This is a genomic window from Candidatus Kapaibacterium sp. (genome assembly GCA_023957315.1).
Classification (GTDB): Bacteria; Bacteroidota; Ignavibacteria; order Kapaibacteriales; family UBA2268; genus PGYU01.
The window spans coordinates 1-57,671 of record JAMLHE010000011.1; the positions used below are offsets into that span (position 1 = coordinate 1).

The following is a 57,671-nucleotide window of genomic DNA, read 5'->3' on the forward strand; positions in this document are numbered from 1 at the left end:
TGAGTAATGACCCAGAAATTTATTCCCGTGTATTGATAATAGATTTGACAGCCGCATTGAGTAAGGTAAGGGCAAGCGGTGCAACAAGCAATGTTATCATCATTGGTGACGCCAAAACCAGAAATTCCGCCTATGTACGTGGCGCATCCGGTACAACTTTCTCCGATGTTTACATCGGCTACATCAAACGAGATGATGAGCATTTTACAACTTCATGGCAAATAACTGGTTCAGCTAATCCATATGGGAAAGAATCTTTAACGAGATGTCAAATACATACAATGACAATAGACCAAAGGTCAAGTGTGTTGTGCATAAATCCACTGAATTATTCTGTTACTTGGGATATAGATACTGAATATGGAGTATTACTAAATGAAGAAAAACATGGTTTTGTTGATTTATATTTAATGAATACCATTAAGGGAAATCCAAATTTTTCGAGTGTAACGGCATTTGTCGAACCGACACGTATAACAACTACAGGTGGTAAACCAATTTGCGTTGACGTAGTAATTGGTACTGACACATATTATACCATGCCACACGAGGCTCATGCACACAGCATGAAAGTAATGGTTCCTCAAGGAACTCCTCCGAATACTTATGAAATACCTCATGCTACGGATTTCGTGGCGAATCAAATAATGTTGAACGTAGCAAGTTTTGCAGACTCAAAAGAATATATAGATGATTATAGTATAGATAGACCTTTAGGTGGTGGAATTATATTCAAAGTTGATTGGAGCATTGGCGGAACAAGCAATGCAACCGTAACTCAAGAGCAATATTGGGGATATGGAGATGATAGGAGCAGACCCGATGAAAAGGAACTTCCATAGCCTTCATGAATTTGCCTCACCAACTCGCTTTTACCCCTTTCACAAACAAATAGCACAATTTGTAGTTGTCTGGTATGTGTTACACCTGACGGTAAAAACATCTGCTGTACTTGTGTTATAGATAAATAACCACTTCGTGGTAAAAAAAGGCAAAAAACGATAAAGCGTTTTATTCCTTTTTCTTAATCCCATAAATCATACAAATCATAGTTCAGACAGGAATAAAAAAAAGCAAGGAATTTATATCCCTTGCTTAATTAATATTATTTTATCACGTCTGTTGTAACAACCGGCGTGAAGATTTATCTCACTACATTCAAAGCTTTAGTTAAAGTGTAACCATTGAAATTTAAAGTGCAATAATAAGTGCCAGTTGGTAAATTTGCAGCCGAAAAATTAGCTTGCCATAACCCTTTTTCAGTGAATTGATTGCGTACATTTAAAATCTTTTGTCCCAATGAGTTGTAAATATCCATCGTAACTAATCCCGAATGGTCTAATTGGTAATTAATATAGCCCTCATCATCAATCGGATTAGGAGATACACTAAGTATTCTAAAGTTATAATTCTCTTCGTTCACACTCGAAACATTGCAAACGCCTTCGGGTCTTTGAAGTGCGGGATTTCCTATTGTCTCCGGGTTCATAGCATCGTATGATGCAACCAGAATATGATTACGAATTGAGGTTGTAACTACATAATTCTGAATGAAGTAAGGGTAATTATACCTTGGGTCTGAAGGATTTGTGAATTTTACTGTTATATTTTCTAAAATCGGAATATTATTCAAACTTGGAATTATAGTCGGTATATAAGTACATTTATTAAACCAAATATCATCAGTTAAATTCTGTGGAGCAGACCATTGTGTACCGTTTACGGGTCTGTAGGAAATAAAAATATCCGTAGATAATATTGAATCTAATATTCCGGAGCCAATGATTGACACAGGTGGTTCTAAGCAGACAAGCTCATCCCGAAAGTCAATCCACTTTGCTACCAAATATTGTCCGTCGGCAGTCATGGATAATTGTAGTTCGTGTTGGCGAGAATTTTCCATGATAACATCTTGCTCTATTGACGCACTTGTATCTTGAATTACATAAGGAATTCTCCCCTTAAAGGTCGAAACTTGTCTCAATCCCCATTGCCCGTCTTTTCTGAATGCTTCTACTATATATGCATTACTCGATTCTGTTGAAGCCCAACTAATTATTCTATAAATAAAGCTATATTCATCTTCTGCAACTACTTTAAAGCCATTAGAACTATAAGGATAATTCCCCGGCATAGGTACACCGATGCTTGTGCTGCCACCTGTAAAAGTAATGAAATCTTCTAATATTGACTTAGACATTTTGTTAAATTCACCATAAGTTTTACCATTATCAACTGATTTTGCTACACCTACAACTCTGTCTCTTCCGTCCTCTTCGTATGGGAGAAAATAATTATTTACGGCTGTATAGACATTTCCTGTCGGGTCAACGTCAATTTCAATTTGTCCCTGGTAAGATGAAGTCATTGCTGCACTGGGTCTGAATTTGTCATGTCTAAATTGTTCAGGAATTGACGAGCCTACATCAGAGTCATCTATATTAATAAAGCCAACTCCATACGAGCCGTATTGGGAGAACTCATTAACCGGCGATAATATACCCGCTGTATAAACCCAATTACCGTTTTCACGTTCAGATGGGACGTTGTTGGTCATTGTCCATCTCTGCTGATTACCAGGGTTTTCAGATAAAGGTCCAATTTCATCGTATTCGAGATAATTCCAATTATTTCCCTCAAAAATTAGGTATTTACAACCATATAGCCCAAGTACAGGTACACCGTTTACCCAATTCGTAGTAAAATATCGGTTATTAATTACATAGAGAAAATCAGCCGGGTCTGTTGAATTATTTGGGTTTAATACTGCAACTGAAGGATTAGTAGGAATTTCTCCCCATTTGCGATAAATTTCGTGTTTCTGCCAATTCTCTCCTCCATCTTGCGAAGTATAGAGATATAAAAAGCCCGTGAAATCTGCTGTATCCGACCCTTCAGGCAATCTTGCGCGGCTGGATTGGGCAAGTATCAACGTACCGGATTTCGGCTCGTAAACGAATGGATTCACTCCGGGAAAAAATGTGTTCGAAAATAAATTGAAAGCAATATCCAATTCTTTGTATTTGCCCATCAACAGAGGCGATATATCCTTATCATAGCCTAAGTAGGGCGAGCTCTCGCTAATTATTGATTCAATCTCATGATTGGGCATTGGTGCAGGTATTGATTCATTCAAGACTTTGCCCTGAGAAACAACAATTACGGGGAAAAACATGAACACAAAAAGTTTGTAAATATAACTTGTCATAACTACTCCTTAAATTTATGAACAAATACTTTCTGATAATTTCAAATCAGATGAAAGTTAAATTAAGTATTTTGTGCTAATCTGCAAAATAAATTTGGCTTTTTTTTCTGCAAATCAAACAAAATATTTGCCATATGTATAGAAATTTCTATAATTATATTATGAATCCGGCAAATCTATCATATTGGGTTCAATTTTGATTCCTTTTCAATCGCAATAAAGTCCTAACGTTAATACATCTATTCACCTCAATTCAGGCATATTTTTATCTCATTTTGGGAAAAATTCATATTTTGCATAAAAAATCCTCTAAAAACAAGTAAAAAAAGCTAAAAAATCTGTTAAAGTGTGCTTATATCATTGCTATTTCAAGTATATTTTTATTTTTGTAATTAACATCAACTAATTTGAGAAAAAAATGACCTTAGTGAAATTCTCGCTGATAATGATTGCATTTCAATTGTTAAGTATTTGTGCCACTTTTGCAAACGATACAACTAAATCCAAGTACGGAGTATATGGCGGAATCAACCCAAATTTCCATTCCGCTCAATTCACAAATTTGCCGGGCATCCCCAATTGTTGCCCACGCTTTGAATCAGGCTCAGGGCTTGGATACAACTTTGGTGTGCTCTACGAGCACCGCCTTGGCAAAGAATTCAGCTTGGGTGTGAGATTGGGACTGCATTCCCTTAGCGGTACTCTGTCAGCAGAGGAGGAAACCACTGTTATCACGCCAACAGGTCCATTAAACGGTATGTTTGAGCATACTGTAGAAAGTGGTTTCATGAATGTTGGTTTAGAGCCGGCGCTAATTTATTCACCGACACCAAGATTCAATATCAGCTTAGGTATGAGAGTCGGACAAAATCTGACTTATACTTTCAATCAAGTTGAAACAATCATTCAGCCTGAAGGTGTGGGTACTTTTATGGATGAAGACGGTAACGACACCAGAAAACGGACCCGAAACGAATTTGAAGGTGATTTGCCCGATGCAAACACTTTTCAGATGGCTTTGTTTTCCGGGCTAAGTTACGAAATGCCACTAAATACGGACAACACCATGCGAATAGTCCCCGAGTTGTTTTATTATTTCGGGCTATCCGATATGGTCAAGGAAACCGATTGGACAGTAAATAGCCTGAGATTGTCTGTGGCAATAAAATATGTGCCACTCCCGAAAACTGTCAAACCTGAAGTCTTCAAAAAAGAATTCAAAATTGATTCTGTCAGAATTGAATCCGATTTGATAACTGCCGTAACTTATAAGCGTGGTATCGAAAATATTGAAAATCACAGAAGTGAAACGGATATTGAAATTATACATACGGAAATCATATCACGAGTGGATACGATTTTGATACCCAAAACTTATGCTTTAAGCGGTGCAATCGAAGCCGTAGGCGTGGATAATGCCGGAAATGAAATCCCCAATCCGCTCTTCAGAATCGAAGAATTTATTTCAAATAGGCTCGACCCACTGCTCAACTATGTCTTCTTCGAAGATAATTCGCATACTTTGCCTGCTCGGTACAAATCAATAAGTAAAGATGCTGCCAGACAATTCGATTTGACTGACCTATTCAGAGATTCGACACTGCAAATTTATCATAATATACTCAATATTGTTGGAGAAAGATTGAACATGTATCCGGCTGCAAATGTGGTATTAATAGGATGCAATTCTGATATGGGTGCAGAAAGCAAAAACCTTGAACTATCGCGAAATCGCGCTGAAACTGTCAGAGATTATCTTGTAAATGTGTGGAATATAAATCCGCAACGATTCAAAATTGAGGCTAAAAATTTACCCGATAAAGCATCTACACCCAAGACTGAAGCGGACAAAATAGCTGAAAATCGAAGAGTAGAAATTTATAGCAACGACTTCAGAATTTTGGAACCAATTTTTATCGAAAAAATTGACCGTTCCTCCAATCCTCCAATTGTCAGATTCAAACTAAAGGGGCAATCTGACGCCGGTTTGAAATCATGGGAATTGAAAGCATATCAAAGTAGCGACGATGAGAGTATTTTCACAAAATCCGGCGATAGGAATTTGGTCGAAAGCATTGATTGGGAATTGGCTCAGTTCCAAAAGCTCATCCCCAAATCACCGGAACCGCTGATATACTCGCTAAATTTGGTTGATAACCATGGCAACGTTAAGTCTATAGACAACAAAACTAAAGAAATAGAAGTGATGACCGTTCAGCACAAACGCACCGAACAAATCGGCGATTATGAAATCGAGCAATTCAGCTTAATTTTGTTCGATTTTGACAAACACGTGATTGCGGATAATGACAAAACGATTATCGAATTCATCCGAAGCAGGCTGAAAAAAGAATCAGAATTGGAAATTTTGGGCTATACAGACAGAACCGGAATCGCCGACCACAACAAAAAGCTTTCCGAACGACGTGCCGAAGCGACAAGAACTGCACTGCAACGCCCGGATGCCAAAGTAGTGGGCTTCGGCGGCGACAAATTGCTCTATAACAATGAATTACCCGAAGGACGCTTCTATTGCAGAACCGTAAACATTATAGTGAAAACAAAAGTAAAATAATCAATCTGAAGGATGCTCGGCGAATTGCTATCCATCTGTTATTTGGAGAAATAAAATGAAACACCCCATCAATAAACAAAGCCTTTTCGCTGTGGCGCTACTTTTTTTAGCGTTATATGTAAATCAAGCAAACGGGCAAAGTCTGTCATTATTTGACCTTGACATTTCCAATTTTCCGACTATTAAAGCAAAATTTTATGCTTTAGACGCGGAAGGCAATCAGATTTTAAATCTCTCTCCTTTGGATTTTGAATTATTAGAAAATGGAGTGAAGCGAAATATTACAAAAGTTACTTGTCCCACACCGGCACCACCAGTTGCAATTTCGAGCGTATTGACTGTTGATGTGAGCGGCTCTATGAGTGGCAGAGTAATTGCTAATGCCAAAGCAGCTTGCACGGCTTGGATTCAAGGGCTTCCTTTGGGGAAATCAGAATGTGCCATTACAGCTTTTGATGATAAAAATTTTATAGTTCAGGATTTTACAACAGATAAAAGTAAATTGCTCGAAGAGCTTGAAAAATTAAATGCATATGGCGGAACTGACTACGATATGGCATTATTGAATCCTATGGCAGGGGGATTGCTTATTGCTCAAAAAGCTAAGTTTAAACGAGTTCTTATCATTATAACCGATGGCATGCCAAACCATGAACCAAAGACTGACATGATTATTCAAGAGGCAAAATCGCTGGGGGTTATTGTTTATGGAGTTACGCTTAATATGCCTTGCCCTCCAAGTATAAAAAAAATTGCAACACAGACAGGTGGGCTATGGTTTGAAAACATCACAACAACAGAGCAGGCTGAAGAAGTTTATAGAAAAATAATGCAAGTAGCTCAAGGTGCAGACCCTTGTGAAATTGAATGGGAAAGCGAAGTACCTTGTATTGGAGGACTAACAAATTTAGAATTAGAAATTAAAAGTTCTGGTACAAAAGCCACGACAAGCTACCAAAGTCACATTTCATCAGTAGCAAAATTAGAATTTAATCCTGCAACAGTGAAATTTCTAAATCCTAAAATTGGCATTAAAGTTGAAAAAACAGTAACTGTTACAGCAATGAATAAAAATTTCACAGTAACGAATATAACGAGCAATAATAAAGCATTTATGATTGAGCCGACTAATTTTGTATTGAAAATAGGTGAAAGTCGTGAGCTCGTCGTAAGTTATACTCCCACAGACAGCAGCTACAACTTCTGTAAGTTTGTGATTGAAAGTGAACCCTGTCCTACGGAATATTATGCAAGTGGTGGATATAAAGGTAAAAAACCAACAATTCAAACATTAAAACTGACTCACCCAAACGGTGGCGAAACATTCGTTGTCGGTAGCGATACAATAATCACTTGGGAAGGAATTCCGCCTTCAGACAAAGTGCTGTTAGAATACAGTACAGATAACGGTCAAAATTGGCAAACTATTACTCATAATGCAAGTGAATTAAATTTCAAATGGACCAATATTCCACGTCCTTTAAGTAGCCAATGTCTGGTTAGGGTCAGCCAAGGAGATGGCATTTTAAATAGCCCAGCTCCACAAATCGAGTGGCAAAAGGCTTATGGTGGAAGTAATCATGAAAGAGCATATTCTATCCAACTGACAAGTGATGGTGGATTTATTGTAACCGGTTACTCTGAATCAAACAATGGCGATATTACAGAAAACAAGGGTGCTAGTGACTTTTGGGTATTAAAATTAAAATTTGATGGTAGTATCGAATGGCAAAAGACATATGGTGGAATTAAAGATGATGCCGCATATTCTATTCAAGAAACAAGTGATGGAGGATATATTGTTGTTGGATTTACTAGGTCACGTGACGGAGATGTAACTGTTAACAAAAGTTATATTGACTATAATGACTTATGGGTGTTGAAATTAACGTATGATGGAGTACTCGAATGGCAAAAGACATATGGAGGAAATTGGTTTGACTCTGGAGAATCAATTCAACAAACGGAAGATGGTGGTTATATTGTTGTAGGACATACTCAATCAACCAACGGTGATGTTACAGAGAACAAGGGTGGTTATGATGTATGGGTACTCAAATTAGATCTAAATGGAAGTATAGAATGGCAAAAAAATTACGGAGGGACTTCACATGATAAAGCTTATTCCATCATAGAAACTAGAGATGGTAGCTATATAGTAACAGGTTATACTGAATCAAACGATTATGATATTACTTATCACAAAGGGGGACAAGACGCATGGGTATTAAAATTAAATATTGATGGAAGTATCGCATGGCAGAATACGTACGGAGGATTTTTAAACGATATATTTTATTCTATTATAGAAACCGATGATAATGGTTTTATTGTCGCAGGTACAACAGAATTAAGAAATAGCGATATCACCGTGAATAAGGGGGTTTCTGATGCATTGATAATAAAATTAAAATTTGATGGAAGTCTCGAATGGCAAAAGACTGTTGGAGGGAGTTTTAACGATTTTGCTTATTCCATTATAGAATCCGCTGATAGTGGTTTTATTGTCGTAGGTGGAACAGAATCAAGGGATGGCGATGTTACTGAGAATAAGGGTAGTTCAGATGCATGGATTTTTAAATTAAGTGACGATGGAAGCTTAGAATGGCAAAAGACATTTGGAGGAAGTAAAATTGATATAGCTTATTCAGTTCAAGAAACGAGCGGTGGTGGTTTTATTATTGCTGGGTGGACAGATTCAAATGATAAAGATGTTACAGTTAATTTGGGTGCTTTTGACTTTTGGGTGGTAAAACTTTTCTGGCCTACTATATTGCAATCTGATGTTTCCGATGCAGTATTTTCTATTGTTGAGCCAAAAGCTGCATCGAGAGATATCGATATGCTCCAAGTTTTGGTGGGTTCCTTGAAGGATTCCGTTGTAAGCGAATTTATTATGAATACAGGCTCTTGGAAATTCAGAGTGAATTCAATCTATATCCAAGGTGCGGATGCATCAGCATTCTCGCTTGTCTCGGGATTCCCTAAATATACGATTGAAAGTAACCAAAGCCATCATGCCGAGTTTAGATTCATTCCCAATAGAGTTGGTCTTCATTCAGCTGAAATCGTAATCGTTACTCAAGCTGAGACAATTATTCAAAATATAATCGGCGAAGGAGTAGAGCCAAAACTTCAAATAGTCAATTCATTAATAGATTTCGGAACTATTTATGTTGGGGAAATGATTGATACATTGCAAGCAGTAACTGTCAAAAATATTGGCAATGCACCCTTTGAAATATTAGACACTAAGCATAATTACCCTAATGATGTTGATTTTTCAACACTTGCAGGTGGTGGCAATTTCATACTTCAACCCGGAGAAGAAGCCTTGATGGATTTAAGATTTTCGGCAAATTCGCCCGGCAGAACAAGCGGAACGCTGGAATTTCATTACGAGGGTGTTGGCAGTCCTGCTGTGGTGCAACTATTCGGCGAAGGTATTATAGATAGTGATTCCTCAGCAATCACACTCGAAGTATTAGATGCCGAAGGATACGCCTCAGATGCAGTAAAAGTCTATATTGTGGTCACAGATAGCTACTTGATGCAAATTTCTCGCACCGAAAGTTTCAGCTTAGAATTAAATTTCAACCCAAGTTTGCTCTATCCGCTTGATTTCACAATGGATTACATTGACGAGCGAAATGCAAAAATCAAAATTGAAGATTTGCCTGTTGATGTAGAAACCGGTGATACTCTTGCAACAATATGGTTCAGAGCAGGACTTGGGAATGCCGAAATTAGCAAACTTGATTTGACAAACATCGAAGCAATTGGTGGCAACACCACAATTACACACAAAGACGGCACTTTCAAACTGCTCGGAATATGCTACGAAGGCGGCACACGGCTATTCAATGCAAACAGCAAAGCCGGAATCGCAAGTGTAAATCCCAATCCCGCTGAGAACATACTCGAAGTTGATTTGCAATTAAATGAGGAAGGACAGACGGAACTATTGATTTACAATATTCAGGGCGAAAAGGTAAAAGAGCTTTTCAAACAATCAATAGCCACTCTTGGCGTACAAAAACTCAAAAGTGACATTTCGGATTTAAGCTCGGGACAGTATTATTTAGTATTGATAACGCCGACTTACATTGCAACAAAAAATTTAGTCATAATGAGATAAATAGGTGATTTATGAAAAACTCCATCAAAATTCAAAGCCTTTTCGCCGTGGCGCTACTATTTATATTGCTGTGGGGAAATCAAGCAAGCGGGCAAAGTCTGACTTTATTCGACATTGACACTTCCAACTTTCCAATCATCCGAGCTAAGTTCTATGCCTTCGATGCTGAAGGGAATCAGGTAACTAATCTATCAGCATCGGGTTTTGAATTATTGGAAAATGGGGTGAAGCGCAATGTAACAAAAGTCACTTGTCCGGCGCCGAAGCCACCAATTGCAATCTCAAGTGTATTGACAATTGATGTGAGTGGCTCTATGAAGGGGCAGAGGATTGAGAATGCTAAAGCCGCGAGCAGGGCTTGGGTTGAAGGACTTCAGTTGGGTAATTCTGAATGTGCTATTACATCGTTTAATTCCGGCAATAATTTTATTCAAGACTTCACTACAGATAGAAACAAGTTACTATATGCTATAGATGGATTAAGCGTCGGTGGTGGAACAAATTTCGATGCCGGATTCATAAATCCTGTTGCCGGAGCTTTACTTGCTGCCGAGAAAGGCAAACATAAAAGAGTTGTAGTTTTCCTCACGGATGGACATGCTAATGGCAATGAATCAGCTATTATTCAAAAAGCGAATTCAATAAATGCAACAGTTTATTGCGTGGCATTTGGTATGAAATGTCCTGAAATTTTGCGTAATATTGCGACACAAACCGGTGGACAGTGGTTTGAACAATTAATAAGCAAAGAGCAAACCGAAGAAATCTACCGAAGAATACTGCAAATCGAACAAAATAGCGAACCTTGCGAAATAGAATGGGTAAGTGAAAAATCCTGTTTAACAGCCGATATTAATGTCAAATTGAAATGGAATGGAATTAGTTCCACCTTAAATTATAAATCCCCGGATTTTACAAATGTGCAACTTGAATTAATACCATCTACGGTAAATTTCTTTTACCCGATTCCCGATATAAAAATAGATACAACTATAATAATTACTGCAAAAAACTCAGATTTTATAGTATCAAACATTGTAAGCGATAATCCGGCTTTTACGATTTCGCCTACAAATTTCGTCTTGAATGAAGGTGAAAGTAGAGAGTTGACAGTAAGTTACATACCTGTGGATAGTGGTTATGTTAAAGCTAAGTTTGTAATAGAAAGTGATTTTTGCTCATTTAATTATTATGCCAAGGGAGGTTGGCCCGGAATCCAACCAATGCGACGTACATTAAAATTAATCGAACCGAACGGTGGCGAATCTTTCGTAGTTGGCAGTGATACGGTGATTACGTGGGACGGAATCCCCGATTACGAACCGGTTAAAATTGAATATAGTACTGATAATGGCTTAAGTTGGATTGTCATTGAAGAAAATGCAAAAGGGTTGAGTTATAGATGGCAAGTACCTAAGACACCGAGCAACGACTGTTTAGCAAGAGTGACTGCTCGCGGTGCATCCAATTCTTTGTGCTATAATCCAAACATTAAAATTTGTGATCAGATATGGATGGGGTGTAATCTTGATGTAGAATTTTATAGGAATGGTGAACCAATTCGACACGCTGAAACGTATGATGATTGGATTGATGCCGGGAGAAAAAGAGAGGGTGCTTGGTGTTATTATGACAATGACCCGGCAAACGGCGAAATATATGGTAAATTATATAATTGGTATGCTGTTAACGACCCACGTGGTTTAGCTCCAATCGGATGGCGGGTTCCAATAGAATTAGAGTGGTCTGAAATGGCAGATTGCTTAGGCGGTGAAACTGTTGCCGGTGGTAAATTAAAAAGCGCCGGAACATTAGAAAATGGTGACGGATACTGGTTAAGTCCCAATACCGGTGCGACAAACAGTACCGGTTTTTACGCCCTACCTGCCGGTTATATAGATGGGCGCTTCAATAGTATTAATGAATTCACTATTTGGTGGATTGCAGCTCAAAATAATGATGATGAAGCTCCGAGTAGAGCTTTATCTCGTTCTGTTGCTTCAATGTATAGGGGTGTTCTTGTTCCAAAAAATATTGGATATTCTGTTAGGTGCGTTAAGGAATAAGAGACAATTTATGCTTGGTTTCAAGTCTCGCTTTAAAATGCTAATAAATTATAATAAGCAAGTTTCTGAATTTTTATTAAATTTTTATATGTTTCGATGGGTATTTTTATGATTGCTATAAGTAGAATTTTCATATTGATAATAATATTTTTGGGCATGTGTCCCAAACCGAGTATTTCACAAACACAATCTGATACTTCAAAGTCAGTATGGGCGATTGTAATGCCCGAAACTTTGGTAATAGATATTGATATGCTCCAAGTGTTGCTCGGTTCTGCGAAAGATTCTGTAGTCAGCGAATTTATTATGAATACAGGCTCTTGGAAATTCAGAGTGAATTCAATCTATATCCAAGGTGCGGATGCATCAGCATTCTCGCTTGTCTCGGGATTCCCTAAATATACGATTGAAAGTAACCAAAGCCATCATGCCGAGTTTAGATTCATTCCCAATAGAGTTGGTCTTCATTCAGCTGAAATCGTAATCGTTACTCAAGCTGAGACAATTATTCAAAATATAATCGGCGAAGGAGTAGAGCCAAAACTTCAAATAGTCAATTCATTAATAGATTTCGGAACTATTTATGTGGGAGATTTTGTTGATTCCATGCAAGCTGTAACTGTCAAAAATATTGGCAATGCGCCCTTTGAAATATTAGATACAAAACATAATTACCCTAATGATGTTGATTTTTCAACACTTGCAGGTGGTGGCAATTTCATACTTCAACCCGGAGAGCAAGCCTTGATGGATTTAAGATTTTCGGCAAATTCACCCGGCAGAACAAGCGGTACCTTGGAATTTCATTATGAAGGTGTAGGCAGCCCTGCTGTAGTCCAACTATTCGGCAAAGGGATAATTGATAATGATTCCTCCGCAATCACACTCAATGTATTAGACGCCAAAGGATATGCCTCAGATGGCGTGAAAGTCTATATTGTTGTCACAGACAGTTACTTAATGCAACTTTCCAGAACTGAAAGTTTCAGCTTAGAGCTCAATTTTAATCCGAGTATGCTCTATCCGCTTGATTATACGATGGATTACATTGACGAGCGTAATGCAAAAATCAAAATTGAAGATTTACCGACTGATGTTAAAACAGGTGATACACTTGCCACTGTCTGGTTCAGAGCAGGACTTGGAAATGCCGAAATCAGCAAACTTGAACTAACAAATATTGAAGCAATTGGCGGAAACACAACTATTTCTCACGAAGACGGTACATTCAAACTTCTCGGCATCTGCTACGAAGGCGGCACACGGCTATTCAACGCAAACAGCAAAGCCGGAATCGCTAGTGTTAACCCCAATCCGGCGGAGAACTCAATTCAAATTAATGTCTCATTCTCCGAGGGTGGTCAAACCGAAATTTTACTCTATAATCTCAAGGGGGAAATCGTCCGAACTATCTTTAATGCTGATATACGAGATGAGAAGTCAATTAGTTTAGACGCAGATATGACAGATTTGGCAAACGGGAGTTATACTTTGATTTTCAAATCGCCAACAATTTTGCAAAAAACTCAGCTTCTAATCGTAAAATGAGATTATAAATTATTAACCCTAAAATGATATTTATCATCACGCTACTCCAACCAAGAGTAGCTTTTTTTTGAATTCAATATAAACTCATAGTATTTTGAAATTAATTTTTTAATATCAAACTTTCTGTTTATATTTGTTTAATCATTCTGAGAAAAAATATGAGCGATATTGAAAACGGAGAAAAACCGTTAATTTTGATTATTGATGATAGCAAAGAAAATCTTCATTTCCTTTGTGACATTTTTGTAGAATATCGCAAATCTGTTACTGTTAGCGGAATTGAAGGCATTAAATTGGCAAGCAGCCTCAAACCTGATTTGATATTGCTTGATATTCTTATGCCTGAAATCAATGGATTCGATGTCTGTAGGGCAATCAAAGAAAACCCTGATAATATTGATATTCCAATAATATTCCTGTCCGGAAAAACAAAATTGGAGGACATTGTAAAAGGGCTAAAGCTCGGAGCAGTTGATTATGTTACTAAACCTTTTGAGCAAGAAGAACTTAAAGTTCGCGTTAAGACCAATCTCGAACTCAAAGCCTCTAAAGATATGATAAAGCGGCAAAGCAAAAAATTAGCTCAGTTGAACGATGATTTAAGGCATTTCTTGGCGATTGCCACCCACGATTTAAAAAACTCACTTTTAGTAATCCAAGGTTTCACCAAACTCCTAATTGAACGTTACCAAAAGTTTTCTGATGTCGAAAAAATGGATTTACTTTCGGATATTGCCGTAACCGGCGAGACGATGTATAAAATAATTATGAATTTGAGTTATGTCACTCGATTAGAAGAAGGCAAAGTCCAACCATATTTTACTGAATTTGATATCAATTATTTATTAGACGATTCAATTAATTATTTTAAAGAAATCGCTAAAGCAAAAAATATTAATATTAATTATATCAATAAAATTAAACAACTTAGTGTTTACCAAGATTTATCGTTGATAAAAGAATGTATTGATAATTTACTATCAAATGCAATTAAATTTTCACCTATGCAATCCCAAATAACAGTTATTGCATACAGTGAATCAATCAACAAAAACATGAGACAAATGTTTGTTGTCGAAGTTGAAGACGAAGGACCCGGCATCAAGGAAGAAGAACAACCATTGTTATTCAAAAAATTCGCTCGCTTGTCATCTCAAGCAACTAATCACGAAATTACCACAGGTCTTGGGCTGGCGATTACAAAAATGATTGTAGAATTGCTGAATGGCGAAGTGAGTTATATATCCCAACATAGCAAAGGCTCAAAATTCGTGCTCAAATTTCCCGCCACTATGAAATAGCTTGCTGAAATCGTAGCTTTGTTTTTATTGATATTCAATCTCTTCGAGATTGCGAACTAAATTACTTTTATCACGTCCCCAAACCTCTACTTAAACAGTTTAAACGACAAATTGAATACGGTATCGCCAACCGGATTATTCGTGATCTCAATTTCTTGATACATTGGCTCCACCTTGCATTCGAGTCTATCCAAAGAGTATTTTGCGGGATACACTCTATATTTACCGGGAGCTAATCCATTACCAAAATACGACCCATCGCCAAATACAGTTGATTTAGTGAGGTACTTATTATCAATGCCCTCGATAAATACATGAAAATCAGAGATTTCACCTTTAAGTATTTCATTGTCGAAAATAATCTTGCCTTCAATCATTCCTGCATTCTCAGGAGCATCCTTATTAAAACCCTTCAAAAAGTTATCGTAATCAGTTGCTTCAATGATTTCTCTCGAATGAGCCAATGTTGTTTGTTCATATTCATTTGAAGCAAGCGCTCCGGACATAGCCAAAGCACCGCCACCACTATTTTCAAAATCCTTAAGCTTATCCAGCTGCATTGCAATCATATCTTGACGTTGCTTTTGCCAAAGGTCCATAGAATCAGCGTCGAACAAAACAAAATTGAGGTTAGAAATAAAATCCCCATACTCCGATGGCTTAACCTCAAATTCGATAATCTTAGGCACAGACTTACACTTCAAAATCGCCAATTGCATAGAATCCACTTGAGCGGTGTATTTGCCGACGGGCAATCCGTCAAAAAAATAGGAACCATCAGAAAAACCGAGTACGTTTGAATTATAATTGTTCTCATAGCCTTTTATATGAAGTCTGATACCGCCTTGACCGCGTAATCCTGTTTCAAATTGTCTTTTAACGTAACCTTCGATTACACCACCAGGTTGACAAGCAATATCAATTGATTTATATGTGTATGGTTTAGAAATAAAGGCAAACTCATCTATCATTGGTATCAATGAATTGCTGGGTAATGATTCAGTTTTAATCCTTATGTTATATTTAGTTCCGGGCATTAGATTTGTCACTACATAATAATCCCCCAATCTTGTTTTCTTTGCTAAAGCATCTAATAAAACAAAATCAGCATCGGGAATTAATTCTTCATCGTCATCTAATATTCCGTTATAATTTCGGTCAACGAAAAATTTGACAGCAATGGAACTTTTACCATGCATTGATGATGAACCCATCGAGTTAATAAAAGCAAATCTTAAGTTTTGCGAATCAAATTCAAGTGAACCGCTAACATCAGTTGTGAAAATCGGGTCTCTTCCGTTAAACATATCAGCAGATGAATTGCTTCTTAACGATTGTGTATTTAGATTTAAACCAATCCTGAACGATGAACTCTTATTGCTTGGGTAATATATATAATTGCTATTAAAAGACAGATTTCGCATGATTTGCATTTGAAATCCACCTGAGACTGATGTTATGTTTAATGTCGTCGGGTCTAAATATGCAGATGCGTTCATTGAAACTCTGTTTAAGAAGTCAAGCATTTTTGGCATTCTGTTTAATGAGTATGTTGTGCTTACCGTCATATTCTGAGAGATATTGTCAATTATCATTGCCCTGTCTCTTAAAGTCAAGTTGTGTCGAATCGAGAAATTGAGAGATAGGAAGAAGAAATTCAAAGTTGAATATAAATTATTCGAGTTCCAATCTGTATATTCATCCCTCGAACCGTAAAATGAAAACGAAAGAGGTATTTTGCCAATCCTATTTAACGAAGCTACAAAATTAATTGAGCTTAACTGATTTGTATTCAGAGAATTTCTATCAAAATAAGTATAGTATATTTCGAAATTTCCAATTTTGTTGCTTGGTAGCTTTATACCTGCTTCATATATTCCACGATTAGTGGCTGATAAATTGAGTAAGGTATTGTTGAATAGATTAATTGCTGTCTGATTGATTACATAAAAGTCATTAGAAGTTTCTTCCTTTATTGCGGTGAATGATGTTGACAGCCATGAGAAGATACCTGTGTTTAATGTGCCTTCGAGCAATTTTATGCCGGTGTTATCATCTTCACCTGCTGATAGTGAGTATTTGAGTTCACCCGGCACCAATATTTGATTCGGGATATTTAAAATTCGTTCCTCAGTTACAAATTCACCTTTTGTACCGTAAATCTTTACATTAATATTAGTCATTCCGTAGGTTAATGGGATTTCGAAACGATAGTATCCGTTCATATCTGCTTTCTTCACGTCATACAACTGGTCAGCTAAATAAAGCTCGACAGTCCAGTTTGGCTCGATTACATCTTCGATTATATAATCTGTGAATACATTTGGCATTTTATAATTTTCGTTTGTTAACTGAATCCCGCGTAAATTATAAAATGGACGTCTGAAGCCCCTACTGCCTGAAGTTCTGATTGACATGTTTTGCACGTTACCCACTGAAATTGATTGGAGCCAATCTGAATTTACTAAATATCGCCATCTGAATCGGTCTTGATAGCTAATTTTGTCAGAAAAATATCGCCCAAAGATATTGTATTGAAACTCCCCGTTTAGTAATTCAAGACCAAGGTTACTGTTAAAATTATAACTTTGGAAATTTGCCGATTGCGAGGTCCCTAAACTATAATCTAAAACTCCGCCATTCAATAGAGTGAACGAGCTTGATGATAATAAAGGGAAATTATATTCTTCTTTGCTTTTCGTTGTAAACGAATCCATAGTTTGGTTGGTGCGAATTGTTCTTAGAAATGGCATTTCATATGGAGATTGGACAATGATTGACAAACTGTTAAACATTACTCTGAATTGAAGTTTGAAAATATCGGCAAAAATATCTGTTCTGACAAATATTTGCAAATCTGTAGCAAACCATAAATCATCACTTAGGCTGTATTTATCGCCTGATATATCTATGATTTCTTTGGAAATAAAATCAATAGAAAAGGAGCTATCAGAGTTATTGACGTAACCTTGAAATCGTCGATTGTCTTTAACGGTATAAAATATTTTGAAAAAGGATAGGACGTCTTCGAAAGGTAAAAATATACTGTCATTTTGCATAAATACAATGAATTCGGACGAGTATCTATTATGTACTAACCCGAAGATAGCCTCCTCCCTTGATTCTTCAGCACCGGATAGGTGATTTGACAGAATAAAAAAGGGCAGAAGTAATAATAAATATCTGCCCGATAATTTCATCAGATGCCATCAACATCAACTATGAATGTCTCTTTGAGTGGATTGAATGGTACTTTGAAATCACTTGGAACATCTTTATGCTCGTTTGACATTGACAACTCTACTTTGTAGCGACCATTTGCAAATAATCTTTTGTCAAATTTGAACGAACGAGTTGCGGTAAAATAATATGGAGTCATTTCCTTACTTTCGGCTATTAATTTACCTGCCATATCATAGACTCTCATTTCCGATGTGCCTAAGAATGGGGCATTACCTTCTTTATTTATTTGCACCATTATATTTACTTTTGCTGAATCAGCATATGTGCCTACAGGTTTAACATTAACATTGCAGAAGGATTTCCCTTTCTCGACTATTAATGCTGAAATTAGAGTAAAATGAATGTCAATCTTTGCAGTGATAGTCTCGGTATAGCTTGTATCAATTTCTTCAGGCGGATTCTTTGAAAGCACGTGAATTCTCCCGAAGTAAGTACCATCGGGTATATCACCCATATTGCCTAACATAAACTTTACAACTTGTTCCTCGTTGGCTTTTAAAAGTAATCTTTTAGGAAATACCCTAACATAAGGGACTGCTGACCACTGTGCCTCGGGTATTGTATCTCCATATACGAGAGAGTAGTTTCCGAGTGAATCATAATCGGGATATCCGAATTGTAAATCAATTATTATTTCCTTCGTTTCATTAGTCATGTTGAGAACTTTCAGATTACTTGCCCGATTTTTCTGATTCAGAAAAACTGCCTGGGGGTATATACCTACTTGTGCAGACAAATCACTAAACACGAGTAAAAGTGTTATTACGCAAATTAAAGTAAAGCTTTTCATATAAATAACTCCTGACAAAATATATAAAAATTTGGATAATTACATTTTTAAAATCAGTTACAAATCCGCATATTCCACAGCTATTTTGGGTGATATTTCATATTTTCCGGATAGTGCGAATTTCTTGACTTCAACTGATTTTATTTTGATTTTTACTAAAAATAAATCTTGCTCGCTCCTGAATACTCCAATGTCATCAAACTTAAATTCGAGCCCCGTATAAGGACCAACTTTCCATTCCGCATCAATTATCACCATGTCGTTTCCGATTTCATTAATCTTGGTGATTCGGATTAGTCTATTCTGCTTGCATTTGATTACAAATGTTATTACTTGCTCTTCGTAATCAAAATGTTTTTTTGTGCCGACGGGTACATCGCCGATATTCAAATCTAAAGAAGTATAGATTTCAATAGTATTTTCCTCTTCCTCAAAGCTAAAACTAACATATCCCGTGGCGAAATATGTCAGAATAATAAAAATTAATATGTCTTTTATTTTTTTCATTTGATTAAAAATGCACCCATATTTCTATGGGTGCATTATTTTCCTTACAATAGCTTATAGCCCATGGTAACAATACTCTATACCAAGCTCGTATTCAATGAGTCCGATATCTGCACCTGTTGCGTCAATTCCGTCAAGTCTGTAAAATACATCAAAGAATGAATCAACCGGATAATCGGGAATTTGGTATTGACCATTATTCCCTACGACAGGTTGACCATCAGGACCGTGCCATTGTCCGTTCAATGTGGGGAGATTGCCCACCGGATCAAAAGCATCTGGTCCCATGAAATTGATGTTTACTAACATTCCGGGTTCACCTCCAACTAAGAAATTCCATTCATTATCTTCTGTCAAAGTACGTGTCTGATTTTGTATAACTTCAATTTCCATGAAGCCAAACGGAGCAGTTACATTCAACGGCTGAATAACCTTAGTTGTCATGGAGCCTTCAGATGGTATAGGCGTATTATGCTCATCAGCAAATACATTTGCTGTCAACATCAAGAAAGCGACGAATAATAAAATCTTTTTCATGCCAACCCCATTATTAGATTATAGTCCGATGTAAGATCCACTTATTGTAGCGGTGAATGTCTTTGTTCCTACAGTTACATTAGTGTTTTCAGCATTAATCTTAGTTATTTCGACACCTATCCATCCTTCATAAGTTCCGACTGGATCACTTGGGTCTGTTTCAATCCAATACCAACCTGAAGCAGGATTAATTGGAGTACCTGTTAAATATCCGCTCCAATCTGGTTGAGTATCAAACCAGTACCATACGGCTGTAATTGCAACATTCCCTACTACATCATCGCATTGAATATTAACCTGTGCATGAATCTTAGGTTCTTTTTCCATTTTGAATAATTTCACCATTTCACCTGGGGAAAAAAGTCTTGATTGTCCCTTAATAACTTCAAAAGGAATGTTTTGATTGCCACCTGAAATATCAGTAAATAGCAATGGTCTGATAACTTTTGCTTTCAAGTTACCATTATCTAATACAGGAGCATTATGTGTTTGTGCTAAAAGCGTTCCGAAAGCTCCTAAAAAAATTGCAATTAAAATAATCTTTTTCATGATATTCTCCTAAATAAAATTAAAAAATAAGTTTCGGGAGTACTTTACTCCCTTAAAAACTATAAATTATGATATTGGGCATTTATGGTTTGAACGAAGACCTTTAATCCCGGTTCTGCACCATCGTGAGCCCAAACCCAGTGATAAATAATATGCAGATAGTACTTCCCTTCGGCACTTAAATTAACAATTTCTTTGCTGTCATTAAAATTTAGTAGAGGAATCCCGTTGAGTGGTTGACCAATTTGTGGTGTTTGAGTACCTCTGAAAGTAAAAAATATTTCTACATTATCTTTCATCGTCTCAGTTTCCAGACATATCTCGATATCCCTCGCGGATTCGCCCGTAAATGTAAAGATACTCCTTCTGTCCGAATCTTCGTCTCCGTTAGTGCCGAATTCATATTTCGAACCAACGGGAACTGTGGGCCAATTTAAAAAATCGCCATGCCAAGTAGGCGTCACAGACAAAGGAGTAATAACTAAGCAAGTCAAATTGCCTGATTCTAATACCGGAGTATTGAAGTCTATTCCTTGCGAGAGGAGCGTATTCCATCCGCATATCATTATTATCAATATTATTATGATGTTTTTCATATATTTACTCCGGTTAACAATGAACTTTTCAGCTCATGTGCCAATTATTTACAATCCTGCATATTTTGCTTCAACACCAATCGTAAATGTTTTCTCTCCGTTTGAAGTAGCACCAGTTGCATTTACACTGCTTGTTGTATATACAACCAAATGTTTGCCGTCTGTACCCAAAGTAGCATTTCCACCACCGGACCAGGTTCCATTAAGTACGACTCCGTCAACAACAGCCGGGTCATGTGTAGTGACTTCAACGCCATATAATGCCTCTCCTTCTAAGGTAAAGGTAGCAGATTTGACTATTGGTTTTTCAAAACCGGTAATGACAGCGCCTAAATCTACATCAGCCGGCGGTGTCCAAGTAAGTGGTAGAATTACTTTTACATCAAATTGTGCGTTTGCACTTACAGGAAGATTGTGTTGTGAGAAAGCGAAAGATGTTGCTAATATTGCAACTACGATGATTGCTAAAAACTTTTTCATGATAAAACCCTTTAAAAAATTTTGTAAAATGTTTATAATTCACAATATGCTTTGGGTTGTGCTTTGCAATGTAACCGGCCGTAATCACATTTCGAGGCACTTCCTTCGTCATTTTGTTTTCGTAAAATAAGGCGGAAAAATGTTCGTCTTTGTAAATGTTTTATTTCATGATAAGACACCCTTTGAGCCCGATGAAGTGGCCGCTTCGTCGGGTTCGCTTTTTTTTCCGCTGAGTTGATGTTTTCAAAGAACAATGTTACTGTTTTCATTTCTTAACGCTACTAAAATATAACGCTTTTTTTATGTGTGCAATACCAAGCATTTGGTATTTTTCCGAGTACGTGTTTTTACGTATAAGAGATTTCAAAAAACTTAAAGTATAATTATTTTAAATTCCGATTCAAATAAAAACTAAAAAAATCAAATATACAATACCAACAATTTGGTATTTTTCCGAATACGTGTTTTTACGTATATGAGAGTTTTCAAAAAAACTTAAAGAATAATTATTTTAAATTCTGATTCAAATAAAAACTAAAAAAATCACATATGCAATACCAAGCTTTTGGTATTTTTTCCGAGTACGTGTTTTTACGTATATGAGAGTTTTCAAAAAAACTTAAAGAATAATAGTTTCAAATTCCGATTCAAATAAAAACTAAAAAAATCAAATATACAATACCAAGCATTTGGTATTTTTCCGAGTACGTGTTTTTACGTATATGAGAGATTTCAAAAAACTTAAAGCATAATTGTTTCAAATGCTGGTTCTAAAAAAATCAATTAAAATCACATATGCAATACCAACAATTTGGTATTTTTTCCGAATACGTGTTTTTACGTATTGTCCGTCAAATGCTTGATTGGGCTGTATGTATGAGGGATAGGCTGTCCCGTCATTATTTTTTCCTTCTCAAATTCCTGATATTTACTAATTCATCTCTAAGCGAAGTAATTCCATCGAGTATATTTTTTACTCGGCTGATTTCAAATTCTTCTGCTGCTTTTCCCAATACGAATGTATATTGCTCGAAAATTTGGATTGAGAAGTAATCAACTTTCGATTTTAATGTGACAATGAAGTTCTGTATATCGTCTATGATTTGACTTTGACTCAATTCATAAGCAGTATCTGCCCAATTGGAGTTGATTAAATCTATCAATTCGTCTAACTTTTTGTCGTCAATTACTACAATTTCACTATCATCAAACTGAATCTGTTCAATTTCTTCATGGGCTTGCTCCAACATTTCTCCGAGATATTTTTTGATTAAATCGTGCAATATTGAATTTTTTACAGGTTTAGTCAATAAATCGTCGAAATTTGAATTTTCATCTAAGGAGAAAGTCAACGATGCTGTATAGACAATTAGCGGACAGTTGTTGAAATGTTTCGATTTTCTGATTTGTTTCGCAATTTCGTTCCCATCGTGCTCAGGGATGACCAAATCTACAAAAATAATCTGAAATTCGTTCTTTTCGATAGCTTCGAGACTACTTTTCAAATCATGAGCTTCGTAAATCTGAATGCCGAATTCTTCGAGTTTGTCCCTAAGGACTAATCTGTTAAGCTCGTAATCGTCAATAATCAAAGCTTTGCAGGAATGTTCACAATGATATTTTGGTTTGTATCCTTCTTTTAATAATTTGACTGTGTTTCCGTTTGGTAAAATAGTAATTTCGTTGAATTCTACCGTGAAAGCAGTACCTGTATTCTCCTGACTGACAACTGTTATTATACCGTTCATACTTTCCACAAGTCTCTTGGTTATCGTTAGCCCTAGCCCTGTTCCTAATTGGCTTGCTTTGGATTGCCACCTTTCCTGAGCAAAAGCATCAAATATATATTCGATATTTTCAGCCTTGATTCCGATTCCGGTGTCTTCTACGGTCAATCTCAACTTCATGCTTACCGGTGTTAATATTTCATAACTACATATAACTTTAATATATCCTTGCTCGGTAAATTTGATTGAATTGCTTATCAGATTGAACAAAATTTGGTTGAGTCGTGTTCCGTCAATCATAACTTGCGATGGTAAATCCTGCGGGAAATCGAATGTTAAAGTTAGATTTTTGTCCTGGCAACGCGAGGAAAACATATCTTGAACTTCAAAGAAAGTTTTGACCAAATCCACTTCATGAGGAGAAATAAGCAGCTTCCCTGCTTCAATTTTGGACAAATCCAATATGTCATTTATGATTGAAAGCAAGGTTTCGGAACTGTAAACTATCGATTTCAAGATTTTAATGTTCTCGGGCTCAGTTATCCTCTTAAAAAGCATTTCACTATATCCCTTGATTACATTCATCGGTGTGCGAATTTCGTGAGATATATTTGCTATGAATTCACTTTTGATTCTATTTGCACGTTCAGCCTCATCTTTTGCTTCGTTCAATTCGATTTCTTTCAGATTCATCAGCTGATTTTTATGGTTCAATTGCATCATCGTTGTCTCTAATTCATTTGTACGCTGTTTGACGCGGTTTTCGAGCTCTTGATTCATCTTGAGCAATTCCGATTCGAAGTGAATCTTTTCGCTGATATCCATACACATTATTATCAACGAAACAACTCCGTTAGTATGCACCATCATCGAGGTTAATTCAATGTATTTACGATTGTTGAACTTATCAAAAATTACAAAATCGAAACTTACTCGCCTTTCGTTGACTGTTCTGTTGTTGAAAATATAGTCGTAATGCTCTTCGCTGTCGGTTTTGAATATTTCTTTATAGTGGCTGCCAATTACATCGTTTCTCTCGATAATTTTGAATAACTGCATTGCGGTAAAATTTAACATCGTGCATTTATCGCTCTCAAACAGGAATACCGGGATTGGTGAGTAATCAAATAATGCCCGATACCTCATCTCGTTATCTCTCAGTGTTTGCTCCACTTCTTCTCGTTCTGCATAATATCCGGCTATCGTGCGAAGCATTGCATTGAATGTGCGGTTCAAAATTCCTGCTTCATCCTTGAGATTTTCTGATGCACGAATTGTGAAATCACCTGTCTGCATCACTTTGAGAGCGATTTTTGTCAAATCTGTTATTGGTTTCGATATAAATCTATGTAACGAAATAGATAGTATAATTGAAATTATCAATACGATGCCTAAAATCAAAAATATAGAAATACTCAGTTGGTTTTTCCAAATATCAAATTTGTTGTATTCGGAAAATATTAGAACTGAACCGTAATGAATGCCGTTGTAATAAATCTGATGGGCTACAATTATGTAGTCGTCGGCTATGAAATTAGTGTCTAATTTTGCTAATGATGTATTGTCAATATTTTTATTCGGTATGAATGACTGTTTGTAATAATCCGTAAAAAAATTACCTTCGGAATCGTAAACAACAATTGCGGATAAATCTTCGATAGAATTTGTCTTTTTGAATATGTCGAAAGCACCCGGAATGTCATTGAAAATCAATGTCGGTACCAAAAATTCACCTACTAATTTTGCGATTAATTGAATTTCGTATTCTAAATACTGTTGGATTCTATCGCGCTCGTACATCTGAACTAATTGCATACCAATTATAGTACTTATCATTGTGATTGAGGTTATCAAAATGATTAGCTTCCGGCTTATGGTTAATTTTGTTGATGATTTCATAGCTTCACTCAATTATTCGTGCTTTTGACAATAACAAATGACTAATGTGGAAACCTGCTTTTTTTGCAGAATTATGGTTGATTTCAAATTTCAATTTCATATCCTGCATGTAGAGGTTAATATGTACACCACGTTTAGCAAATCCTGTAGAGTATGATGTTGTTAGTATCCCATTTCTGTTTGCATATTCAACGATTTTATCCAAATCTTTTTCGGCTGATTTGGAAATAAAAATCATATTTGCATCTTGCAATTCTTCGATTTTATTTACAAACCGAATATTGACTTTTCGGTTCTTGATTTTTTGTGTTGCGAATATTTCTTCAAATCTTTTTCCAAATGTATTATTGCCATAATAATACAAATTGAAATCTTTGTTTTTATCGTCAAATTGAGTAAAAGAATGATTTTCGATAAATCTTGTGAAACGTTCAAGATAGGCAATTACGAGTGAGTTTTCGTCCGATTCTTGTGATTTGGAAAGGTTTGGGATAAATAGTAATAAAAAATATGCAATTACGATTAAATAATTACAGCTAATATTTGCAATATTTTGAAAATACTTACACAATTAATTTCGTTCAAATTATATTTCGTATGATAACTTCAATCCGATAGTTAATGGTTCCTCCAATAAATTCATTCTGAATAAATATGATTCTGCTTTATTTCCTGCTTCATATTTGTATCTGTAATTATTTCCGATTTTTGAGATATTCATCAAAAAAACTGATATTGTTGATTTTGGAACAAAATTATAATTAATCGAAGCGTTCAATCTGAAGTCATAATCGTAGAATGATTGCTGCCGCATCACATCCAAAATAGCTCTGATTGATTGTTCATCTGCCGTACCTTCTGTTAATTGTCTAACTAACTGCAATCCATCTTTAGCACCTTCAAATCCCCATAATACTCTTGCGTTCAAATGCAATATTAATTTCTTCTCGTATAAGTTGAAGTTTGCATAAAATTTGGTGCTGTTATTTGCCCAATTGTTTATGTTATTCCCAAAGCCGGTAGTCGAATTTCCCAAATAGCTAAATTTATAATCAGAATAGCTTATCCCGCTTCGTTCAACTCCGGGAGCTAATACCCAATCAAGCATATGGGTAAATGAATGATTCAAGCCTATGGCTATGTATTTGGTATTGTATTTAATTTCTGCTTCTATTCCAATCATGGACAAATTGCCTGTTTCGCGTGTGGTTCTATCTGGGTCATACCAGCTTAAAATATCAATATTATTATAGTTAACCGAGCCTTCAATTAAAATATTACCCAAATAGGTGTTCGAAAAAATCATCTCAAGTGTGTTCAGCTTTTCTGGTGCAGAGATATTTCCTGCTCTATTTTGCAAGAAAAGTTCTTCAGCTGTATTCATTCTGTTTGATTGTTGTGCTATTAGTTTTAGCGAACTATTTTCGTTGATTTTATAGATTAAAGCAATTCTTGGCGAGAAAAGATAATCGGAATAGCTGTCTTTATCCATTCTTGCTGAGAATAAGGCTGTCACTGATTTCTGAATTACGAGTTCGGCTTCGCCATAAAATGAATACATGAATGTGGACCAACCATTGCCAACAAAAATTGCATTAGCAGAGTCAACACCAAAAAATAGGCTTTGTCCATAAATAGGCGAATCCGGTCCGCTGATGATATTGCTATGGTCGCCCATTCTAATCATATTGGCATCTGCAAACCATGGAGAGCCCCATTTATTGTAGGAAAGCGTTGTACCTAATGCGAATCGGATATCATCACTTGCTATACCGCTCAACAAGAAATCACAACTTAGTTCACTCTCTGAAAAGTTGTTGTATTTGTTTCTCAGGCTTTTGTGGTCAATTAGTTCATCGTAAATATTTTGATTTGGAGCATCGTTTGGACCCCACATCCAAAACCATCCCATTGTCCTGGCATTATTTTCAGTTCCAAAATGCAAATTTGAGGCGAATGAATAGTTGGCGCTGAGTTCGATTTCGTTATGCAAATTAACCAAGAAATGTTCATGTTTGACTTGCAAAGGATTAGCGTAATTACCCATGATGGCAATATTATTCTCGTCCAAACCGATTTGATATTGTGCCTTGTGTATAGCTCCATTAGTTGTAGTGCCGGAATTTGCATATCTGAACCATAGGCTTGTGTTATCGAATAAGTCAAATTGAAAATGGATTTTAGTTTGAGGCTTATCAAAATAATCAGTCAAATATTCTTGATATTTATTTTGAGTTTCATGCTCATTTAAAGTCCACCTGTTATACATAATGTTATAAGCATTTTCAGGTGAATATCCTTGAGTTTGTTGGACGCTCGCAAAACCAAAAACACTCAAATCATCAGTAATCCTTTGGGTAAATTTTGTCGAAATACCCTTTGAATTATAAGGGTAAATGTAATTGACTTTGAAGTCACTCGCATCATTAGTTGATTTTGTTTTTGTGATTATATTGATTACACAAGCAATTGCACCCGGTCCGTAAGTTACCGAACCGGGACCTCTGATTACTTCGATTTTGTCAATATCACCTAAGTCCCAATTTTGCAATTCGGCAATTGCTCCACTCCTTGCTTTTTGATTTGCTACTTGCCCATTGACTAATAGCAGCACTTTGTTGCTCCTGTCAGAAATTATGCCCCGTACTCCGAGAGTAGGTGCATCGTAATGACTCATAAAGTATGCACCGGGAATATAGGTTTCAAGCAAATCGTAAATATTTCTGTGCGGTGTCACACGGATATCTTCTGAGGATATAGTTGTGACCATAGCAGGCTTGTCGTAATTCGACATGAACAAAAGTGAACCTATATTGACTTTAGTGGACATCAACTCGTCAAATGTCAAGTCGAAAAGTTCTTCTGTGTTGTTTGCGTTCACTTCAACCGTCAAACAAAGTGTAGATGCTAAAAACAAAATATATACTTTGTATTTTAATAACATACTTCCCTTCACTAAGTGGCATTAATAGATTCAATCATATTTGTTTCGACAAACAGTTTAATCAATCCCAGGCTGCTTTTCACTCCCATCTTATTAAGAATATTTTTCCTATGCGTTTCAACAGTTCTTGCACTTATGAACAGCAATTCGGATATTTCCTTAGTCGAATATTCCTCCAAAACAAGTTTCAACACTTCCATTTCGCGTTTACTCAAATTTCCCAAAGCGTGTTTGATATGAGTTGACACTAATTCTTTCTTATCATTTGGTGAACTCACATACAAACTTTTCAATGTACCCTTGCACAAATATATATCACCACTGAGTAAAGTTTTAATTGCAGTCAGTACCTCATCGCTGTCGGAATATTTGCACAAATAGCCGTTGGCACCCAATTTTAGAGCGCGTTTTATGACCCACGATTCGGTATGATTAGAAATCATGAGCACCTTGATATCCGGTTCCTCTGCTTTAACTTTTTTTAACACTTGCAAGCCATCAATTTCGGGCATATCAATATCGAGCAACATTAGCTCCGGCTTTGATTGGCGAACAAAGTCGAATACTTCAGAACTATTTTTGGCAAGGCTAACTTTGAATCGTTCATCGGACGTAGTAAGCATCATTTTAATCAGCTTAGCTATCAGATAATGGTCATCAGCTATAAGTATGTTAATATCATTCATCATTACAAATCACCCCGAAAGCATTTTTAATCTTTACAAATCACTTGAATCCAAAATAAGCAATTTCTACTAAGATGCAATGAAAAATCCCTATTTTAAATGAAAATACCAAATACTACGTAGATTGAAAAAACATATGCTAAATTTGCTTATAGTACAATTAAAAAAGCCCCACAATTACCTGCGGGGCTACTTTGTTTCTTTGTACTCCCTCCGGGGCTCGAACCCGGGACCTACTGATTAAGAGTCAGTTGCTCTAGCCAACTGAGCTAAGGAAGCATTCAAAAATAAGGCTTTTTTTTGAAATAACCTGAATTTTAATTGCCGGAAATTAAATTCCCCGTGATTCTTAGCAAAGTGGTTTCGGATAGTTTTAGCTGGTATTGTGTCTCGGTAAGCCGTGTGCGGGCTTTATTTAGATTGTTTTGTACTTCGCGGAATTCCAATGGCGTGATTATGCCCAAATTTAGTCGGTCGGATGCCAAAGCCATATTTTCTTCTGCTACTGCAATATTTTCGAGTTCAAAGTCAAGCTTCATTTTCAAGGCATTATATGAATTTTGCACTTTTCTGATTTCCGAAAAAATCAATTGTGCTGTCTGACGATAAAGTATATCGCTCATCTCTATACGAATTTGGGCATTTTCGGACTCTCTGCTGCTATTTAAGCCGTCAAATATGTTCAGCGATAGGCTCAAGCCGTAATTAAGCCCATACGAAGTGTTTTCGCTCAAAAAACCCGATTGTGATTTTGCTCTCGCCCAATTATATGCACCAAAGGCATCCAATTGCGGCAAATAATATGAATTTGCAAGACTTGATTCCAAATTTGCAAGCTTTTGATTTTGTTTAGCTAATAGCAATTGTGTATTTTGATTTTCGATTTCATTATCGGGAATTGAGGCAATTTGTGGGAGCAAATCAATTTCCGCTTCGACATCGAAATCATCATATTCACCGATTCCAATCATTCGTTTCAGTTCGATTTTTGAATTTTGATATTGGATTGCGGCATCAATCGAATCTGCAATATCACTGTTCAAATCTGTTTTGGCTTGGAGTACGTCGAATTTTGATAATTTGCCCAATGATTCACGCAATTCGGTCAGCGACATTCTTTCGCGGGAAATCTCCAAATTTTCTTCAATGCTGATTAATACGGCTTTGGTTCGGACAATTGAGAAATATTGGTTGATAATGTCTGTGGCAGTTAATTCGAGCATGTTTTTGTATTCGAGTTCGCCGATTTTTTGCATTTCCGCTAATTGCTCTTTACGTATAAACATTCGAGTGCCATCAAATATCGTCCAATTTAAGGCAATTCCTGCATCCAATTGGTCAGAAAGTGCTCCGGTACGGTTTACTTCTCGTCCATCTAAGTAGAGTTGATTGACATTCAAAACGGATTTGCGGATACCCGCATTTGCATCAAGTGATGGCAGAAATCCTGCATTGCCGATTGAATTATTATTTTGGTCAATTTCTGATTGTTTCGAAGCAAAAAGTACCGCATGATTATTCGCAAAAGCAAGTTTGAGAGCATCTTCCAATGTCAATAAACCTTGTGCAAGGACTTGCCCGCTCAATATAATCAAGCTGAAAGCTATTAACGAAATATTTTTGAATAATTTTATCATCATTTCATTTTCAAAATTAGTTTATAGTTTCGGCAACTAAATTTTCAGCTTCTTTAAGTTCATCTGTCATAACTGCTTCTTTGCCTGAAAAATACGAATAAATTGCCGGAATAACATACAAAGTCAGTAGTGTAGCTAAAAGCAAACCACCAATTACCGCAATACCCATCGAACGACGACTTTCCGAGCCTGCCCCGATAGCTAATGCTATTGGCAATATACCGAGTATTGTAGATAGAGAAGTCATCAAAATCGGTCTGAACCTCAAATACGCTGATAGCTTTGCTGCTTCGAATGGCGTACTGCCTTTTGCTTTGATTTGGTTAGCAAATTCAACTATTAAAATGCCGTTTTTCGTAACCAATCCAATCAACATTATTTGTCCGATTTGACTAAAAATATTAATTGTTTGCCCGAAATACCACAATGAGAAAATCGCTCCGCCAATTGCAAGCGGAACAGTGAACATTATTATAAAGGGGTCACGAAAGCTCTCGAATTGTGCTGATAATACCAGATATATCAGTACAAGCGCAAGTACAAATATAAAAAACAAACTCGATGCACTTTCCCGATAATCTTTTGATGGTCCATCTAAAGATGTGTACATTGTTTCATCTAATACGCTTTGTGAGATTCTCTCCATCACTTCAATTCCGTCCGCAATAGTTTTACCTTCGGCTAATGATGCAGATACTGTCGCCGAGGCAAATCTGTCAAATCTGAAAAGTTGTGGGGGAGAGCTGGTTTCGGAAACTGTTACTACATTGTCGAGTTGAATCAATTCACCGCGATTATTTCTGACATAAATAGATTTCAAATCAAGCGGTGTATTTCTATTCTGGCGCTCCAATTGTCCGATTACCTGATATTGCTTTCCGTCCATCACAAAAAAGTCGAACCTTGCACCGCTAAGAGTCAGCTGCAATGTTTGTGCAATATCGGCAATTGATAGCCCTAAATCACGAGCTTTCATACGGTTGATATCTACTTGCAGTTCAGGTTTGTTGAATTTCAAATTTACATCCGCTTGTGCAAATGTTGCATCATTCATGACGCTATCCATAAAAATCGGGATAACACTTTTCAATTTCTCCAAATTTGGCGCTTGCAATACATATTGCACAGGCAATCCTCCTCTGGATGAACCGATTGATTGTTCTTGGATTACAAAACTTCTTGCGTCTGGTAGTTGAGGCAGTATTTTCTGAATATTTTGAGCCACTTGCTGTTGAGTAGCTTGTCGCTCGTCCGGTTCACTCAACATCACGCGTATAAACCCACTGTTCACGGAGCTTGATGCACCAAATCCGGGCGAAGTAATCGAAATCAAAGTTCTTTTTTCGGGCACATTTTCTTCGAGCAAATCAACTAAATCATTCATGTAAGTCTCCATGAAATCATAGCTTGTACCTTCCGGTGCGGTTGATAGAACACGAAGTGAACTTCTGTCTTCAACCGGAGCTAATTCGCTCGGGAGTTGACTACCGAAAAAATATATCACTCCCATTGCGAATAGAATAACCGGGAAAGACAACCAACGGTGCTTCATGAACCAATCGAGTGAGCTTGCATAGTTCTTTGTCAACGAAACGAAGAATGGTTCAGTCGCTTCGTAAAATTTATTGTGTTTTGTTCTCTTTTTCAAAATTTTCGTTGCAAGCATCGGAGTCAATGTCAATGCAACGAACGATGAAATTATAACTGCACCTGCTATGACAATTCCAAATTCCCTGAATAACCTTCCTGTAAGCCCTTCGAGAAACAGAATAGGCATAAAAACCGATGCAAGAGCTATTGTAGTAGCTATTACAGCAAAGAATATTTCCGCAGATCCTTTGACTCCTGCTTCTTGGGGAGACATTCCGAGTTCGATTTTTTTGTAAATATTTTCGAGCACTACAATGGCATCGTCAACTACTAATCCGATTGCGAGTACTATTCCAAGTAGTGTCAGCACATTAATCGAAAAATTAAATAAATACATGATGAAAAAGGCGCCTATCAAAGCAATTGGAATAACTATTACAGGAATTATGGTCGTTCGCCAATCTCGCAAGAAGAAAAATATAATAAAAATTACCAATCCGAAAGCTATGAAAACAGTTTGGACCACTTCGTCAATTGATTGTCTGATAAAAGTTGTTTGGTCGAATCCTATGCCGATTTCGATATCAGAAGGCAAATCTTTTTTGATTAACTCAATTCGGCGATAAAATTCATCAACGATTTCGATATAATTCGCTCCGGGCTGAGGTATCAGAACTACCCCAACCATTGGTATCTTATCGCGTTTTAATAATGTCCTTTCGTTCTCGGGGAATAACTCGGCTCTGCCGACATCTTTGAGTCTGACGATACCGTTTCCGTCTTGCTTGATAATTAAATCGTTAAATTCATTAACAGTAGTCAATCTACCTAATGTCCTGACTGTTAATTCCGTATTCTGCCCTTCAATTCTACCTGTCGGTAGTTCAACATTATTTCGGTTTAGTGCCTCGCGAACGTCTAATGGAGTCATTTCAAAAGCAGCTAACTGATATTGATTAAGCCACAATCTCATCGAATATCGTTTTTGCCCCCAAATTCTTATTTCGCTCACTCCGTCAATTGTCTGAAGTCTCTCTTTGAATACATTTTCAGCAATTGAAGATAAATCAAGCAAAGAACGTGTTTCACTTTTCACATTCAAAAATGCTATCGGGCTTGCATCAGCATCAGCTTTGCTAACTGTCGGTGGGTCTGTGTCCGGCGGTAAATTTCGTTCGGCTCGAGAAACTCTGTCCCGAACGTCGTTTGCAGCCGCTTCCAAATCAACATCTATATTGAATTCAACTGTTATTGTGCTTCTGCCGTCGCGACTGACAGATTTGAGCGACCTGATTCCCGCTATACCGTTAATTGATTCTTCGAGTGGTTCGGTGATTTGCGTTTCCATTACATCAGCATTTGCACCGGTGTAATTGGTCGATACTGTAATGATAGGCGGGTCAACGCTGGGATACTCTCGCACACCAAGAAAAGTATAGCCGATTGCTCCAAACAAAACTATTATAATGGACATTACAGTAGCTAAAACAGGTCTTTTTATGCTTATTTGGGATAAACTCATATTTTTATTGATTTTTTGATATATCTACTTTCATTCCCGGACGCAACATCATTATTCCTGAGGTAATCAACGAATCTCCGGTTTGCAATCCGGCTGTAATGCTGACATGTGTTTCATTTCTGAATCCTGAACTGACATTGCGAATTACAGCTTCTCCATTTTCATAAACATAAACTTTGTCAGAATCTAAGTCCGGGATTAGTGCCTGCGTAGGTATCATAAATAATTCTTCTTTCTCATCTTTGATTAACTCAACCTCTACATATGTCCCGGGGAAAATACGGTCTGTATTTTTGTATTCGGCTCGCAGTCTTACAGTTCTGGTTGACCTGTCAATTCGCGGCTCTATTACATAAACTGTTGCTGTATGCACTTTGTCACTTGGCGGAACTTTGAATTGAACATTTTGTCCGGCTTTGATTTCAGTTGCATATCGTTGTGGAATTGTAAAATCAAGCCTTAATCTGTCAATAACTTGCAATGTTGTGATTACTTTTTCGGGTGAAACAATTGCACCATTGCTGATTTCCCTAATTCCCAAAATCCCCGAAAACGGTGCACGAATCTCAGTTTTGTCAATCATTGCCTCGATATAACTCACTGAAGCTCTTTGCATATTTAGCTCATTCAAGGAAATTTCGTACTCTTCTATACTGATTCCCTTTTTGTCGAGCAATTGCTTTTGTCGCGATTCGATGCTCTCCAAAAGCTTGATTCTCTCTTGCGAACGCAATAATTCCGCTCTCAAATCAGAATCATTCAACTTCACCAAAATACTGCCTTTCTGGGTGTTGCCGCCTTCTTTAAAGTTAATTGAAGTTACTCTTCCGCTGATTTCCGGTTTGATTTCCACTTCCTCAAAAGGTGCGAGAGTACCACTCAGTACTAACTTGTCTTCGATGATTTCTTTTTCTACAATTTGGATTTGTACTCTCAAATTGGCTTGTTCTGTCTTTTCATTTTCTGGTTTTTTATCGGATTTTAATAATTTGGGAACTAATACAATTGCAACTAAAATTATGATTATGCCGATTATCGTCGTGTATTTTATTACTTTAGAACTCATTACTTTGTTTAATTTTTTAAAAAGATAGCGACGAATTAATATTGAATGTATTTATTAACTGAAAATGAAAAAAACATGAAGAAAAATGAATTTGTAAAGCACGGTTATCAAATAATTGATAAAATAGCAGAATATTTGTCCGAAGCAGACAAATATCCTGTTCGTTCGCAAGTCAAACCGGGAGAAGTCAGAAGCCAAATTCCGGCTGCCGCACCTAATGAAGGTGAGGACTTTGAAGATATTTTGAAAGATTTTGACAATATCATTATGCCCGGCATAACACATTGGCAGAGTCCGAATTTTTATGCTTATTTTCCTTCCAACACAAGCTATCCTTCCATTTTGGGCGAATTGTTGACCTCAGGGTTGGGTATAAATGCTTTTTCGTGGGAAACATCTCCCGCAGCTACTGAATTGGAAGAAACTGTAACGGATTGGTTGCGGCAAATGCTTGGTTTGACAGATGATTTTGTTGGTGTAATCCAAGACACTGCTTCGAGTGCTACAATTTGCTCCATACTCACTGCTCGCGAAAAAATGTCAAATTTCGAGTCCGGAAAAAAAGGCATCGGCGGCAAAATATTTCGCGTTTATGCTTCGACCGAAATTCACTCTTCCATAGATAAAGCTGTCCGTATTGCCGGAATCGGAACTGATAATTTAGTCAAAATACCTGTGGATGAAAATTATGCTATGCGTTCAGATTTGCTTCGCGAAGCTATTCAGTCCGATTTGAAGGCAGGTTTGACGCCTATGTGCGTCGTTTCGGCAATGGGTACGACCGGCTCATTGGCATTCGACCCAATTGCAGAAAATTATGAAATTTGCAAAGAGTTTGGTCTGTGGCATCACATTGATGCTGCATATGCAGGAAGTGCATTCATTTTGGAAGAATTCAAACATCTGTCCGAACTCGCCTCAAATTGCGATACTTTTGTTTTCAATCCTCACAAATGGCTCTTCATTAACTTTGATTTCTCGGTTTACTTCGTAAAAGATGAGCAATCTTTGATTAGAACATTTGAAATCTTGCCTGAATACTTGCGTTACAAACGAGGCTCGGAAGTGAAAAATTATCGTGATTGGGGAATTCAATTAGGACGCAGATTCAGAGCCTTGAAAGCATGGTTTGTCATTCGCAGTTTCGGAGTTGATGAGTTGAAATCTATTCTCCGTCATCATATCGCATTGGGCGGCATCTTTCATGATTGGGTCAAGTCAAATAAAGATTTCGAGGTATTGGCTCCTGTGGTGATGAATGTAGTTTGTTTCCGCTTGCATCCTGTCGGAATTGACGATGAAACGCTTTTAAACAGCATTAATGTGCAATTACTTGACGATGTAAACTCAACAGGCAAGGTGTTTTTGAGCAAAACAAAGTTAAATGATATATTCACAATTCGTATGGTCACGGCTAATTTAAACGTGACCGAACAACACATTAGCGATGCTTGGAAATTAATTGTTGAAACTTCGGAAAATTTAATTCGTAGAACAAATTTACGCTGATATATTTGTAAATAAATGAAACTAAATCGAATCATTCCGGTAATCGCAATATTAATGATTGCATTGCTTTGCAAATCATGCTTCTTTATACCTATTGCACTTGTTGAACAATTGGATAGCTTGGAAGAAGCGAGAATTAAAAATGATTCGACATATAAAAGAATTTACCTTAGTGGCAGCAACAGAATAGCCTCAGCAGACGATTTTTTTGATGAATACAGCAATCAAATTGATTCCATTGCATCAATCGCAACAGTCGGCAAATCGGATACAACAAACATAGACTACCAAGTTAGGTCTATCTCAACCAAAGGAGATACAGTCCACATTTATGTAGCTCCGCCTCCTGAAAAAAAGCCTATTGATTTGAAATTTGATATAATAAATGTTGATGATTCGAACTATCCTGATGAAATCAAAGTAAGAGCACTTGTTTACGATAACGAAGGCAAATACATTAGTGGACTTGCTCCTCCATATCTTTCGGAAGGCAGGACTGTCGGCGATTATTGGAAAAGTGTCCACGATAGTTGCAGTGGTGTAAATAACAATATTGAAAATTTTGATGTTGTGGAAATCCGCGAGAGTGAAGCTCGCAAACATGCCATAGCTTTTGCTTTAGACCACTCAGGGTCCATGGGCAGTAATCGTATCGCCAGGTTGCAAATTGCAGTTCAACGCCTTCTGCGTGCCATCAAGCCCGGCGATGCAGTTGCAATCGTCAAATTTGATTCCAAATTGCATACTGAGGTGGACTTGACTTATGATATGTCATCAGCAATAAAAAAATTCGTGGTTGATAGTGGCAAATCAGGTAAATTCGGTGGTGGAACTGCGCTATTTGATGCTGCAAACCACGGAATTAGCTTGTTGAATAAAGCGGACGATTCTTATAAAAAGGTGCTAATTGCCTTCAGTGACGGTCAAGATAATACTTCAAAATCTAAGATTGACAGCTTGCTGAGGTTCGCTAAAGCTTCAAATGTCGAGATTTATTCAATCGCTTACGGTGCTGCGGATAAATCCCTCGAAACTATGGCTGAATACACCGGTGGAAGAATGTATCGAACATTGTCGTCAAATGAATTTCCATTTATTTTCAGAGATATTTATTTATTGCTCAAAAATTATTATTTGATTAGCTACCGTCCACCCGAATGTGACAATTTGCACAAAGTCAATGTTAAGCTCGGCTCTGCGGACGGACGCCTTACATTCGATGCCGGCGGTCAGTATGATAGAAGCGTATTCCAAAAGTACTCTCCTATCGGTACAATTGCAATCATGAATATTGAATTTGATTTCGGCAGCGACAAAATCGAAGCTGAATCTTATCCAATGTTGGATAAAATTGCCGATGCAATGAAAAATAATCCCAATATGAAAATATTAGTCACTGGTCATACTGACGATGTGGGGAGCGATGACAGCAATTTGGCGCTTTCAGTGCGAAGGGCTGTATCAGTCAAAGCTGCGCTCATCCAGCGCGGAATAGCCTCAGATAGAATCAGAACTGTTGGCAAAGGTGAAAGTCTGCCGATTGCACCCAATACTTCTGAGGAAAATCGCAGAATTAATCGCCGAACCGAATTCACTATAATCGAGAATTAAGATGATAAAATACATTTTCATTTTATTAATATTAGCTTCAAATCTACTCAATTCGCAAATTCGGATTGATTCTGCTTTTGGTAAAATTGGGCAGAGCACGGAAATGGAAATCACCATAAGCCCCGAATTGCTCGAACAAAATATTAATATCGAAGGGCAATTCACATTATCCAATCCTACAGTGTTTTTCCCCGATTCGGTAACTACTTTGGCTACCGGTTTGAATTGCACGCTGACGAGACTAAATGAATTCGACTACGAATTTGCCGTTTCAGGGACTCTTAGCGGTGATTTAACTGATTCTTTGAATATTTTCATTGTCGGCGAACTATTAGCAGGCTATGACTCGATTTGTGTCCTTAATTTTGAATATATCAAAGTCGGCTCGACTACATTAAGCGATTTATCCGGAATTGTCGTATCCGAATCAATCGGCACTCCTTTGCCATATGTCCGAAGGTCGGTTCTGAGTTTGAATTATCCCAATCCGATATTGGCAGGAGAATCCACCGAGTGGGCTTATAAAATTGATTTAGCATCCGAAGTTAGATTTATTATTTACGATTTGACCGGCAAAGTTTACCAAGATATTGATTTGGGAATTGTCCCGGCTGGTGCGCATAGATTCGTATTGCAAACAAACCCGACTTTCGCAGCCGGAGCATATTTGATTCATTTCATATCTACAAGTGCATCCAATAAACGAATGTTTATGGTGATTAAATGAGAATATTATTATTAATCACGATATTATTTTTTGGGCTCAACTTAGCAGCTTTGTCCCAAAATGAGGGCGAAGACCAACAATTAGATTCACTTTGGAATTTAGAAGATTTAAACCCCGATGATTATGATTTTACTGAAGATTTCCCGATGACATATTCTAAAGGATGGTTTCCGCGACCATTAAAAACTACTTTTGGCATTGGCTTGAGTTACGGAGGCGGTAGCACGCATGATGCGGCTTCTAAAATGAGGTCGAAGTCATTGCATCCTACCTACAATGGTTTTCAGGGCGGCTATGGTTTCAAGGCGGACCAAGAGGAAATCAAGAAAAAAGGTTCTGAGGATTTTGAAGATGAATTTCCCGAACCAACCCTCTGGGATTTGGGTTTAACAGGCTTTTACTCATCAAAATATTTAATATTCGAAGCTCAAGCCAACTATAGCCGAACGCACGGGATTCTATCTTCGATTGACGACACTCGCTCATTTTTGAATTTGGCTGGACATAAGCAAAAGTTCCTCGAAGGAGCCGTCGTCCATATTGCTGACCATAATATCAGATTTTCACTCGGATTGACAATCCCAATTTATGGAGCTTTCATTTTCGAGAATTATTCCATTTCATCATATTATTATATCCAAGCCGGAATAGCATTCGAAATTCCAATATCGAGCAGTGCCACACAATATTTCCAAGTATTGGATACAAAGGACGATTTGCGATATGGCAACGGAACAGACACAGTCAGAGTAATGCACAACGTCAAACTCAACACATTGACTGATGTCAGGAAAAGTTTCGAAATTGCACTCGGTGGTATTACTGATTTCAACGTAATTGGAATCGAATACAGCTTTAGATATTCATTTATGTTCAATTCAATGTTAACAGATGCAATTTGGAAGCAACACCAATTCCGACTGAATACGGGAATTTACTATAATATCGTCAGATAATTAGAATTGCGCTTTTAAACATTTAGTTAAAACTATCTCAAAAATCAAAATGGGCTGAATGCAATCGCAATCAGCCCATTTTCCGTATTGTAGTAAGCTTGCTTATTGTCTGAATTTCAGTTCTCTGTCCATCATGAACAAACCTTGCGGATTGTCGTTGATTAAACGAAGTCTTTCCAAGAGTTCGCTTGCAGTTGCTTCTTCTTCAACCTGCTCGTCAACAAACCAGCGGAGCATATTTTCAGTTGCGCGGTCTCTTTTGCTAATTGCCAATTCTAATAAGCTATTAATTGAATCGGTAACTAATTGTTCGTGCGAATAAACCATCTCGAAAGCTTCAAGTGCAGATGACCATGAACGAGGTGGTTCGTTGATTTGGGCAACGATAGGCTGAGAGCCTCTCAAAATCATATAATCAAATATCTTCAAACCGTGTGCTAATTCTTCTTGTGACTGAAGGCGTAACCAATGTGCGAATCCGTTGAAATTTTTCGCAGCAAAATATGCCGACATTGCCAAATAGAGATTGGATGAGTAAATCTCTTTAGTGATTTGCGAGTTCAGTTCGAGTGCTAATTCCTTATCCATCGAAATTCCTTTAATTTAAAAAAGTGAATAAAATTTATTATTTATTTACGTTAGTTCTTGCCAATTATTTCAATCGTATCGAAAACAAAAAAAAAACAGTTTATCTGTTCTGTACATATAAACTGTCTTTTAAACTAACGATACTAATATTATTTTAATGATTCATCAATTCCATCAAGTCCATATTTAGGTGGTTGACCGGTGTAAAAAACTTTAGACCGTTCTAATAACTCACTTGCAGTAGCTTCTTCTTCAGTTTGTTCATCTACCAAATTTCGAATAAATAAAAGTGATGGATTATCATTTTCTAATGCAGGCAATTTTGAAGCTGTTTCTAATGATATTGAACTTAATATTTCATATTTATAAATATTTTTTAAAAGTTCAATTGGGTCATTAATACCAGGTATTTCAGGGGCTTGAAGTTGAGGAATTTGAATATTATGTTGGTCTAAATAGTTCTGTATTTTGGTAATTAAACTATCTTTCGTTTGTTTCATTCTATCGCACCAGTTAGCATATCCGGCTAAGCCCAAGATATTTTTAAATATTAAATTATACGAGTTATAGCTGAATTCAGCATCATACAATTTTTGTCTGCATGTTAACAAAGCATCCACAATAGATTGATCTAAAACAATCGAACCTCCTTGCTGAGATGGGCTGCTTAATATTTCAGCACTCATCAAATAAGAATACTCAGTGTTAAATGCCGATAACGACTCTGTGTTTTTCATGCTTTGAGATTTCAAAGCCATTGAACCAACCAATAAGAAAGCTAAAACAAACCATAAAGCTCTATAGCTAAAACTAAGCATAATACCAGCCTTTTGTTATATAATTTTTGATTTTACAATTTGGGATTTCTACAAACATCTCCAAAAGATTTCCGTTATCCATTAAATATTCTTAAAATTAGAAATAAGCTTATATGCATTTAAGAATTTCGAGTTGATAACTCTGCTCGTAATTTTGTCCAATCTTACATCAACCAGCTATCAAGCAAACCAAGCCCAAATGGGGGTGGCGGACCGGTATAAAACAATCTTGTCCTCTCGAGCAATTCGCTTGCAGTAGCTTCTTCTTCTGTCTGTTCATCTACCAAATCACGGATGAACATTGCCGATAGTCTGTCCGAATCCAATGCAGGCAAACCAAGAGCCGTAATTATTACCAAAGAACACTTCACTTCCTGCCTTGTTATTTCTTCCATTGCTTCAACCGGATTATCAGGTATAATTGGAGACTGAGGAAGATGAACATCTAATGGATGACCATGCAACAACAAATAGTGCTCGATTTCATTTATTTCTGTCAACTTTTGAGCAATTTTTTCAGTCAACCATAATGCATAACCATTTAATCCCCAATCTACAAATATTGGATGTAAATGATTGAAGCTATCATTTGCATCAGCTAATGTCGTGCGATATTGTTGAAGTGCAGCTAAAATACTTGGTGCTAAGCCCATATGAACCTCCGAAAAATTTAATTCTTGATTGTGTATTCGTTACAAATCAAAATTAGAAAAAAAAAACAAAATGAAAAATTAATTTATTGTCATTGTATTGTAATAGCAATTTTGTTGATTTGATTATTCAAAATATTGTCACAATCGAAATCAAATTTGTTAACTATCTCCTAATCCATTTGGCTTATGGTAAATTATAATCAATTGGTTTTAGCTGAATATTTCGAGGTATTGGACCGGTATAGCGTAATTTGGTTCTTTCCAATAGCTCACTTGCTGTTGCCTCCTCTTCAGTCTGTTCTTCTACTAAACTCCTCACAAAATCGGATGTAGTGTTGTCACCTATACTTATAGCAAGAGCAATAATTTGATTCATCAAATTTGTTGTATCCACTTGGTCATCGTATATTTTAGTTAGTGCATCAATAGGACTTGCAAACGGAGCTATAGGAGCAGGATTTGGAATTACCCCCGGGTTTGCACCGCACGAATTGAGATAATTTTGAATTTTTGATTCACGGGCTTGCTTTCTACTTACTCTCAGTTGCATTCGATTTGAGTAACCGGGCAGATTGTTGTTATGAAAATATGCGACTAAATTTTGATAAATATTGACAGCATTGAGTTCCTTGCCTATCAATTGAGTGAGAGCAGTTTTAATTTGGTCGTCCATTTTGTACCTCTAAATATTTTTAGAAAAACAATAATTTATGAATCTAAAATAATCATTTATAAGATGATAAAACAATTAGTTTTTTCTACTTGATTTTTCATTTTTAGTTCATATTTTTGCTTCTGAAAGAAATGCAAGGTTTGATGAATGATTATAGAGATTAAGACAATATTGATGCCTATAGTGGCTGCTTCGCCACTAATTTATACCTACTTTAGACACCGGAAGCGGAAGAAAAAACTGAAGTCTCTCGGTGATGTCGAACTTGTAGTGAAACCCAAATCCCCGCTAACTAAGAGAATGTCTGTGATAATTGGCATCATCGCTGCTTTGTACTTCATCATCAATTTTAGTTTGGCATATTCACATGAAAGGCTTGACATTGCTCGAATTATAGGCTCGCACACGATTTTGCTTGCCTCACTTGCCTTCATGATTTACGATTACGGCAAAATCTACGTCGGCGAAAAGGGGATATATGGAATCACGAAGGAAGTTTTCCTGTGGGATACTATCGAAAAGGTTGAGTTTGACAATGATATTAAGCAAACGCAATACGGAGTGAAATTTTACATGAAAGACCAAAAAATTCCTCTAAAATTCTACTTCAAGCGTTCAAAAATCGAAGAATTGAAAAAAATCTTTGATAAAATGAAAAAAAATTGATTTCGGTGTTAACATTTTGCTTTTTTTTGTGTTATATATAATGTAGATGGTGTTGTTTATAAAAAATTTGTGGCAGATATGGCATTAGATGAATTAAAAACAGAATTCCACAGTCTTATAGATGAAATATCTAACGAGAAGATACTGGAACATTTCTATGCAATCCTAAATAATTTAGCAAAATCCGAAGAAGTAAGCAAGACGCTGATAAAGGATATAGCGCCCGAAGTAAGCTCCTCAGAACCGGTAATGCAATAAAAAAGCCGCTCTGAAGCGGCTTTTGGTAAAAAAATAATATGAATAAAGACTAATCTTGCTCCATAGATATTCTGTGTTGTCTGCGGGCTGCTTTTAGCCTCGACATTCGATTTTCGATAGAAGGTTTCATGAAAGCTGTACGCCTTTTGAATTCACGCAATACACCTGAACGTTCATATTTCTTCTTGAAACGTCTCAACGCTCTGTCAATGTTTTCATTGCCTTGAATTGTTACGCCAATCATGTATTCACCTCCTTTAAAAACGATAAAAAAATTTTAATAAACCATGTTCTCGATAAGCTTCTTTTCGCTGCTTTTCTCAAACTGTACGATAATAGCGTTGCCACCGTTGCTGGTAACTTCTTTGGCTCTAACGATACCAACATCATCCCATACGGAGTGGAAGATTATGTCGCCAATCTGATATTCGTCCTTAGGCGAATATTTGCGGGCATCTTCTCTCGATATATGCACTACTGCACGAGATTTGTCCGCTTCTGCTTCAATGGCGTCAAGGTTTATAAGCTGGGAATGCCTGCTTTTTGTACATCTTGCCCACTGTTTTCTGCCATCAATGTCTTCGATAGGTTCACCGACCAATTCATGCTTGGTCTCTTTCATCAAAAATGGAGAATACAGAGTTATGTATTTTGCTCTCCTCGTTCTTTTCTTGGCAATTGCGGCCATAAAAACTCACTTATTGTTGAATAATAAATGTAGCTAAGATGCAAAAATAGTGAATTTTTGGCAAACCACAAAAAATTATTTTTATAAAGGTGGGCATTTTAAGCAATATCAAATATATATAATAAATTTTATATGGAGCAAGAAAAAAGAATTAAGGTTGATTTTTTACCAAGAAAAATGTATCTCTAATGGCATGGGCTGAGCCAAAATACCCTATGCCACCCTCAATACTGGTCAGAATCGGTTCGGCTTGTGAACGTCCTTGAGCTTGCAAAAACCATCGTAGAAAGTTCCAATCCGGCGAATAAACCGTTACGCTGTGTTTGCCGTACCATTTGAAAATACTCCAAATAATTGGGGACTTTGTAGCCGGAATAGGTCCCATTCCGGATACTTCTCGATAAAATCTGTCCTCTCGCCATGGACGCTCGATTCTGCGGTTCAATTCAGTCGTCTGAGGGTCTAAATATTTCCCGTATTCGAGTGTATCGAGATTGGTAAAAGCAATTAAGAAAAAGTCAAAGCCTGCTACTTTTTGCCATGTAAGGGTATCTGTTGGCGGCAAACCAATCGAATCTTTTGGAAAATTCACCATATTATTAGGTCGCTGAACCCATGCAGTTTTTGCAGGTGTAAGTGTTGACCCTGTGATTTTATTTCCGTTCGGGAGAGTGACTTCAATCGAATAATTCGTTTCAGCCTTGACCAAATAGTTTGTATCAGCGTAAAAATAACCTCTTATGCCTTCTTCACGTGGTCTGTATTTCAGTTCAAATTCATTGTCGCCTTCTCTTATTATGATAATTGCGTCGCGTATCATTGCCGAATCATAATTATATGGCTCGAACAAAGGCTGCGTTTTAGTCAGAATTATGCCTTGAATTGGCTCATCAATCAGTATTAGAGCCTCGAGAACGTATTCTTCAACATAGCTCGTAGGTGGCAAATCTTCACAAGATTGTATGAATATTGCAAATAATGTTACTAAGATAATGATAATCAGTTTTTTCATTTTCACCTCAAAACTTTACTTCTAATGAAATGGACGGAATAATTGGAATAAGCTTAACATCTTCTATGACTGTTTCATCTTCACGAGTGTTGAAGAATCTGACCAAAATGTCTCGTCTGTTGTAAACATTGTAAATATCAATAATCATTTTAGAATCTAAACCAAACATTTGGAAACTGTAGATTGCTGTTAGATTAAGTTGGTGAGACGGTGGCAATCGTAATCCGTATCTTTGAGTAGGTACCGTTTTTCCTCTACCTCTGATTTGCCCCGGCAATTGCGTATGAAATCGTGATGATGCACCGGTATAAGATTGCCCTGTTTGGAAATAAAATGTTGCCCCGAATTCCCATCTGTCGTTCAATTCATATTGCCCAACGACCTTGAAATCATGGGTTCTGTCATACTTTGGACGAAAAGCTTCACCTTTGTTGATGCTATCGAATTTTGATTCGATAAAGCCAATCGCATATCCCATCCAGCCGTTAAATTTACCGAAACGTTTTTGCAGGAATACCTCAGCACCCCAAGCATTAGCTTCTCCAATAAAAAATACGTCAGAAACTGTTGCCCCTTGTAATGCAGTTGTGTTAAGTTCACTGACATTGTCGAATTTTTTGTAATATGCATCGAAAGTCAAATCATAACCATCATAAGGCATTGTTTCCAAACTCAAAATATAATGGGTTGATTTGCTTGCAGGCACTGTAGAATCGGTTGGCAGCCACGTGTCAAAAAAGGAGAAATCCGGTTGAGTCGCAAGCCTCAAATTTTGATGAAAAATTCCGCTTGCCGCTTTTAGAGCAATTCTATCTGTAAATCTATATCTCGCAGAAATTCTCGGCTCAAAATTTACCATATCGCTCAATTGCCAATAATTTGTACGCAATCCGGCTTGTATCGAGAATAATTCTGTGATTGACCATTTGGTCTGAGCATATACGCTTGTGTGCCAATCATCTATTGTCAAATTCGTACTTCCACCCGATGAGCCGACTGCTGTTGAATCTGTGTCACCTGTGAAATTCTGCAAATATTGGAATTTGAAACTCGATGTTTCAACCCCGCTTTTGAATGTAATATCTTCGCTGACAAACCACTCCAAATTAGCCTTGAGAGTGTAATCTGTGATTGAATTATCTATAAGGAATTGATAACCCGATTGGTCGCCGCGAAAGTTGTTGTAATAATTACTGTAGCTCAAATTAACTGTCGAGAACAATTGATTGTTAAAAATATGAGTCCAACGGCTTGCCAACATCCTGTTGCCAATATCAAGCGTTAGTCCGAGACCGAAACTTTCAAAAGCCAATTGGTCGGAACTATTGAACCCGCTGATAGAGACTTTGTCATTGTCGCCGAAATCTTGTGTTATCTTAGCATTCAAATCATAAAAACCAAAGTCTGGGATAGGCTCTTCGGGATTTTCTTTTATGAGTTTTTTGATTAAATCGAAGTATGTGCGACGTGCAGAAACTGAAAAACTTCCGTTAAACAGCGGACCTTCAACAAATGCCCTTGATGAAATTGCCCCAATTGATGCCAATCCGGAGAATTTGTTGCGATTGCCATCTTTTTGAGTCAGGTTCAAGACTGCAGACATTCTGCCACCGTATTCCGCATCAAATCCACCTTTGATGAGTTCGACATCTTTGATTGCATCGGTGTTGAAGGTAGAAATGAATCCGAACAAATGCGTCGGGTTATAAACGATGGAGCCGTCAAGCAACACGAGGTTTTGGTCAGGCGAGCCGCCACGAACAAATAGCCCGCTTGATATTTGCGATGAAGTAAGCACTCCGGGCAAATATTGCAAAGTTCTGAATACGTCCGATTCGCCGCCTACTCTGATATTTTTAATAGTCTGGACGGGCACATTCACCTTACTTATTGATATTTGGCGACGTTCGACTTCTCTCTGAGCTTCTACAAAAATTTCATTCAGAACTACTTCACTTTGATTCATATTGAAATCATTTCTGATTGGAACGCCTGCAACGAAATTGAACTTGCTTTCAAGTCTTTCGTACCCTAAATAACTTACTACGACTGTATATTCACCCGGTGGAATTTTTGGAATCGTATAGAAGCCTGTTTTGTTAGTTCTGGCACCAAGTTTGGTTTCCTTTATGATAACAGTAGCACCAATCAATGTCTCGCCGGTATTTTTATCTTTGATTATACCGCTCAATGAAGATGATTTATCATCAAAAAGCTCCATTTCTTCGGAGTAAATGCCAACAATATTAGCTAACAATATGAAAAACAGCAAAAAGCCGTATTTATTACAGATTCCCATGTATTCTTAAGTAAAATGATGAAGTCATTAATTGAAATCAATGACGAAATCGAAAATTAAATGTTGCAACATCTTTTTTCGAAATGTTCAAGAGCGGATTGCTTTTTCCAAACTATGAGCAATAGACTGGATGTCTTTGCCTTTTAATTCTATTACAGTTGATTGGTTTCTTCGCTTGTCCAACCACATGCTGATTATATCCCACTCAACTTTGTCAGTACCACCATTTTGGGTTTTTTGCATCAAGTCTAATTGGTGATGTATTTCTGTCAGTTCAGACTTCTTACCGATAGTTTTGTGGAAATGCAAATTTCCGTCACATATTAAGAAAACATCACATAGATAATTGTGTTCATTGTCATTAATGACAACTGCAATGTCTTTACAGACTTCTTTCTTGGGTGCAATACTTTCAGCTATCTTTTTGATGAAATCTTTGCCAAGCAAATTCTCAAGATTTTGAATGCTTTTTAAAGCATCGAGTTTAGGTTCATCTACTACAGCATTATTATTGGCTCCGTTCAAAGGCGGTGTTATATTGAAAGGAGGTGAACTTTCGTTCAAAATTCTGAAATAATCAAGCTCGAGATGCAGGTCGGAAGCACATTCGATATATTCGACTTTGTCTGTAGCTGAAATCATATCCGCAATCTTTTTTGATTGATTTTCTGCTTTAACTATCATACGCACTACGGTAGCTCGTAGATTGCTGCTTTTGCTCACGAAAAGAATATCATCGCTTAAGTTTTTGAATATCAATAATCCTTGCCCGTATGGGAAGTTGTCAGCGGAGATTGAAAGCTTTGTTAATACTTCCTCCTTAGGCTTGAATGTTCTTTGTGTGCGGTTCTGAAAATCTAATAACTCTTCAGTTGTTAAAATATCATGTTCATTCTCGGCAATATTCAAGAGCTCGAGAAGTATATATGCAGTAGCTTCAGCATCATCTAATGCTCTATGGCGTGAAATTATCGGGATACCGAAAAAATTTGCAAGCGAACCGACATTCTTCTTAATATCAGTTGGAAGTAGTTTTCGTGCAAGTTTCAAAGAGCACAACTTTTCACATTCGAAAACAAAACCTGAACGCTCGAATGAAGCCTTAACAAATCTATAATCAAATTCGGAATTATGAGCTACAAATATTGTATCCGGTTTGCGGAACATCGCTTTAATCCCCGGAATAGCGTCAACGAATTCAGGTGCTCGGCGAACCATCGCATCGGTAATGCCGGTCATTTTCTGGATAAACTCCGGTATTGCTTGGTGCGGATTAGCAAGAGTAGTGTATTTTTCTGTAATCAAACCACTACGTGCTGTCACACAGCCGATTTCCGTGATTCGGTGCATCTTAGGGTCGGAACCTGTTGTTTCGACATCTGTCACGACAAAATTTGTTTCCCTGATTGAAGCCATTTGCAAACGATGTATTTTATTTTAAATTAATGTGTGTAATATTTCTTATACTGTGTAATAATCCTGACAAATCCATGCTACTACCAAAGTGTATAAATTTGATTCCCATCTTTATAGCCCCTGATGAATTCTTAATATTGTCATCTATGAAAATTGTTTCATCGGGACTAAATTTCATTTTTTTGCAAACAAAATCAAAAACTTCCATATCGGGTTTTCTCAATCCAATTTCATGAGAAAAGAAAACTTCTTGAAATTTCGAAAAGAAATCTATGCACTCATCTTTAAATTTTTGGAAATGAATTTCATTTGTATTGCTCAAAATGATAATGTTGAATTGTGCAGCAAATTGTTCAGCTATTGAGATTGCATCAGCTTTTAAGCCAAGAAGCATGGCATTCCAAGCTTCGATAATGACATTTTCAGGTGATTGAATACTATATTGCTGGCGGATATCGGAGATGAAAGATGCTGAATCTATCAAACCCTTTTCATAAATCTCAGGCATATCGAGTATGTCATTGAGCTGCATTGCTCTAAGTCTTTCACCTTCGGGTGAAATCATCGCCAGAGCCTCTATAGTTCTGCGATAATCAACATCATAAAAAACGCCGCCGAAATCAAAAATTATATTTTTAACTAACATGATTCTACAAAAATACTAAAAAAAGGACTAATATACCTTTCGCATTCTCGCCATATAAAAGCCATCACAATTATGGACGTATGTCTTAGTTGTATAGCTGAAATCTTGTTCGCCCAAATCCGGCAGTTCGATTCCATGAGATGAGAAATGTGGTTTGAGTGCGTCCGGTGCGAAGTTCTCATTATTTTGCAAAAAGTAATCTACAACTTCTTGATTTTCCTGCGGCATAACAGAGCAAGTGGCATAGACCAAAATCCCACCCGGTTTGACAAAATTTGAGTAATCGCTCAAAATTCTCTTTTGCTTTTCAGCCAATCTCGCTAACAATCTATCTGTAAGTCTCAGCTTTTTCATAGGGTCTCGTCTGATTGTACCCATCCCGGAGCACGGTGCGTCAACAAGCACCAAATCAAATTGAGTACCGCTAAAAGTGTTCTTGAGCGAAGCTAAATCAGGTGATTTGATATGAATAGCCGAAATGTTGTTAAGCCCACCACGAGAAGCACGAATTTTCAGTTCACGTAAGCGATTGAATTCGACGTCTGCTGCCACAATATCAGAATTACCCATAGTCAAGTCCGATAAATGAAGCGACTTACCGCCGGCGCCTGCACACGCATCGAGTATTTTGTCTGTTGAATTCGGATTGCAAGCAAATCCAATCAATTGACTACCCTCGTCTTGAATTTCAAATTTGCCGCTTTTATATTCGAGCGTGTTATCAATTTTGGCTCTTTCGTTCAAAATTATCGAACTTGGTGACAATTTACCGGATTCATATGATATGTTCATGCTATCCAACATCTGCTCAATCTCATTTTTCGAGGAGATAGTTGTACTAACGCGGAGGTTTACCGATGCAGGATAAATTGATTTTGTAGCATATTTGATTGTCTCAACAGAAGTTTTGTCTATCTCAACTAACAAGTTATGAGGGAAAGAGTAGCGTAATTCAAGGTTCTTTAAATCATTGGGATGTGATTTGATGTGATTATCGAGTTCTTTAACAAAAGATTCAGTAGCACTTAACCAATCATTTATCGTCGAAATCGTTTCTTTTGTTTCAATTGAAATGTCATTTATTAATAAGTTTTTAAAATCCGATTCAGAAGTGCTGTTTAAACGATTAAAAATCTCGAATGAACCAAATTCCACAAACTTTTTGTCTGCGGACAAGAAGCAATTACACGCCGACATAAGGAAGAACTCGTTGCCGGCAATGTTGTTGTCGCTCGAGAACTTGTCAGCGAAATGCTTCAGCAAAATGAAATTCCGCAGAGTTGAGAATATGTTTTCTGATAAGAATCTGCGTTCTTTACTCCCGAAGTTTTTACGTTTACGTAAAAATTCCGAAACGATGCCATCAGTGGGCTTGGGTGACTTAATCGCAACTTCAGTCACTTGCGATGCAATTTTTAATAATGAAGATAGTTTCATTTACTTTTGTGTCAGTTCGTTATGATGAAAGTGCTAAATTACTAAAGATTTGATAGAATGTTTGATAAAAAATCACAAAAATCGAAAAAAAATCGAAAAAAAATTTGGTTCATTGTACTTTTTGACTTACTTTTAAAGTGCAGTAAAAGGGAAGTGTGTATTTTAAAAAGTAGAATTATAATGACATCTGAGAAAATAGGCGTTTATAACGCCTTTTCGGGTATTTTAATCACAACTGATGAGGCAAAGTCCGTATAAAAAATTTATACCATATATATACGTGTACTTTTTTTTTAACAATTTTAGGAATGTTTAAAAACTTTTTTGATTATTAGACTGAAATATTGTAAATTCGATTGCTATTTTAGGGAGAAAAAGCAAAAGTTTTTTCTGTTTTGTGCATGAAGCATATTGGCATGGTATTTGCAAATAAGTTAATTGAATTTTTTCGAGAATTTTAACAATAGAATGGAACTAAGTTTTAACATATTTTTTATAGGAGTAATGACTGTATGAAAAGATTTCTTGCGTATTTCGCAGTCTTAGGGTTGTTCGCAGTGTTGTTCGCAACAAGCGCATCCGCTCAAGGCTTAAAGCTGGAGAGATCTGTAATCGGGAGTGGTGGCATGGTTGCTGCCCAAAATAATACCGAATACAGCTTAAACGGCGTTACAGGTCAATTTGCCATAGGTACATTGATCGACCAGAGTCCCGGCTCTCAAAACTGGGATTTGAATCAAGGCTTTTGGATTCCCGAACCACTATCAGGTACTAGTGTGGAAGACAATGATCCATTAGCTCAAAACGACCTGTTCAACTACCCTAACCCGGTAAACAGGAATACTACAATCGAGTACTATCTGCCATCGGCTGCATACGTAACATTAACTGTTTACGATATGACCGGTAATCGCGTTAAAGTACTCTATGACGGATACCAATCAGGCGGCAAACAAACAATGGATTGGGATACAAAGGCTGACAATGGCGTCGAACTAAGCTCAGGTTCATATTTGTACGAAGTTCAAGTTCGTTCATCCAATATGGCAGGGGCTGATACATTCAAGAGTTTCAGTAACAGAAACATTATGGTTATCGTAAGATAATTTCATGAAAAAGAAAATTAAACATATTATATTTTGTGTAACAACATTTAGGAGTATCAAATAATGAAGAAACTTATTCTTCTCAGTTTTGTACTATTATCTTTGATTATAGCCTCAGTTGGCTCGGTAATGTCTCAATCGAGACTTATCAACTATCAAGGTAATATTTTAGACCAACAAAGCAATCCTTACGAAGGATCTGCTCAAATGACATTCGAACTCTATGATAGAGAGTTCGGAGGCTCGCAACTATGGAGTGAAATCCAAAACGTAACAATGAATAAAGGTTATTTCAATGTTTACTTGGGTTCGACTACTCCTTTCCCCGCTAACTTTAGCTTTGACCGCGAATTGTGGGTACAAGTTACTGTTGGTACAAGCGCTCCATACCCGAGATCACCTCTCACTATGGTGCCTGCTGCTTTCGTTTCGGAAGTTGCTTCTTTAGCAAAATTTGCTGAAGACATTCCTGACGGTTTAGTTAACTTGAACAAATTGTCAAGTGAAGTCAAGATTATGGGCGGCGACCTTACCGGTGAGCTTCCTAATCCAAGACTCAGACCAGGTGCTATCTTAGAAGGTATCGAAGATGGTTCAATCACTCAAAGCAAATTGGCTCCTAACGTTACTACAAGACCTTCAGGTCCTGCAAGTGGCGACCTTACAGGTTTCTATCCGGATCCATTAATTGCTCCGGGAGCGATTAATACTTTTAAAATTGCTGATGGTGCAGTTACTACTGACAAAATTGCTGACCTTGCTGTTACTTACAACAAATTCCAAAATGCTTTAGGTCCTGTTGGAACTATTCTCGGATGGGATGGTACTTCATGGGTTGAAACTTCAGTCCCCGAATGGGAACTTGGTAAAATTGTTGAAGTATATGCCGGTGACGGTGTTTATGTTAATGAAATGGGAAATGAATATGGTAACGGTTTCTTTGATGTCGAAGTTGGTATCGCCGAATCAGGTGTAACTACTTCGAAAATTGCTGACCAAGCCGTAACTTATGGTAAACTTCAAAATGCTTACGGACCGGTTGGTACTATTCTTGGTTGGAATGGCGAAGCTTGGATTGAAACTGATGTTCCTACTTGGGAAGCTGACGGTGTTATCGGTAATGAAGTTTTAGACGCCACTCCAAACAGAGGTTTAGTAAGAGCCGGTATGGGTACTGAAGCTTCACCTTATACTTTAGGTATTGAAGAAGAAGGCGTTGTTAATTCTATGATTGCTGACCAAGCTGTTTCTTTAGACAAATTAGTTGACGCAACTACAGGTGGTCAAGTTATTTATTGGAACTCAGTAATGAGTCATTGGATGCTTTCTTCAGGTCCTGCTCCAATGGATGATTATGTAATCAGATGGGTTGACAATGGCGAAACAAGAGAACCCGTATGGTCAAGCGATGATGCGATTGTAGGTAACGAAGTTGTTGACGCAACTCCAATGGGTGGTTTAGAACGTTCAGGTATGGGTACAGAAGTTTCACCTTACACTTTAGGTGTTGCTCCAGGTGGCATTACAGATGTAATGTTAGCTGATGGTGCTGTTTCTTTAGACAAACTTGCTGACGGTACTCAAATCGGACAAATTATTTGGTGGGATGCTGCAACAAGTGAATGGAGACTTTCAGAAGGTGCTGCACCAACTCAAGACTATGTAATTAAATGGATTGACGCCGGTGGTACATTAACTCCACAATGGGCTCCGGACGATATGACTATTCCTTTCGAAAAAACAATTACTGAACATGTTCAAACATTATTCTCTCTTACTAACAATGGTAATAGCGATGTAATGGAACTCAATACAACAGGTACAGGCGATGGTTTGATTATCAATATGACACAAGATTTAACCGGTGGCGGACACGCATTACATTTAAATGGTGCAGGATTCCATCAACCCGCTATGATGATTAATGTAGAAACTGAGTACGGTCTTCCTACTGGTGCTGCTACTGTTAATGCAACAATTAATACTTTGGATGCTGCTTCAGCAGGTTTCCAAATAAATACAGTTGTTAATGATGATGGTAGCAATTTATACGATGTAGAAGGTCTTCAATCTTTCTTGACTGTGACTGGTGGTGCCAATAATATGTTCTATACTGGTACTTGGAGTTTTGCTGAAACAGATAACGGTATTGCTACCGGTGTTTGGGGCGAAGCTGAAGGTATGAACGTTCAAAGTAACTTTGGTGTAATTGGTAGTGCTCATGATGCCGCTGTTTCAAACATTGGTGTTTATGGTGTTGCAAATTCTCCTATTTACCAAGATTACACAGCTATGTTCCCAGCCGGATTTAGTGCAGCTGTTGTTGCATATAACGAAGGTGGAACATTTGCAGATTATGGTATATTTGCTTTAGTTGATGGCGAAGCTACAGGCGCTTATGTTGAAGCTGAAGACGCTTCAGCAGGCGTATTCACTAATAATAGTGAATATACAGAAACTGTATTAGCATTTAACCAAGATAGGGGTGACGTTGTTGTCGGTATTGCTAACGAAGGTTCTGCTTTTGTTGGTTTTAACGAAAGTTCTACATCAACCGCAGTTTTAGAAAACATTGGTACCGGTTCAGCTATCGAAGCTGCTTCAATGGGTACTAATTTCCCAACTGTATGGGCAGAAAATCTTAATGATGGTCCTGCTGCATGGTTTGTTGGTACTAACCCACAAACTGACGGCTTTGCAAATAATAATTCAGTTGCTGCTGTCATTAATGAAAATAATGGTCGTGCTTTATATGTAGAAGGTGGAGCGGCAAATGATGAAAATGCCGGTAACCCATACTTCGCAGACCCTGCTAACAATGATGACGCTTCTTTAATAGTTGTAAATACAGCTTATCAAGGTGGCGCTCCTTGGGGTACTGCAATCAAAACTTACGGTGACATTTGGGCTAACTCTACTATCGGTGCAAGCCAATTAGTAGCTCTTGACGCTCTTGTTATCGGCGACCCATTAGGCTTGAATACTACTTTGTATCCTCCTATGTTCCCAGGTGCTCCTTTAGTTATCAACACAGATGTTGAAATTCAAGGTGACTTATATGTAGATGACATTTGGGCTAACGAAGTTAATGCAAACGTTCTTAACGCTGCTTTAGGCGTATTTGACAATTTGCAAGTTAATATGGATGCTAACGTTGATGGTAACACTACTTTGAACACACTTGCTGTTTCGGGTACTACTATGTTAAACGGTGCTACTACTGTTAACAATACTTTAGATGTAACAGGCATGACTACTTTAGCTGACCTTTCAGCTGTGAATACAACTGTAAATGGCGATTTAGATGTAGTTGGTCTTTCAACTTTATGGAATACTGAAATCACCGGAACATTAGGTGTTGATGGTGTTGCTACATTGAATGGTCCTACAATTATCAATAATACATTAGACGTAACCGGTCTTTCAACTTTAGCTAATACATTAGTAACCGGAACATTAGGTGTTGATGGTGCTACAACTTTAGCAAGTACATTAACTGTTGATGGTTTGACTCAAATTAATAATGATTTGAACGTAACCGGCGATGCTAATGTAGATGGAAATGGTATGTTCGGTGGTGATGTTAGTGCTGTAAATGGTACTTTTAGCGGTGACGTAAGTGCTGTTAACGGTTCTTTCAGTGGTGACATCGATGCCGTTAATGCTACTTTAAGCGGTAATTTGACTGTAAATGGTGCTTACGCTCAATTGTCAAACACTACAGAATTACAAGTAGAAGGTGGCAATGCAGGTAATGGTGGCGAACTTTTAGTTAGTCGCGGTGCAGGTTTATCACCAGAATGGACAACTTCAATTCCTTACCTCGAAGTTATTGACCTTGATGTATTAAACAATTTATCAGTTGGTAATGATACTGATATTACAGGCGACCTTACAGTTGCAGGAAATGCATTCTTAAATATGAATGGTCCTGGCTTCTCTACTTTCGTTCAAGAACTTGTAGTTGCTGAAGATGCGATTGTCGGTAATGACCTCGCTGTTGGAAATGACGGTGTTATCGGTAATGACCTTTTGGTTGTTGGTGATGGTATTGTTGTTGGTGACGCAGAAGTATTTGGTGATTTAGATGTTATGACTAACACTACTTTAAATGGTACTTTGGATGTAATCGGTGCTTCTACTTTTGCAAGCGAAGCAGAATTTAATGGTGCTAATGTTGCATTCGCGGCAGGTACTGAAGTTCTTGCTTGGGATCCTACATTAATGACAAGTAACTTCGAAGGCGATGCTGGCGATTTATTCGTTAGCCGTGGTCCCGGTTTATCACCTGAATGGACTGACGAACTTCCTGACCTTACAATTTCTGGTTTGTTGACTACTATGAACTTGCACGTTACTAACGATGCCCAAGTTGATAATGACTTAACTGTTGGTAATGACATAGTTGTTACTTCAGGTGATGTTGATATTCAAAATGGTAGCTTAAACGTTGGTTTAGACGTAACTGTCGGTAATGATTTAGCCGTTATCAATGATGGTATCTTCGGAAACGATGTTATCATTCTTGGTGGTGACCTTGATGTTATTGCAGGAGATGCAAATGTTGCAGGTGATGTAAACGCTACAAACGTTAACACTACTAACGATGTAAATGCTGGCAATGATGTAAACGCTGCTAATGATGTAAACGGTACTGATTTGAACGCATCTAACAATGTTAATGCAACAAACAATGTAAACGCTACAAATGTTAATGCAACAAACAATGTTACTGCACAAAACAACTTAGTATCAGTTAATAATACTGTTGTTGGTAATAACTTGCTGGTTACAAATAATGCTACAGTTTCAGGTAATGCTACAGTTCAAGGTAATGCGTTAATTAACGGAATTTTGACTGTTGACCAAAATGCATTGTTCAAACAAAGCGTTACAATCAACCAAGACCTTACAATTGACCAAAACCTAACAGTAACCGGTACTTCTTCATTTAATAATACTGTAAGTATTAACAATGCTGATTTGAATGTAACTAATGGTGGAATCAATGTAATTGGTGATGATGTAATTCTTGGTAATCCTGCCGGATTTGACAATCCATCAGCATTTGAAGACCTTTATGTACGTGGAAATATCGAAGCTGACGGTATGATCTTCGGTGCTATCAACCCAGGTTTGACTCCGGGTTCGGTAACATTCGGCGGTCCAATCGGCGAAATCGATGAAGATAATGCTAACTTATTCTATGATGACGCTAACAACAGATTGGGTATCGGTACTAACACACCTGCTCAAACTCTTGACGTTGACGGAACTATGAATGTAAGTGGTGCTTCAACTCTTGCTGCTGCTACTTTAAGCGGTGACTTGACAGCAAACAGCAGAATGATTCACGGTTATGCAACTGCCGCTAACTTAGCAGCACTTGTTGCCGAAATCAATAACGGTACAACTGTTATTCAATACGAAACTGCTAACGCTCTCGAAGCTAACCTCGTAGGTGCTTTACCTGCTGGTACTACCGGACAAATTATTTACATAATTAACAATACTTCAATTGGTTCTATCAGTGTTGGTACTCCAATCAACCCAAGAACAATTGTACAAAGCCAAATGGTTGCCTTGATTTACAATGGTTCAAATTGGATTCCAATGGCTAACTAATAGTTAACAATAATAGCATAGTCTGATTAATTTCAGGCTATGCTATGATTTTTTAGGAATTTAGCTTTTAGAAAAGTATTTTTATGGTATAGTATTTGAGATAAGTTAGCTTAAATTGAAAAAAATTGTTTAATATAATAGAGGTGCAAACCTTATGAAAAAATTTCATATTCTTATTTTTGGTGTAATTTTCTTCATGGCTACAAGCTTGACACAAGCTTTGCCGGAGATATTTTACACCAATTTTGCGAGAACGACGGGTGGTGGCTTAGTCCTAAACTCGAACGTTGACGTAAGAATAACCATTTTCGATGGTGCTACCGAGGTTTATAAAGAAACCCACGCCGGTATTACTACAGATGAATTTGGTTTAT

The 57,671-nt window shown here is 37.2% G+C and carries 41 protein-coding genes and 1 tRNA gene (1 of these 42 running past the window's edge); 15 read left to right on the forward strand and 27 right to left on the reverse strand.

What is annotated here, in order from left to right; genetic code table 11:
* The coding region (locus M9949_11225; protein MCO5251973.1) for a hypothetical protein at window positions 1–842 on the forward strand (842 nt) is incomplete at its 5' end.
* Window positions 843–1,144: 302 nt separating this feature from the next.
* On the opposite strand, the gene M9949_11230 is transcribed toward M9949_11225, so the two are convergent.
* The gene (locus M9949_11230; GenBank protein MCO5251974.1) at window positions 1,145–3,208 is read right to left on the reverse strand and encodes a T9SS type A sorting domain-containing protein; all 2,064 of its coding nucleotides are present in this window, start codon (window positions 3,206–3,208) and stop codon (window positions 1,145–1,147) included.
* A 418-nt stretch (window positions 3,209–3,626) separates the two neighbouring features.
* On the opposite strand from M9949_11230, the gene M9949_11235 reads away from it, so the two are divergent.
* From M9949_11235 to M9949_11255, 5 genes are all read left to right on the forward strand, one after another.
* Entirely contained in the window at window positions 3,627–5,783 is a 2,157-nt protein-coding gene (locus M9949_11235) for an OmpA family protein (protein MCO5251975.1), read from the forward strand.
* Window positions 5,784–5,838: 55 nt separating this feature from the next.
* Entirely contained in the window at window positions 5,839–9,921 is a 4,083-nt protein-coding gene (locus tag M9949_11240) for a choice-of-anchor D domain-containing protein (GenBank protein MCO5251976.1), read from the forward strand.
* Between the two features lie 11 nt (window positions 9,922–9,932).
* Entirely contained in the window at window positions 9,933–11,987 is a 2,055-nt protein-coding gene (locus M9949_11245; protein MCO5251977.1) for a VWA domain-containing protein, read from the forward strand.
* 108 nt (window positions 11,988–12,095) lie between these two features.
* Window positions 12,096–13,535, forward strand: a complete 1,440-nt coding sequence (locus M9949_11250) for a choice-of-anchor D domain-containing protein (protein ID MCO5251978.1) — start codon at window positions 12,096–12,098, stop codon at window positions 13,533–13,535.
* 158 nt (window positions 13,536–13,693) lie between these two features.
* On the forward strand, window positions 13,694–14,836 hold the full coding sequence (locus M9949_11255) for a hybrid sensor histidine kinase/response regulator (GenBank protein MCO5251979.1): 1,143 nt from the start codon (window positions 13,694–13,696) through the stop codon (window positions 14,834–14,836).
* Between the two features lie 86 nt (window positions 14,837–14,922).
* Here the strand turns inward: M9949_11255 and M9949_11260 are convergent, their stop codons facing one another.
* The 15 genes from M9949_11260 to M9949_11330 form a co-directional block, all read right to left on the reverse strand.
* Window positions 14,923–18,036 (reverse strand): hypothetical protein, encoded by a 3,114-nt coding sequence (locus M9949_11260; protein ID MCO5251980.1) that lies wholly within the window; start codon window positions 18,034–18,036, stop codon window positions 14,923–14,925.
* A complete protein-coding gene (locus M9949_11265) occupies window positions 18,036–18,869 on the reverse strand; it encodes a hypothetical protein (GenBank protein ID MCO5251981.1) in 834 nt (277 codons plus the stop codon). The genes M9949_11260 and M9949_11265 overlap by 1 nt, the downstream gene beginning before the upstream one ends.
* Before the next feature lie 57 nt (window positions 18,870–18,926).
* Window positions 18,927–19,376 (reverse strand): hypothetical protein, encoded by a 450-nt coding sequence (locus M9949_11270; GenBank protein ID MCO5251982.1) that lies wholly within the window; start codon window positions 19,374–19,376, stop codon window positions 18,927–18,929.
* Between the two features lie 54 nt (window positions 19,377–19,430).
* Window positions 19,431–19,913 (reverse strand): hypothetical protein, encoded by a 483-nt coding sequence (locus M9949_11275; protein MCO5251983.1) that lies wholly within the window; start codon window positions 19,911–19,913, stop codon window positions 19,431–19,433.
* Between the two features lie 18 nt (window positions 19,914–19,931).
* A complete protein-coding gene (locus M9949_11280; GenBank protein ID MCO5251984.1) occupies window positions 19,932–20,462 on the reverse strand; it encodes a hypothetical protein in 531 nt (176 codons plus the stop codon).
* A 59-nt stretch (window positions 20,463–20,521) separates the two neighbouring features.
* A complete protein-coding gene (locus M9949_11285; protein MCO5251985.1) occupies window positions 20,522–21,058 on the reverse strand; it encodes a hypothetical protein in 537 nt (178 codons plus the stop codon).
* 48 nt (window positions 21,059–21,106) lie between these two features.
* Window positions 21,107–21,538, reverse strand: coding sequence for a hypothetical protein (locus tag M9949_11290; GenBank protein MCO5251986.1), 432 nt, complete (start codon window positions 21,536–21,538; stop codon window positions 21,107–21,109).
* Between the two features lie 899 nt (window positions 21,539–22,437).
* On the reverse strand, window positions 22,438–25,164 hold the full coding sequence (locus M9949_11295) for an ATP-binding protein (GenBank protein MCO5251987.1): 2,727 nt from the start codon (window positions 25,162–25,164) through the stop codon (window positions 22,438–22,440).
* Window positions 25,165–25,168: 4 nt separating this feature from the next.
* Window positions 25,169–25,735 (reverse strand): YfiR family protein, encoded by a 567-nt coding sequence (locus M9949_11300; GenBank protein ID MCO5251988.1) that lies wholly within the window; start codon window positions 25,733–25,735, stop codon window positions 25,169–25,171.
* A 15-nt stretch (window positions 25,736–25,750) separates the two neighbouring features.
* A complete protein-coding gene (locus tag M9949_11305; protein MCO5251989.1) occupies window positions 25,751–28,108 on the reverse strand; it encodes a TonB-dependent receptor in 2,358 nt (785 codons plus the stop codon).
* 11 nt (window positions 28,109–28,119) lie between these two features.
* Window positions 28,120–28,797, reverse strand: coding sequence for a response regulator transcription factor (locus M9949_11310; GenBank protein ID MCO5251990.1), 678 nt, complete (start codon window positions 28,795–28,797; stop codon window positions 28,120–28,122).
* A 202-nt stretch (window positions 28,798–28,999) separates the two neighbouring features.
* Window positions 29,000–29,073, reverse strand: a tRNA-Lys gene (locus M9949_11315).
* A gap of 38 nt (window positions 29,074–29,111) precedes the next feature.
* Window positions 29,112–30,434 (reverse strand): TolC family protein, encoded by a 1,323-nt coding sequence (locus tag M9949_11320; protein MCO5251991.1) that lies wholly within the window; start codon window positions 30,432–30,434, stop codon window positions 29,112–29,114.
* A gap of 13 nt (window positions 30,435–30,447) precedes the next feature.
* Window positions 30,448–33,495 (reverse strand): efflux RND transporter permease subunit, encoded by a 3,048-nt coding sequence (locus tag M9949_11325; protein MCO5251992.1) that lies wholly within the window; start codon window positions 33,493–33,495, stop codon window positions 30,448–30,450.
* Window positions 33,496–33,547: 52 nt separating this feature from the next.
* Complete coding sequence (locus M9949_11330) at window positions 33,548–34,609, reverse strand: efflux RND transporter periplasmic adaptor subunit (GenBank protein MCO5251993.1); 1,062 nt, start codon at window positions 34,607–34,609, stop codon at window positions 33,548–33,550.
* 75 nt (window positions 34,610–34,684) lie between these two features.
* On the opposite strand from M9949_11330, the gene M9949_11335 reads away from it, so the two are divergent.
* From M9949_11335 to M9949_11350, 4 genes are read left to right on the forward strand one after another with little or no spacing between them, the layout of a single operon-like run.
* Window positions 34,685–36,118, forward strand: a complete 1,434-nt coding sequence (locus M9949_11335; GenBank protein ID MCO5251994.1) for a pyridoxal-dependent decarboxylase — start codon at window positions 34,685–34,687, stop codon at window positions 36,116–36,118.
* A gap of 15 nt (window positions 36,119–36,133) precedes the next feature.
* Entirely contained in the window at window positions 36,134–37,729 is a 1,596-nt protein-coding gene (locus tag M9949_11340) for an OmpA family protein (GenBank protein MCO5251995.1), read from the forward strand.
* A 1-nt stretch (window position 37,730) separates the two neighbouring features.
* Window positions 37,731–38,456 (forward strand): hypothetical protein, encoded by a 726-nt coding sequence (locus tag M9949_11345; GenBank protein MCO5251996.1) that lies wholly within the window; start codon window positions 37,731–37,733, stop codon window positions 38,454–38,456.
* The gene (locus M9949_11350; protein ID MCO5251997.1) at window positions 38,453–39,412 is read left to right on the forward strand and encodes a hypothetical protein; all 960 of its coding nucleotides are present in this window, start codon (window positions 38,453–38,455) and stop codon (window positions 39,410–39,412) included. The genes M9949_11345 and M9949_11350 overlap by 4 nt, the downstream gene beginning before the upstream one ends.
* A 102-nt stretch (window positions 39,413–39,514) precedes the next feature.
* On the opposite strand, the gene M9949_11355 is transcribed toward M9949_11350, so the two are convergent.
* The 4 genes from M9949_11355 to M9949_11370 all read right to left on the reverse strand — a co-directional run bounded on the left by M9949_11355 (window position 39,515) and on the right by M9949_11370 (window position 42,144).
* On the reverse strand, window positions 39,515–40,000 hold the full coding sequence (locus M9949_11355) for a ferritin (protein ID MCO5251998.1): 486 nt from the start codon (window positions 39,998–40,000) through the stop codon (window positions 39,515–39,517).
* A gap of 149 nt (window positions 40,001–40,149) precedes the next feature.
* Window positions 40,150–40,818, reverse strand: coding sequence for a hypothetical protein (locus M9949_11360; protein ID MCO5251999.1), 669 nt, complete (start codon window positions 40,816–40,818; stop codon window positions 40,150–40,152).
* Window positions 40,819–40,982: 164 nt separating this feature from the next.
* On the reverse strand, window positions 40,983–41,471 hold the full coding sequence (locus M9949_11365) for a hypothetical protein (protein ID MCO5252000.1): 489 nt from the start codon (window positions 41,469–41,471) through the stop codon (window positions 40,983–40,985).
* Window positions 41,472–41,655: 184 nt separating this feature from the next.
* Entirely contained in the window at window positions 41,656–42,144 is a 489-nt protein-coding gene (locus tag M9949_11370) for a hypothetical protein (GenBank protein MCO5252001.1), read from the reverse strand.
* A gap of 147 nt (window positions 42,145–42,291) precedes the next feature.
* Here M9949_11370 and M9949_11375 point away from each other — a divergent pair, with 147 nt between their 5' ends.
* Together M9949_11375 and M9949_11380 are read left to right on the forward strand one after the other, a co-directional pair.
* Window positions 42,292–42,810, forward strand: coding sequence for a hypothetical protein (locus M9949_11375; protein ID MCO5252002.1), 519 nt, complete (start codon window positions 42,292–42,294; stop codon window positions 42,808–42,810).
* Window positions 42,811–42,888: 78 nt separating this feature from the next.
* Window positions 42,889–43,068 carry a hypothetical protein gene (locus M9949_11380; GenBank protein ID MCO5252003.1) on the forward strand — a complete coding sequence of 60 codons (180 nt, stop codon included), beginning with the start codon at window positions 42,889–42,891 and terminating at the stop codon, window positions 43,066–43,068.
* Window positions 43,069–43,117: 49 nt separating this feature from the next.
* On the opposite strand, the gene rpsU is transcribed toward M9949_11380, so the two are convergent.
* The 7 genes from rpsU to M9949_11415 all read right to left on the reverse strand — a co-directional run bounded on the left by rpsU (window position 43,118) and on the right by M9949_11415 (window position 50,566).
* Window positions 43,118–43,312: a 30S ribosomal protein S21 gene (gene rpsU / locus M9949_11385; GenBank protein MCO5252004.1), complete on the reverse strand. Its 195-nt coding sequence runs from the start codon at window positions 43,310–43,312 to the stop codon at window positions 43,118–43,120.
* Window positions 43,313–43,345: 33 nt separating this feature from the next.
* Entirely contained in the window at window positions 43,346–43,756 is a 411-nt protein-coding gene (locus M9949_11390) for a hypothetical protein (protein MCO5252005.1), read from the reverse strand.
* 151 nt (window positions 43,757–43,907) lie between these two features.
* Window positions 43,908–44,768 carry a hypothetical protein gene (locus M9949_11395; GenBank protein MCO5252006.1) on the reverse strand — a complete coding sequence of 287 codons (861 nt, stop codon included), beginning with the start codon at window positions 44,766–44,768 and terminating at the stop codon, window positions 43,908–43,910.
* Between the two features lie 7 nt (window positions 44,769–44,775).
* The gene (locus M9949_11400; protein MCO5252007.1) at window positions 44,776–47,067 is read right to left on the reverse strand and encodes a TonB-dependent receptor; all 2,292 of its coding nucleotides are present in this window, start codon (window positions 47,065–47,067) and stop codon (window positions 44,776–44,778) included.
* 87 nt (window positions 47,068–47,154) lie between these two features.
* Window positions 47,155–48,483: an exonuclease domain-containing protein gene (locus M9949_11405; protein MCO5252008.1), complete on the reverse strand. Its 1,329-nt coding sequence runs from the start codon at window positions 48,481–48,483 to the stop codon at window positions 47,155–47,157.
* 16 nt (window positions 48,484–48,499) lie between these two features.
* Window positions 48,500–49,129, reverse strand: a complete 630-nt coding sequence (locus M9949_11410) for an HAD family phosphatase (GenBank protein MCO5252009.1) — start codon at window positions 49,127–49,129, stop codon at window positions 48,500–48,502.
* Between the two features lie 27 nt (window positions 49,130–49,156).
* Window positions 49,157–50,566: an RsmB/NOP family class I SAM-dependent RNA methyltransferase gene (locus M9949_11415; protein ID MCO5252010.1), complete on the reverse strand. Its 1,410-nt coding sequence runs from the start codon at window positions 50,564–50,566 to the stop codon at window positions 49,157–49,159.
* Between the two features lie 512 nt (window positions 50,567–51,078).
* Here M9949_11415 and M9949_11420 point away from each other — a divergent pair.
* From M9949_11420 to M9949_11430, 3 genes are all read left to right on the forward strand, one after another.
* Window positions 51,079–51,672: a T9SS type A sorting domain-containing protein gene (locus M9949_11420; GenBank protein ID MCO5252011.1), complete on the forward strand. Its 594-nt coding sequence runs from the start codon at window positions 51,079–51,081 to the stop codon at window positions 51,670–51,672.
* 63 nt (window positions 51,673–51,735) lie between these two features.
* Window positions 51,736–57,297, forward strand: a complete 5,562-nt coding sequence (locus M9949_11425; GenBank protein MCO5252012.1) for a hypothetical protein — start codon at window positions 51,736–51,738, stop codon at window positions 57,295–57,297.
* Window positions 57,298–57,451: 154 nt separating this feature from the next.
* Window positions 57,452–57,671 carry the 5' portion of a hypothetical protein gene (locus M9949_11430; protein MCO5252013.1) on the forward strand. The gene runs 65 nt beyond the window's last position, so the window shows 220 of its 285 coding nt (coding positions 1–220); it begins with the start codon at window positions 57,452–57,454; its stop codon lies beyond the right edge, outside the window.

Bases quoted from the DNA above. Each gene is read 5' to 3' on its own strand.
- M9949_11230 (MCO5251974.1), bottom strand. From the start codon at position 3,208: ATGACAAGTTATATTTACAAACTTTTTGTGTTCATGTTTTTCCCCGTA.
- M9949_11235 (MCO5251975.1), top strand. From the start codon at position 3,627: ATGACCTTAGTGAAATTCTCGCTGATAATGATTGCATTTCAATTGTTA.
- M9949_11240 (MCO5251976.1), top strand. From the start codon at position 5,839: ATGAAACACCCCATCAATAAACAAAGCCTTTTCGCTGTGGCGCTACTT.
- M9949_11245 (MCO5251977.1), top strand. From the start codon at position 9,933: ATGAAAAACTCCATCAAAATTCAAAGCCTTTTCGCCGTGGCGCTACTA.
- M9949_11250 (MCO5251978.1), top strand. From the start codon at position 12,096: ATGATTGCTATAAGTAGAATTTTCATATTGATAATAATATTTTTGGGC.
- M9949_11255 (MCO5251979.1), top strand. From the start codon at position 13,694: ATGAGCGATATTGAAAACGGAGAAAAACCGTTAATTTTGATTATTGAT.
- M9949_11260 (MCO5251980.1), bottom strand. From the start codon at position 18,036: ATGAAATTATCGGGCAGATATTTATTATTACTTCTGCCCTTTTTTATT.
- M9949_11265 (MCO5251981.1), bottom strand. From the start codon at position 18,869: ATGAAAAGCTTTACTTTAATTTGCGTAATAACACTTTTACTCGTGTTT.
- M9949_11270 (MCO5251982.1), bottom strand. From the start codon at position 19,376: ATGAAAAAAATAAAAGACATATTAATTTTTATTATTCTGACATATTTC.
- M9949_11275 (MCO5251983.1), bottom strand. From the start codon at position 19,913: ATGAAAAAGATTTTATTATTCGTCGCTTTCTTGATGTTGACAGCAAAT.
- M9949_11280 (MCO5251984.1), bottom strand. From the start codon at position 20,462: ATGAAAAAGATTATTTTAATTGCAATTTTTTTAGGAGCTTTCGGAACG.
- M9949_11285 (MCO5251985.1), bottom strand. From the start codon at position 21,058: ATGAAAAACATCATAATAATATTGATAATAATGATATGCGGATGGAAT.
- M9949_11290 (MCO5251986.1), bottom strand. From the start codon at position 21,538: ATGAAAAAGTTTTTAGCAATCATCGTAGTTGCAATATTAGCAACATCT.
- M9949_11295 (MCO5251987.1), bottom strand. From the start codon at position 25,164: ATGAAATCATCAACAAAATTAACCATAAGCCGGAAGCTAATCATTTTG.
- M9949_11305 (MCO5251989.1), bottom strand. From the start codon at position 28,108: ATGTTATTAAAATACAAAGTATATATTTTGTTTTTAGCATCTACACTT.
- M9949_11310 (MCO5251990.1), bottom strand. From the start codon at position 28,797: ATGATGAATGATATTAACATACTTATAGCTGATGACCATTATCTGATA.
- M9949_11320 (MCO5251991.1), bottom strand. From the start codon at position 30,434: ATGATGATAAAATTATTCAAAAATATTTCGTTAATAGCTTTCAGCTTG.
- M9949_11325 (MCO5251992.1), bottom strand. From the start codon at position 33,495: ATGTCCATTATAATAGTTTTGTTTGGAGCAATCGGCTATACTTTTCTT.
- M9949_11330 (MCO5251993.1), bottom strand. From the start codon at position 34,609: ATGAGTTCTAAAGTAATAAAATACACGACGATAATCGGCATAATCATA.
- M9949_11335 (MCO5251994.1), top strand. From the start codon at position 34,685: ATGAAGAAAAATGAATTTGTAAAGCACGGTTATCAAATAATTGATAAA.
- M9949_11340 (MCO5251995.1), top strand. From the start codon at position 36,134: ATGAAACTAAATCGAATCATTCCGGTAATCGCAATATTAATGATTGCA.
- M9949_11345 (MCO5251996.1), top strand. From the start codon at position 37,731: ATGATAAAATACATTTTCATTTTATTAATATTAGCTTCAAATCTACTC.
- M9949_11350 (MCO5251997.1), top strand. From the start codon at position 38,453: ATGAGAATATTATTATTAATCACGATATTATTTTTTGGGCTCAACTTA.
- M9949_11355 (MCO5251998.1), bottom strand. From the start codon at position 40,000: ATGGATAAGGAATTAGCACTCGAACTGAACTCGCAAATCACTAAAGAG.
- M9949_11360 (MCO5251999.1), bottom strand. From the start codon at position 40,818: ATGCTTAGTTTTAGCTATAGAGCTTTATGGTTTGTTTTAGCTTTCTTA.
- M9949_11365 (MCO5252000.1), bottom strand. From the start codon at position 41,471: ATGGGCTTAGCACCAAGTATTTTAGCTGCACTTCAACAATATCGCACG.
- M9949_11370 (MCO5252001.1), bottom strand. From the start codon at position 42,144: ATGGACGACCAAATTAAAACTGCTCTCACTCAATTGATAGGCAAGGAA.
- M9949_11375 (MCO5252002.1), top strand. From the start codon at position 42,292: ATGATTATAGAGATTAAGACAATATTGATGCCTATAGTGGCTGCTTCG.
- M9949_11380 (MCO5252003.1), top strand. From the start codon at position 42,889: ATGGCATTAGATGAATTAAAAACAGAATTCCACAGTCTTATAGATGAA.
- rpsU (MCO5252004.1), bottom strand. From the start codon at position 43,312: ATGATTGGCGTAACAATTCAAGGCAATGAAAACATTGACAGAGCGTTG.
- M9949_11390 (MCO5252005.1), bottom strand. From the start codon at position 43,756: ATGGCCGCAATTGCCAAGAAAAGAACGAGGAGAGCAAAATACATAACT.
- M9949_11395 (MCO5252006.1), bottom strand. From the start codon at position 44,768: ATGAAAAAACTGATTATCATTATCTTAGTAACATTATTTGCAATATTC.
- M9949_11400 (MCO5252007.1), bottom strand. From the start codon at position 47,067: ATGGGAATCTGTAATAAATACGGCTTTTTGCTGTTTTTCATATTGTTA.
- M9949_11405 (MCO5252008.1), bottom strand. From the start codon at position 48,483: ATGGCTTCAATCAGGGAAACAAATTTTGTCGTGACAGATGTCGAAACA.
- M9949_11410 (MCO5252009.1), bottom strand. From the start codon at position 49,129: ATGTTAGTTAAAAATATAATTTTTGATTTCGGCGGCGTTTTTTATGAT.
- M9949_11415 (MCO5252010.1), bottom strand. From the start codon at position 50,566: ATGAAACTATCTTCATTATTAAAAATTGCATCGCAAGTGACTGAAGTT.
- M9949_11420 (MCO5252011.1), top strand. From the start codon at position 51,079: ATGAAAAGATTTCTTGCGTATTTCGCAGTCTTAGGGTTGTTCGCAGTG.
- M9949_11425 (MCO5252012.1), top strand. From the start codon at position 51,736: ATGAAGAAACTTATTCTTCTCAGTTTTGTACTATTATCTTTGATTATA.